Below are 57671 nucleotides of genomic sequence, written 5' to 3'. Positions count from 1 at the left end.
AAAATTCCCCGAAGCATAAATTGAATCTTTATGGAAGATCATTGTTTCAATAGAAGATGCAGGAAAGATTGGATTCCAAGTTAATAAAGTTTTTGTATCTAATTGAAAAGCAGCAGTTGATTGGCGTGTTGTGTTGACAATTGACGTGAATTGTCCATGAAGATAGAGTTTATTGTCTACGGCGAGCATTTGAGTCACTATATCATTTGGATTTGGATCCCAATCGGTTGGAGTACCTGTCGCTAAATCCAATTCTGCAAAATAATTTCTAGTCCTTGTATCAATGGCTCCGTACCCACCTCCCAAAAAGAGAACATTCTCTTTTAGTTTTAAAGCTACACCTTGGAATTCAAAATTTAAATTAAATAATCTAGGATCAAAAGAAGTTACTTCATCAGTTTCTATATTCAATTGGAAAAAATATTTTCTTTCTAAGTTTCTAACTGATTCAAAAAATCCAAATGCATAGAGTTTGTCATCTACGATAGATAATTTATAAACATTTGCATACACACCATCTAAATTATAATTGGAAGGTTGCAGATTTCCCGATAAATCTACTTTGAAAATTCCAAGTCTTGGTGTCGATATTTCTCCAGCTACGAACAATTGGTCTTTGTAAATTGCGAGGTCAAATACAGCATTTCCTGAAATTAACAAACTACTGAAAGAGGATGTAACTGTGTTGGTAGTTAAGTCTATTGCCGCGAGTTTTGATCGTGTTACAGTACCGGCATTAAGAGAAGAAAATACTCCGCCCACATATAATGTTCCATCTTTTAATAACAAAGTATTCACCGAACCGTTTGTATCTACGATCGGATAAAATGTGTTTCCGTTATCTTTATGAAGTTTACCTAAATTTCCTGCTCCATTTCCATTAACAGCCGTAAAACTTCCTCCTATATAAATATAAGTTCCGTCAGTAACAAGTGATTTTACATCAGTTCCAGAAACATTTGGTGCCCAGGAATCGATTACCCCAGTAGTTGCATTGATGGAAGCAATATGTTCTCTGTTTGTTGGAGATGGAAAGTTTGTAATCGGTCCATTTGAAGTTTGGAAATCACCCGAGAAGAAGATCCTTCCATCTAAATAAATTAAATCATAAAATATAGAACTCGAAGTATTTAGTCTGGCATCAAAACGTAAATCTAGTTGGCATTTTTGATTGATTTTTGCTATATTATTTCTTGGAATACCTTGTATGTGTGTGAATTTCCCAAGTATATAGAGGTTACCTTCTTGGTCTAAAACGGCATGGTTGATCGTTCCATAAGTGGAACCTACCTCATCAAAAACATCAAGTTGAGGGCAATACGTGGAAGCAATAGGGATACTGGAATCACTCCAGATAAAGGCACCACCACCAGTAGTTGCAGCAATTTGGTCAAAGAGACCACCAATATAAATTTTCCCTTTTGAGATAGTGGCTGTTACAACTTCTGCTGGGCTACCTGTAGTAAACACACCATAACTTACAAAATTTGGTTCATTCCTGTCGATATAAGGAACACAACTTGGAGAACGATCATTCGCTACATTTTTGATGAGTAAGAATGTTAAAAAAGATTTGGAACTAGGATCACATGCATTATTTAATTCAGAAACTTTACATCCAATGGCTAAACAAAAGATAACAAAGAAAAAAGTAAAACGAGAGTAAAAATGCATATAACCACAGGTTAGACACTATTCATTTTTCGCGAGTAAAATAAATAATAAGGTAGCTCTTACAATTTTAAATACTACAACTGATTAGAACTTATCCGAACTTCGAGACTTCAAGTTAAATTGTAATGAATTTTACTTAGCAATCAATTTGTATAGGATTAGATTATCGAAATGAAAATCAAATTCAATTTCCTAACGTATGTATTGTTTTAAAACTTTTACGTATCTAACACTACATGTGGTATATTGAGTGCTTGATAGGATGGCTTACAAAGTATTTTTATCTTGCGAGCCACAGTGACTTAACATTAAACTTAAAAGAATTTCTAAGCCACATTGAAACCTTTGTGAGTAAAAGGAATCTCACCTTTTATCTCAAGATGTATTTTACAATTTTTAGGATCGAGTTGAAATTGAGTCAAAAGAGGTAATCTTCTGATGAAACAAATCCAAACGGTCCTACGATTCTTTCCTTTCCTTTTTTTAACCTTATTTTTTTCACATTGCCATGTGAGTTCACATACTTACAAAAATTATACCATCATTTCCTCTAACCAACCATTTACACTTCCCATCAAACCAAAGACATATGTCGATTTCCAAACCATTAAGGCTGCTGATTGGGAAGTGCCACTTGCCGGTTTATTGGATTTAGAGGATCCAAAATCCAAACTTGCCAATCTAACAGACAAACTAGAACCAATTTCAATTTATTTTTATTTGGTCAAACACCCAAAATATGGAACCTTTATGATCGATTCTGGGATCGGGGAAAGTTTTACAAAAGGGAAAGACCAAGTTCCGGTCAATTCCATTGTTGCCTCTCAAATGAATTTTGATAAATTAAAGGTCTATGAAACAACAAAGAGTTATTTAGAAAAAAATAAAATCCAATTGAAGGGAATCTTTTTTACACACTTACACCTGGATCATGTTATGGGTGCCAGTGAGTTAGACCAAAACATTCCTTTTTATGTTGGTCCAGGTGAGATGGACCATTCACAATTCATCAATGTTATTGTACAAGGCTCTACCAATCGTTTGTTAGGAGAAAATCCAAATTTATTACAACTTGATTTTGGTGATGTGAATTCTGGTACTTTTGTTTTTGATTTTTTTGGAGACCAAAGTTTTTTTATCATCTCTGTTCCGGGTCATACAAGGGGAAGTTTAGCATTCTTTATCCCTTCCAAAGATGGTGGTCATTTGGTTTTAGGTGATACTTGCCATACTCGTTTTGGTTGGTTAGAAAATATAATCCCAGGAACATTTACAACAGATCCAAAGTTGAATCGTCTGAGTTTGGATACTTTAAAGGGCATTGCAACTTATCAAAAAACCAAATACATTTATCCAGGCCACCAAGAAAGAATCGTATCCAAAGAACAAAAATAAACGATTGATTCTTTTTGAAAATAATAAAGACTCTATGTTTCGATTGCCCGAGGTGATTCGATGAACCAAAAGAAATATCTATGTTTGTTAATTTGTCTTTCCTTTTCTTCACTATTAGCAGTTGACCAAGTGACTTGGAACCAAGCAGACCAATTTTTAAAAAAACAAGATTACCTTTCTGCATTCAAACTATCGGAAAAGATTGTCCAATCGGATCCAAAAGATAGTTTTGGTTGGTGGCTTCGATTGGCTTCTTCTTCTCAATTGGCGAGTAAAAAAGGCAAATGGCCAGACGAATGTATTAAGAGTGCAAACCAACATGTTTTACTCGTTCCTGAAGAAGAACCATCTACTTTGACAACTGCAATCTGGTGTCTCAATCATGATGAGCGTTATCCTGAAATGGTTTCCCTCATCCCGAAGGTCATTCCGAAAGCTAGGGAAAAAATTGGAGATGCCAATTATGGATTGTTGATAAATGTATTAACTATCGCCTATATGAAGTTAAATGAAAGGTTAAAGGCAAGGGAATTTTTATTTGAAGGTCTCTCCTCATTATCAGGAAAAGATGCTGCCATGAATACTGGTTATAATATCGGTGACCTGTTTATCGATTCTGAAATCACAATGGACGAAAGGGAAAAATGGCATGAACTATTTCAGAATAACCTGTTCAAAGATAAATTGTCCAATGCACTCATACCAGCAATCGCTTGGAATACTTCCTTACTCACTGATGAATATGTAAAAAAAGGGAAATACAATTACGCTTTTGATACCATATCAATGTTATACCCAGATATGGATGCCCAAGTAACCTCATATTGGAATTTTTTACGAGATCAACTTTTCATTAAATACAAGGCATTACAATTTCGAACAAAAAAATTGAAAGAAGAACCTCGTAGAAATTTAAAGATGATTTTTTTGGTAGTCCCTCGCACACGATTCAAAGATCCATTACCAAATCAATTGAGTTCCTATGGAAATATGGATACAGACTTGTCGGAAAAAGATTTATCTGATTTATTATTAAGTTTTATTTACTTTCGAGATTCATTCGAAGATGTATCGAAGGGAATCCATTGGGATTATGAAGTGATACGAACCAATTCAGAAATCACTTCCACAAATTTTCGAGATGAATCCTTTCGTTTTGTGATGCAACCTTCGATTGAATCCATCCAACCAGCCCTTTCAAAGGACATACTGGATCAAATCAAATCAAGTGATGGAGTGGTTGTTGTTTGGCCAGGTGTGAAACAACCTAATCGAGTACTCATTACGAATGGGGGAGGCACAGAATGGAACTATGGAACTGATACTGATCCAGAAGTGAGACTGACCATCCTTTCGGATTCCAATAAAAGTATCGCAAGTGGAAATCATGCCAACCATCCCATTTTCATTTACCATGAATTATTCCATGTTTTGGAATGGGCATACCACAAATCCAATTTCCCTAAAAAAGACCACCCTTACCAAAGGAGAAAAGAGTGGCCTCGGGATTACCAAGGAAATACAGAGTGGGATTTTTACTCAGAAACCTTTAACAAACGTATGATGACAGAAGACCAAATGGATCGATTGTTTTGGATAGGAAGAAAAGAAGGGTTTTACGGAATCAAAGTCAAAGAAGAAAAAAAATAATACAGTCGTTTCTAGTATTATTTGCCATTAAAATTGATTGAAATGTAAAGTTAGATGGTTCCATCTAACTTTGCTTCTTTTAGGATGGAATGGATTTGGTGATTCAATAAATTTTGCATTTCTGGATTTTCGAGGAAAAAGGGCCAGAGTGGTAAAAATATCCATCCATTATATATTTTGAATTTTGATTCCCTTCTATAATTATTAGCTTTTCCAGTTTCTTGATTACGAATGCTTACTTCTGTCGTGATCGTTTCATAAGTGATACTCGGTAAGATTCCAAATGATAGTCCCGTGATCCAAACACCAATGCCTTCTTCATGTTTTCTGGTTAGAAACACTAAAGCAAAAACTTCATCATCTTTATATCCAACTTTGACTGATTTGAAATAACCAGCTGTTTCAAATGCTTTTTGTAGTAGTTTTCCTTCATTGATGACAATTTTTGGATGGTCTATTGTAGATGGGTTGTAAATGGTAATGGATTTTTGGGATGGGTTTTGTTTTAAGGACAGGATGAATTTTGTGTCTACGTCTGATAAATTTTCAGCAAACGTCATGCAGTTGTTAATGGTTAATAAACAAAGTATGTAAAAATAGAATCTGACTCTAGAACGCATCGCCAAAGAATGTATTCTTCCCACCTAATGGCAAGTTATTTTTTCTTGACACCACTAATTTACAAAACATAGTATTCTACTATGGCATTTTACCGTATAACATCTGTCTTAATTCTATTTCTCGCGTATATATTGATTTCTGTAGGGTGTAAAGCGACAACAGAACGACTATTTGATCCGAGTGATTCAAAATCAGAGTCAAAAAACACTCTAATCGGTTTTTTATTATTAGATGAGACTGAGCGAAATGATCTTGCGATTGCAGTTAGTTATGTTAGCTTACAACCGTTATCAGGGGAAAATGTAAAGATAGACGAGATTGTAGAACTAAATCCATCTCTAGACATCTACAGAGGTTCTTATATCAAAACTTCTTTTCATTATTTTGAAGAAGAAAAAGAATCTTATATTTCATTTTCCAATCATCCTAAAAAATCAATTTTTAATCCAAACAAGTTAGATGGTGACAAAGAATATTTAATTAGGGAATTGAATTGGACTCGGGCTTGCGGAGATAAATGTAGAATCAATATGAGTTCAATGCTAAACCCTTTCAAAAGTGCCAATACATTGAAAATCAAAGGGAAACCAGGAGAGATTGTTTTTCTAGGAATTTTTACGATCAAAACAAATCAAATTTCTGGCACTTCGAGTTTTACCATTGAATTCAATCGAATCTCGGACAATTCGGAGTTCTACCAGAGACGGATTGATCCCGTTCAGGAAAAAATAATTTTTGATCCTCAGTTTGGCAAAAATCAAAAATCAGCAGAAATTCAGTTTTTGAGATCCATTTTGGAAATGCAAAAATCTGGGTTTTGGTATGAAAAGGCTAAAGAAAATTTAAAAATTCTGACAAGATAAGTTTGAAATCATTTTTTCCGAATACAATATGTCTAATTGAAACAGCTGTGTTTGGAGAAACTTCTTTGCCAACAATTCTCATATCCTTATCAATCGTCGTTTTATTTTCAATTTCATTTTTCCAATGTAAGGCGTTTGGAAAAGACCCAGAAGGTTCCCATAAGGAATTGATTCAAAAATCAACTCATTACGATCATTCACGCGAACAGTTCGTCAATCGACGGCCAGATGTACTGGAGAAAATGAGGGAAGGTCAAAACTTCTTTTCTCTTTTCGTTAAGTTTATGTTTGGTGGTGACAAATACCAGAAACCTTCCGTAAAATTACCTGAAGAAAAACCAAACTTTCAGGAATTTTTAAAACCTGACGAAAGTATCAAATTTATTTGGTTTGGGCATTCTACATTCCTTGTGAACATAGAAGGAACCATTTTACTTTTTGATCCAGTTTTTTCTGGGTCAGCAGCACCCTTTGCCATTATGGTCAAACGATTCCAGGATGCTGTTGTGAAATTAGAAGAATTACCAAAAATCGATTATATCATTATCTCGCATGACCATTACGATCATTTGGATATGGAAACGATCGATTTTTTTAAATCCAAAGAAACTCGTTTTCTAACTCCACTCGGTGTTACATCCCACTTAAAAGAATGGGGGATACCTGAAGATCGGTTCACAGAACTTGATTGGTGGGAAAAGTTTTCCATAGGAAAAATTCAAATCGTTTGTACACCTGCCCAACATTTTTCTGGTAGGAGAGGGATGAATGGAAACCAAACCCTTTGGTCTTCTTGGACAGTGATTGGTGAAAAAGAACGATTTTATTTTAGTGGGGATTCTGGTTACGATATCCACTTCAAACAAATCGGAGATACATACGGTCCCTTTGATTTGACCTTTATTGAAAATGGACAATACAATCCTATGTGGGAAGCGGTTCATGTTTTACCAGAACAAACTGCAAAAGCACATTTGGATTTAAAGGGAAAACGATTGGTGCCTGTCCATTGGGGAATGTTTAATTTATCCCTTCATAGTTGGTATGAACCTGCTGAAAACATTGAAAGAGAATCAAAAAAGTATAACATTGATTTGATGACTCCAAAATTTGGACAGTTGGTAAAACTAAAAGAACCAAATCTTTTGGAACGGTGGTGGAAAAAATACATAGAAACCGATTGAGTTTCTTTGTCCAACAATCCAAAGGAGAATTGGATTGTTGGTTTTTGTCTTCAACTAAGGGTAGTTAGTTGTAAATGAAACAGGAATCAATTTTTAATTTGTTTCAACATAGTGTTTGAAATTATTTAAGATTGATTGCCATCCATCTTTTTGCATTTCCACTGGATTTTCATTCTCTGCATCAAAAACAACAACCACTTCTGTATTGGGAGATTTTTCCAAAAATTGAACCTTCACCTTTCGTCCGTCAGGCATTGTGTATGACAATGATTGAAAATCTTTCACTTCATCGAAAATGGCTTCAAAATCGAATCCAAAACTTCCATCTTTTGCTTCCATCCTTGCAAAATACTTTCCTCCCGATACTAAATCCACTTTTGCAGCTGGACAATGCCAAGAGGGATCTGCAAAATTCCAAGATGTAATGTGAGATGCGTTTGTATAATATTCCCAAACTTTTTTTCGATCGGAAGTGATGGACGCGCTTATTGTAATTTCTGTAGGCATAAGAGAAAATGGATTCAGTTTGTAACACCTGAGTCAATGAAATTTTCCCATCTTTTTTGAGACCAGTCGATAGAAAGATTTACCCCATTTTGATACAAGGTGGTTCAACAAATGGGGAAAAAAATCGATAACAATCGTTATGCAAAAATTCTAATGATGATTTCATTGGTTTTCGTTTTACTTAATTGTTCCGACAATTCGAGTTCAAATTTTGCTAATTGGGTGGAAGGAATCCTTCTTGTGGTCAAAGTGCCACAAGTTGATACATCGAATGAATCAAATGAGCCAACATTAGAGAATGAATTTGAGATCCACTCCATCACACCAGACGTACTTTTGGAAAATACTAATTTTGTGATCACTGGAAAAAATCTTCTATCGTTATCTCCGAATGAATTGTGGGGAGAAGGTGGTGATAAGTATGTTTCCTTTACAAACACTTCTGATGATGAAATTCAGGCCCAAGTGAAAGTATGTCCCAATTCCATGATCGAAGTTCTAATTGTCAGTCCATCGAAAGGAAAAGAAAAACGACTTTTGCCATGTCTCGGATCGTTTCATTATTCGTTCCGTTCTTACTTTTTGGAAACCAACCAAGAGATCGAAAATTTTGAACCAAGGGCTTTGAATCCTTCCTTACAAGGGTTAGTGAATTTAGGTGAGATTGTGTTTGGAATTGAACCTAAGCTTCCGAGTGGAATTTCTTTCGATTCCAAAACAGGAATTGTAACGGGTGTCCCCACTAATTCTACCAATCAAATGTTTCAGTCATTTCAAGTGACAGCTTCTTTAAAAACGAATCCAGAACTCAAAATCCATTCTGAATTTAGACTCATTGTTCTAACCAATGAAGAAAAAAACAACAGAACCTGTCGTGAGATTTCTGCTACATCAACTTGTAATGGTCCATCACCTCATGTTTGTTCCAACAGTGGAAAATGTTTTATGAGTAAACTCGCGTGTATCTCAGACAGTGAATGTGGTCTTTAAAAAAAGGAAAACCTCTATTTACAAATCAAAACCAATCCGAAATGATGTGAAAGTCAGGTGGTCACCATTGAAATATTCACATCTATTTTTTGTTAGTTTTTTAACTCTTGTTTTCCCACTCCTTGCCATTGATGAAAGTAAAGAACCAAATGTTCAATATACACTCCAAATCAATGGAAAGGACTATGATCTCATAGCAGATGTTCCTAAAAAAGTAAATGGAAATTTCCAAAATTTAAATCTATTGCTGAAAGCAGGTAAATGGAAAGAGTTCTCCTATGGTGGAATTCAGTTTTCCTATTTAGCATCCTTTACTTGGGAAGCTGATATACAATCCGATAGTGATAAAAGTTGGGTTTTGTCTGGTAATGATTTCAAAATCATGTATTTTGTTTTATCCGAGGCGATCACAATCGAAGATTATACTAACGCATTTGCCGATCGTATGGGAAAAGAAAATACACAAATTTTTGATGTAGAAGATCGTTTTGGAAACCAAACTTACTCAGGAAAAAAATTATTTGTGAAAATATCTGGTGTGGACCTTGTATACGAAATTTATTTGATCCCTACTAGGGAGGGAACAAGGATTTTAACATTGCAGGATGCACCTGAAAGTACAGACAAATCGAGTCTGGAAAAAATCCAAATGATGGAACAAATTCGGAAACAGTTTACGATTCTCAAACAATAAAGGACCAACTTCGTATTTTTTTACCTATTCGTTTTGACAAGTAGGTAAAGTATGCGTAAGTTTTGTTTATTCCATTTCTGTTTATTTTTGTTTGTTTTCCAATGTTCCTCACAAGAAGACAAAGGACTCATTCCAGGAACCAAAATCACTGGTGATCCGCTCGGTGATGTTTTGGTATTTCTTGCATTATCCAATCCACCATGCCAATTTTTGACGAATGAAAATGCAGGAATAACATTCGTTTTACGAGAAGGGCAAACATCTATTTGCAGTGCACAACTTGTCAATGGTTCCCTTCAAGTAGAAAAATCGGGAAAATACCAAGTCCAATCATTTGCAGGTAAACAGACTTTATCTTCCTCCAGGTGTAATTCCCTTTCGTTTGATTTTCATGTCAAATTGAAGGAAGGTAACACAGAATTATTTTCTTCACAGAATCCCACTCCAAGTGAAATCAGTTTCGAAGTGGGAAAACAATACCAAATTTTGGCTTCTGGTCTTGTTGATCCTGATTTGTACCAGTGCCAAGGGCGACCCGTTTCCTCAGCGGTTACCGCTTACCGAATCCAATTCCAAAAACTTTAATTTCATTAGTTTTCCTCACTTCAAAATCCATAACCAAAAAAGAAAGTCGAAGGACTGATTTAGGTAGTATCCGCAAATGCGGATAACTACCATCGCTTTTCTTCCGTTAGGAGGTTATACTTTCCCTATGAGGTGGCTCTTTTTGATTCTCCTAAGTTTCCTTTCTTGTACCAGTTTTGACCGTATGGTTTTTTTAGGCATCGTTGATGATTCGGTAAGAGAAAAGAGAAACGACTACCTTCGCCGGCAAGTTGCCTTAGGTTACAATTCGGAATGTTTGGTCCTGCCAAGTGAATCGATTCCATTTTCTAGAATGGAACCTTGTCCTGTTGGGGATTTCAGAAGTGTTGATTATGATCGATTGATCAAAGTAGAAGGTCGCCTCCATGTCTGGTATGTTCCAAGTTATGTATTAGAAGGACATTCCAATTTAGAGTTTTACAAAGACGTCACACTTGGACGAGGTCCATTCCATAACCGGTCGTTAAAGGAAAATATCCTCCGACAATCTATGTCACAAAGTCAAAATCAAAATCGAAAGATACCTACCTTACAATATTCGAAATGAAAGGGGATTTGAACAAATGACTCAATATTGGATTCTATTTTTCACTTTTGCCTTTTGTATTGTTTGTTCGGGTCGGCAAACGAACCAAGAGTATACAACGTTGGATGAACCTGCTAACCCCATCAAAGTAAGTTCAGTAGGGTTTGCAAAAAGATATGGTTACAATTCCGAATGTTTGGTTTTGATGCAAGGGCCTGTGCCAAGCCGATTGGAACCATGTGTTGTAGGTGATATGCGGTCCGCATCCATGATGTATAAAGAAACGGAAGTGACCGTCACGGGTGAAACTGCACAATTTGAATGGCAAATGACAGGGATGGTGTATTCACCTTTTGTGAACGAAACCTACTACCAAAATGCAATTTTATACCGAGGATCCTTGTTTCGAAAATCAGACTTTCGAATTGAAATGCGATCTCCATATCCGACCATTGTTCCTTATTTGACAAAGCCTTCCTACCAATACCCAAGGCATGGGTATTACAGGTATGGCAGATAAGGATTTGCGATTGACGTTACCTAAACATCCATCCAAACTTCTATTAGGAGATAGGCCTCAACTCGTTCTATCATTTCACGAATGAAACATTTTTTCTTTATCCTTCTATGTCTTAGTTCACTTACCATTCCTCTGCTAGCAAAGGATTCAAAAACTCTTTCGATTGGATTTGGTTCTTGTTTACACCAAGAAAAAGAAAGCCCGATTCTAAAAACCATCCAATCAGAAAAATTGAACTACTTGATCATGTTAGGTGATAATATTTATTCAGACCAATTGTCTGCAAATGATAAAATTCCAGCTTATGAAAAACAATTCAATCGACCAGAATGGAAAGCCATTCAGAAAGACACCAAACTACTGTTTACTTGGGACGACCATGATTACGGAGTCAATGATAGTGGTGCAGAATATGGTGACAAAATAAATTCCAGAAATATATTTTTAAAATACGTTTTGCCAATGATGCCAAAACAAATCTCTCTTGGCACAGAAAATAACGAAGGGATCTTCTATTCGTATTGGATACCATTTCAGGGAAAAAAGATCCATATTGTCATTCCCGATACACGTTACTTTCGTTCTCCATTAGAGAAGAGTTTTTATTCTTTTTTGACTGGCAAAAGCCAATATCGTCCTTCTTCCGATACAACTCGAACCATTTTGGGACAAGAGCAGTGGGAATGGCTTACAAAAGAACTATCAAAACCTTCCGATTTACTCATTTTTGTATCCAGCATCCAAGTATTACCAACGGAACAACCATTTGAAAAATGGAATAATTTTCCACATGAACGAGAAAGGTTATTGTTAGCCTTACAAAATGCTAAGACAAAGGGATTGTTACTTGTATCAGGAGACAGGCATATTGCCGAAATCCATGAATACAAAATCCAAAATAAATCGTCTTTGATTGAGATTACATCCAGTTCACTCAATTTGCCTCTTCCATTTTTACCTTTAGAATATGATTCCGAATTGAAAATTGGGACTGCTTACAAAAATGAAAACTATGGAACCATTCAAATTTCTTTGAAAGATGGGATGTTACATTGGTCGACATCCATCAAGGATGTAAAAGGGAATTCTGTTTTAGAGATTCAATCTAATTTGCCAGCGGACCAGTTAGAAAAAAAATAGAGAATGGAGTCATCATTTTGAAACCCAAAGATAAGATTTTAGAAAGTTCATTTGCTTTGTTCCGAGAGAAAGGATTCCAGGCAACTGGGATCGCAGAAATTTTAGAAAAGGCCGGTGCGTATAAAAAAACTCTATATGATCATTTTCGATCCAAGGATGACATTGGTTTTGAATACCTAAACTATTTGTCCGAACAACAACGGGTTGTGATGTTAAAAGTATTAGGGAAAGCAAACGACCTTTCTGACTTCATTGATAAATGGGTAAATTTTATTGTTAGAAACCAGAGGAATACCTCTAGAAAAGATTGTCCGATAGCATTGTTTTCCGGTGAAATTTCCCACCTGAACCAATTTGACTCGTATCGGAATCGTGCCATACAACACGTGTTAGAAACTGTTGAAATTTGTATCCTAAAATTCGAACCAAGTTTACGCCTCGATCTTGTAAAATCCCTGAGTTATGAACTTTATATGAGTTATTTGGGTGGATTACGTTTGTATGCACTCACAAAAGATCGCAAGGTCATTGAAAGGATGAAATCACAAATGATCCATTCAGCACAAAGATTGATCAAAGTTTAAAATTTTATGACCAACTTCCGCTTGCACCACCACCACCTGACCTTCCTCCTCCGCCCGAGTAGGAGCTACCAGAGGAACGATAACTGGATCCTGATCCAGAACTTGAGCTAGAACCGGAACTTGTAAAAAAGTCTCGAGTGTGGGAACTGACTGTGGTTGACCAACCGAGTTTCCGAAAGATAAAACTGAAGATCGTGGTTAAAATGGCTGAAACCAACATTGAAAACATTACATATATGTTAGGTGAATCAGGTAAAAGATACATCTTCGTTCGAATGATGACACCGATCACATAAAAGAGTCCATAAAAGAAGATAATTCCCTCACCCGAAGCCAACCCAATCCATAGGAAAAAAAACATCAGCATAAAGAATAATTGAAACACAAAATGTGGTTCCTTTATGTTGATGTTTGTAATTGAGTTAGACGATGTCGATTGAGATGAATTTTCGTAATTAAAATCTTTTTGGTAACGAAGTGAATTGAGGTAAGTGTCAATTCCTTCCGCACTTCGAATGCAGATCCAATCAATGTCTGCAACTTTTAATTCAGATGTGATCGCATTTGTGATCGTTTGCTCCAGTTTTGAAGTTTCAATGAGGTAACTAGTGGATCCATTTGTTGACTCAACCATCGAGTTTTGATCGGTATAAACCAAGAATTTTTTTTGATTTAAGGAAAAGAGTAAGGTAATCCCAGGTGACTTTCCAAAAGCCAATTGGTGGTATTTTTTTCCTTCTTCCGTTAAATCACTTTTTGTATCTAAGAAAAGAATTTGAATTCCAATCTTGTATTCTGTTTCTAACTTTCGAATGGTTTCACCTGCCCTGTCATAAGAGAATCGTTCTAAGGAATCATAAGGATCGTATATACCTGTGCCTTTTTCGATTTCGATTTTGTTATTATGACGGATATGATCTAACATATCTAAATATGCGCGGTATGTATAATTTGTAAAATCTCCTGTTCGACTTTCCTGGTATCGATTACGGAAGATACTCCTGATTTTGTTTTGGCTGAGAGACCAGTAAAAATCTGGGCTTGTCACGATTGTGCCTTTGTACTCATTTTTAGGTGAAGTGACAAAAATCACTGAACTTACATTTTGCGAAGATTTCTGTTGTTGTAAGAGTAGGTGATTGGCTGCACCTTCTAAAGCAAATTGGGATTCTAATGGAAGCACACAGAATTTAAAATCAATCGATCGAATCGATTTTGTTTCCTTTATGAGGTATGGAATTGTATCGGAGTGTAATTCTGAATTGGTATCACTAAATGGTTTTGCGCAATTTTCATTCGTTAACTTCGGTGACTGAGTCCGGAGTTGTTCTAATATGGCAGTGACTCCAGAGATCATCGCCATAGAAGGATTTCCAGCTTTCATATTGGGGATGATGATTTCATCAATGATACGTTTTGCAATTAAATCAGTAAGGATTGATTCCAGTCCATAACCAACTTCAATCCTTACTTTCTTATCGTTTGGAGCAAGTAACAATAAAATTCCATTGTCTTTATCTTTTTGTCCGAGTTTCCATTGTTCAAAAACAGCAACTGCTTCTCTTTCAATCGTACTTTCTCTTAAACTTTCTGTAATATAAATCACAACTTGATTGGAAGTGATTTTTTCCTCTTCCAGTAAAATGGTTTCTAGTTTTGATTTGGTATCTATTGGCAAATATCCACTTGGATCAACAACAGGTCCTGTGAGTTCCGGATAGGAGCCAAAGGGCATTTTACATGAAAAAATACTAACTAACGTTATGGCAAAGAATAGTCTTTTCATACAATAAAACTTATTTTTCTTTTGGAATTTCTTGGATGAATAACCAGATGAATCCATCTTTTACTTTGCCAAGTCCCAAATATAACCAATAGAAAGGATATCCAATTGGTCCGGGTTGGTATTCTTTTTGAACAACTGGTTCCCATTTTTGCCTTACATGAACGGTAACAGTCGAGAGTTGGACTGCTTGGGATAAATACTTTAGTTTTCCTTCCCATCGTTCTATGGATTCAGATACTTTATTCAGTTCTGCTTCAACTTTTAAAGTTTCTTCCAAAGTTTTTGCAGTCTTTAAAATTTCTAATAACCGAGTCCGCATCTTCTGTGCATTTTCTAAACGTATCTCTGTATCCAAATAATCTTCTGTAACATCTTTGGCAGAAACATCTTCAGAATAATTATGTGATTCCTTTTTTAAACTGCTGAGAAAGTTTTTTAGATTTTCCTGCGGGATTTTTAACTGGATGGTTCCTTGGGAACTGTATTGGAGTGCATATCCTCCAAACGATTCTGCCAATTTGATGATTTCTAATACTTTTGGTTCAATTTCCTTTGATTGTAAATTCACAACAACAGTATAGATCATCATCCTTTTTTGGGATTTGTTTTCTTGTGGTTTGCCTTCAGGTTTTGGAGAGGAAGAAACACCTGGTGAAGCTTTGGATTCCTCGTATTCATCTCCCGTACTCCGCGAGGCATATTCTCGTTCGCTGCGACTCGCACTAGAACATTGGATGTGTAAGAGAAGTAAGGTGAGAAGGAAGGAAGAATATAAAATTGAAATCGAGTTTGGTTTCATGGTTTGGTTGGATACTGAATCTAATCGATCCAGAATCCAACTTCAAACCTTTTTTAAACGCCGATTTGTGATTCTAAAAAGCGACCATACCCTCGTTCTTTTCCTAGTCCTGCGACGGGTTTGCCACCATCCACTGCCAGTTTTCCATTGATGAATACTTTTTTGATGGTTTCATCATTACGACGAACCCATCGTTTAAAATCCTCCATAAACGGCATCGGAGCTTCGACGTCTTTCGCTAAAGAGTCGTCCAATTTGTTTGGATCAATGAGGACGAGGTCAGCACGTTTTCCTTCTTTGATATAACCTGCATCAATTCCAAACCAATCACCAATTTCACCAGTAAGTCTGTGAACAGCTCTTTCTATACTCATAAATGGTTTGTTTTCCAATTCAGCATCTCTAACTAGTTTTAACATACGAAGAGGAAAGTTATAATGTGCCATTCCCCGAAGGTGAGCACCAGCATCTGAAAATCCGATGAGAATATCTGGATAGGAAACTATTTTTTGGAGTGGTTCCTTTCTATGGTTAGCCATTACGGTATACCACCTAACTTTGTTTCCATGCTCAGCCACTAAATCCAAAAATGCGGTTACGGAATGGACACCTCTTTCTTTCGCTACATCATCGATTGATTTACCAATGAGTGATTTGTCTGGTGCATCAACAATTTTTGTTTCTCGAAAGTTTCTATGAAACACTCGAGGTAAAAACCAATTTGTCCATTGTCTTTTAAACCAAGATCGATAGTTTGGATCCTTCATTAATGTTTTTCGTTCCAATTCATCTTCAATGTGGTTTGCTTTTGCACCAGCAGCAAACTCTTCAAACACAACCACATCCATCCCATCGGCATACAGATCAAATGGTTCAGGGAGAGCTTGGAATCGAAAGTCAGATCGGAAAAGTTTATTTGTAATCCTTCCAATCACACCTAATAATTTATACAAACCTGGATCAAATTTTACATCCATTAGAGAGATGATGGTTGTTTTTAATGGTTTTCTAAAAATACCGAATGCCTCTTTTAAAAACATCAAAACGTTGATTTTAGTGGAAACGTTTGGAACACCTTGGAAAATTTTTCCTCGTTTCCTAAGAGTTTTGTTTAAAAACTCATACTCACTCCAGTTGGCAAACGTTGAAGGTAGTGGTCGTGAACGAAACCGGGAACCATCCATTTTATCCCAAACAAGTGTATTAATCGATAAACCCATAAAACCAGCATCCAATGCTTCTTCTAGGTGTTGGTTCATTTTATCTAACTCTTGTTTGGTTGGTTTTTCTCCTTTTGTTAATGATCTCTCCAATCCCATGACATGAGCACGGATTGCTGAGTGACCTGCAAAGGAAGTTACATTGGGACCTAATGGAAGATCGTTTAAATGTTTTTTGTATTCAATGGCAGAGTTCCAATTTTTTTTACTCTCTAATATCGATAATACATTTTTTCTAGGGATTGCTTCGACACGGCTAAACATATCAGCAAGGTCTGTTGGATCTCCCACTGCCAAACTCAAAGAACAACTTCCAAGAGAAATTGTTGTAATTCCATGTCTTACTGATTCAGAAAGATCTGGAGCCATTTCAATTTCAGCATCATAATGAGTATGAAAATCGATAAAACCTGGAGTGAGCCATTGGCCTTTTGCATCAATGACTGTCTCTCCTGGTTTTGCACTCAATTCAGTTTTAGAAATCGTCTCCACAATTCCGTCTTTGATCCGCACATCTCCAATAAACGATGGGTTTGTGCTTCCATCAAAAATACGTGCTTGTTTGATAAGAGTTTCTGCCATGATACCTCCAGAAAAACCATTCGAAATTATGGCAGATTGACAAAGATTTGTCAACGATTCCTGATGATTTGCCTCAAGTTTCTCTGGACAAAACCCTTCACTGTTCACTGATAGGTGAGAATCGATCTGCTAAGTTCCACTAACTCTGTTTCGGTGATCTCTCGATTGTTCTCTTTGGAAGAAATTGATTTTGCTACTGAAAACAAACGGTGAATCTCTTCTTTTGAAACTTCGATCCCTTTTTGGCGTAACAAAAATTCAATGGCTTTGTGGCCAGATTGGTTAGTGAACGAGATCGTTTCTTTGTCAAATCTACCCACAAATTCTGGTGAAAAGGTTCGATAAGCACCTTTGGATTGGTTAAGTGTTTTGGTGACACCATCTTGATGGATACCTGATCTATGTGAGAAGATGTCTTCACCGATGATAGGAGTTTTTTCTCCAATCGGAATTCCCGTTAATTCTGAAATTCGTTTTGCAGTTGGATAAATCCTATCAAAATGAATGTTCAAAGATTCACCATTTTGGTGTAAAGCAATTACGGTTTCATACAAATTAGTGTTACCCGCTCTTTCACCAAGTCCATTCAAAGCCACCTCTATTTGTTCTGCACCAACATACACAGACTCTACCGATGTAGCTGTTGCCATACCCAAATCGTTATGTGTATGAATGGAAATCATTGCTTTGTCTCCAATGGATTCCTTAATATCCTTTACCATATTCACAAAAACCATTGGGCGATAACGTTCCACTGTATTTGGCAAGTTGATGATATTGGCACCTGCTTCGATGGCAGTCATAAATGCAAGTTTTGTGAATTCGAAGTTTTGGATGGCATCACCAAAATGTTCGCCTGAAAATTGGATTTGGTGGTTGGGTCCAACAATCGAACGTGCAAAAGAAACAGAAGATTTAATTTTTTGAAGCACTTCTTTTTCTGAAATCTTTAACACATGTTTAATGGAAAAGTCACTAACAGGATACACAATATGCATACGAGGTGAGTCTGCATGTTGGATGGCTTCCCATGTAACAGCGATTTCTTTTTCATTGGCTCTCGACAAGGCAGCAATTGGTTTGCCCTTTGGTGCTCGTTTGGACAAAACTTGGCAGGTATAAAATTCGGATTCATTGGAAGAAGGAAATCCCACTTCAATGCCATCTACGTTTAAACTTACTAGTAAGTCGAAAACTTCGATTTTTTCGTTAAGTGTCCAAGGTCTTTTTAAAGCTTGGTTTCCGTCCCTTAAGGTAACGTCTTGGATGTGAATGGTTTTTGGTTTCATGGTTCCTCCGTATTTCGCGATCTCACTACCGACCGGGGGAACAAATAAAAAAGCCCACTTCCCGGTTGGGAGTGGGCTTTGTCACATAGCACTCTCTCCCTCGAATTATAAGATTTCGAGGAGGAGGAGAAGCTGAATGTGTGCGAAAAATTTCATTGTTAACTTTTAGACGAACAAATCATGGATTATCTGTCAACTTTTTTTAGCATTTTTCCTATTGAAACAAAACTAAGTAAAGAGCCAAATCCGATCGGGACAAGAAGGGTAAAGGAAAGTTTCCAAACCAAACCAACACCTACTGTAGTGAGGATACTGCAGAGAAACAATAGAGAAAATAGAAAACCTGTGATGGGAAGTTCCTTTTTCCCTTTGGCTAAAAAGAATACAGCGATGGATGGGCCAAGTGTGTAAGAGAAGATGGTGAGTCCCATTTCCAAAATTCCTTTCTCCCAAGTGTCGACGAGTGTATAAGGAATGAGGCTTGCAAAAAAGAGAAGAACCCCAAAGAACAAAGACAAAATTCTTGGACTAAACCACTTGTCCATTTCCCAGTCCCGTGCCCAAGTGAGGGATAAAGAATTGATCGTGGAACTGAGAGTGGACATCGCACTGGCAAGGATGGCAGCAACAAGGATCCCAAGGAATGGAGATGGAACTTCCGTGATGATAAAATGACTAAATACTTTATCTGGCGGAATGGATTTTCCATTATAAAAAACAAACAAAAGTGATCCAATACACAAAAAGAGTAAAAATTGAAAGAAAACAACGATACCACTTCCAATCAAAATCTTTTGACCAGAGAGTAAATTTTTTGTCGCAATCACTCTTTGGACTAACATCAAATCAGTTCCATGAGAGCCAATCGAGATAAAAGCTCCTCCGATGATGGCAAACAGAATGAAATAACTATTATCTCCTGTTTGGTTATAGTCGAAAACAAACACTTTCCATTTTCCTAGAGATTGTAAATGTTGGATTGCGTTTGAAAACTCGATACTTCCAAAATGCGAAAAAATCAATACAAGTGCAAATATCCCACCAAGAATATAAATGATCCATTGTAAGACATCTGTAAAAACAATGGCTCTAAATCCACCAAACACAGAGTAAATGATGGTGACTATACTCAGAATTGTGAGAGCTAAAATTCCAAGTATCTCTGGTGATACAGAAAATCCCATTCGTTCCAAAAGAAATGCAATCGGTAAGGAACTTACATACAAACGGATTCCATCACCGAGTAATCGTGAAATCGTAAAAACAAAAGAGATCGTTTTTTGAGGGGATTTTCCGAATCGAATCCCTACATATTCATAAACTGAGATGGTATTGCCTGAAAAATAAGAAGGCAAAAGATACAAGGCCACAATAGTCCTTCCAAAAATATACCCAATTGAAATCTCTAAAAAACGAAAATCTGTTTTGTAAGATAAGGAAGGAATACTTAAAAATGTTAAACTAGAAGTTTCAGTTGCCACTAGCGATAACATCAAAAACACCCAATGGATTTCTTTTTTCGCTAAATAAAAGTCATCTTCTTTCTGAGTGTTCTTTGCAAAGTGAAAACCAAAATAGAACACGATGATAAAATAAATCAGTATGACAAAAATGTCCCAAATCATAATTTTCCTTTTACAATGATTAAACCGTTAAACTCAAATTGGGATATTTCAAAAGAAGTCGAAGTAAATCTGATCTTGTGATGATTCCAATAGGTAAATTATCGTCATTTACGATCGGCAAACAACCAATTCTTTCTTCAAGTAAAACCTTTGTCACCTGCCTGATTTCTGCACCTGCAGTTCCAACTAATACTCGTTTGATCATAGCATCTGAAACAGGCATTCCCTTTTCATAGGATTTCATTTTGTCTAACAAATCCCTGTCAGAAACAAATCCCACTAGTTTTCCCGACTCGTTGGTAACAGGAAGGTGTCGGATTCCTTTCTCCATCATAAAGTCGAGGCAAGTTTCGATGGTTTCGTCTTGGGTTTTGGTCCAAACGGGATTTGTCATGATCTCGTGGAGGAAAAAAACAGGTTTTTCTGTCGGAAGGGAGGATTCTTTGTAAACATCCCCTGGAGTTCGGTGGAGAAAAGAGCCAGTGGGAGTTGTTCCTGGTTCTCCTTCCCCAATGGCTGGTGCTGAAGGTTTGCCGGATGGGTGGACCATTGGGACACGATTGGGTTGGATTTGCGGGGGATTGGGGGAAATTCGGCCGTCATGGATCCAAAAGAACATAATTATGCCCTACCTTTCTGAAAAGTTTGTCAAAAATAAGAAAAAACTTGCAAAAAACGAACAGTGATTTTTTATCCATCCTACATTTCCTGTAAAAAGAACGAACTGAAAAAGGCAAAACCTATGAACCAAAACTACCAAATCCTTTACCAAGCATTGGAATCCGTCGCAAATACCTTCCCAACGAAAATTTCGTTCCGGAAACGGAAGTCGACCACTGAGTTTCCTGGGATCAGTTTTGGAGAATTGAAAGAGTTTGTCGACCACTTGACTTCGGGATTCATCGATCTTGGTGTTGAGGTAGGAGACCGAATCGGATTTTTTTGTGATGCATCCGTTAATTGGCTTCGGACCGATCTTTCGATTTTAACGGCTGGTGCGGTGGTAGTCCCAAGAGGGACAGATATCGTTCGTGAAGAAATTTTATACATCTTAAACCATTCTGAAGCAAAGTTTTTGGTGGTTCAAAAACCAAAAGACAAAAAGAGAATCGATGACTTGTTAGGTGAACTTCCTCATTTGAAACAAATTTTTGTTTTGGAAAATGAACAAGGTGAACTTATTTCTGGACCTAATTCTATTTTGTCTTTGGTGGAAAAGGGAAAAGAAATTTGGAAAACAAATGGAAAACAAAACTTAGAAAATCGAATCAAACAAATTGATCCAGATGCTTTGGCGACTTTAATTTATACTTCAGGGACTACAGGAAATCCTAAAGGTGTGATGTTGTCTCAAAAAGGATGGATCACAGCCATTCAAAATACGATTGCACGTTTGGATATGAATTCAAATGACAATGCTGTTAGTTTATTGCCACCTTGGCATGCCTTTGAAAGAGCAATTGAATATGCAGGTATATTCCTTGGTTTAGATTTTTTGGTTTCCAATATGACAAGCCTAAAGGATGACCTTCGTGATTTTCGACCTACGATTTTTCCATCCGTTCCAAGGATATGGGAATCTGTTTATAATGGGATTATGGCAAAAGTTGCTAAAGAAGGTGGATTCAAAGAAAAGTTATTCCATTTCTTTTTAAGCGTCGGTGCTACATGGGCACGTTTCTATGCGATGTTTATGGGATTTGAGTTTGAAATCAAAAAACCTAACATAATCTTTTCGTTATGCAAACGTAGTTATGCATTATTGATTTTAATTTTTCTCTCTCCTTTTAAGTTACTCAGTATAAAAATTTTTTTGACCATACACAAAGCATTGGGTGGAAGGATACGAATTTGTATTTCTGCTGGATCTGCTTTACCAAGTGTTGTGGATGGGTTTTTATCCGCCATTGGATTAAAAGTTTTAGAAGGTTATGGAATGACAGAAACTTCTGCTGTTGTTTCCATTCGATCCAATACAAAACCAACCAAAGGAACTGTTGGAATACCAATTGATGGTTATTCTATTCGTTTAAAAGATGAAACAGGTAAAATCCTAACAAAAACAGGAGATAAAGGGACTCTTTGGATTAAATCCAAACAGATATTAAAGGGTTATTATAAAAGACCTGAACTCAATCAGGTTGTTTTTGATTCAGATGGTTTTTTTGACACTGGTGATTTGATGATGATTTCACATCGAAACGAACTTGTGTTTGCTGGTAGATCGAAAGATACCATTGCTCTCATAGGTGGTGAAAACGTTGAGCCAATCCCAATTGAAGACAAACTGTTAACATCGTCTTATATTGATCAAGTAATGGTAGTTGGTCATGATAAAAAAACATTGGCTGCGCTGATTGTCCCGAATTTTGAGGCGGTTGAAGCAAAAATTCCGGGTTTATCAAAAGACAAAGCTGTTGAATGGAACTCGAATCCGAAAGTTCGTGAACTATTTCGATCGGAGATTTCTAAAATTATATCTAAGGATAATGGATTTAAGTCTTTTGAAATGATTCCAGCTAACAATTTCTATGTGGTGCCAAGGCCATTTGATCCAGATGTGGAAATGACAAGAACTCTTAAAATGAAGCGAAATATAATTTCGGAAGTATTTACAAAACAAATCGAAGGAATTTACCAATGATTAATCCCAAACTAAATCCTTATCTGGGTGATGAGGAAAGAAGTTTTTACAACACAGTCTTTCAATTTTCAGAAGACAAGGTATACCCATCATCTGAAGAAAGGGACGAAAAAGAAATTTGGTCTGACGAACTCTGGAAAGAGTTTTCGAAAGCAGGTTTAACTGGTCTAACAATACCAGCAGAATACGGTGGTGAAGGTGCAAGTTGTTTGCTTTGTTCAATCGCAACTGATGCATTTGCTTCTGGTTCATTAGATGGAGGTATTGGTTTATCATGGGTTGCCCATTTGGTTATTGGTACGATGCCAATTGTATTCCAAGGAACTGAAGCCCAAAAAGCCAAATACCTCACTAAATTAGCAACTGGTGAATGGATGGCAGGATTTGCTCTCACAGAACCAGCGTCAGGTTCCGATGCAGCTTCCCTTCTAACAAAAGCAGAAGAAGTGGAAGGTGGATGGAAATTAAATGGATCAAAAACATTTATCACAAATGGTCCTGTCGGACAGGTGTTTATTGTCATGGCAAGAACTTCCGAAAAAGGAAGAGGACCCATGGGAATCTCTGCGTTTATCGTGGAAAGCAACACACCAGGATTTAAGGTGAGTAAGGTTTTAAAAAAATTAGGCCATCATACTTCTATGACTGCTGAACTGGTTTTCGAAGATATGATCATTCCAAAAGAAAACCTTCTTGGACCATTAAACACTGGTTTTATGAGGATAGGAAAGGAAACTTTGGAATGGGAAAGAACTGTTTTTGTTGCTGGATTAAGTGGAGCAATGGAGTTCTGTTTCCGCAAAGGAATGCGATATGCCAATGAAAGAGTCCAATTTGGGAAATCGATATCCAGTTTTTATGGAATGCGAGATATTCTTGTAAGAAACTGGGTTTATATCCAAGCAGCCAGAAGATTGATTTATTGGGTAGCAGAGAGAAAAGATAGGGGAATTCCTTCACCACTTGAAAGTAGTTTAGGTAAATTAATTTCATCTGAACTCGCTGAAGACGTAGCAAAAGACACTGTACAATTGTTTGGTGGATATGGTTACATGAAAGAGTATGCTGTTGAAAGATTTTACCGTGATGTCAAATTGGGAACGATTGGTGGTGGAACAAGTGAGATCCAAAGATCAATCATTTCTTCGTTATATCCTGGTAAGGAAAAATTCCAAAAAGAATTTAGTGCCATTGGAAATCCACAGAGTGTAACTGATTCCATTCAAAATTTACTTTTTGATATCATTCTAATAATGGATGGGGAACCAAACCGTAAAAAACAACAATCCATTGAATTTGCTTTTGCAGATGTGTTATCGGTTTTTGTGATCCTATGTTTATCTGAAATTGACACTCATAAAACGATAGATTCTTATCCAAAAGAAGAAAAAATGATAGATCGGAAGTTACTTTCGTATTATCTTGTGGGTAAGTATTTAATGTCCATGAGCCGACTCAATCAATTCGTAACAAAAGAACTAAATGAAATTTGGAATCTCTATAGAGAGTTAGCAAATTCAATTGAGGAAACAGTTCATACAAGGTTTTCTTCTCTTCAGGAGTTAGCTTAAATTGTGAAAGCAGCTGCCCGGATTGCAATTTTTTATTTGTTCTTCGGGTATCTGTGGATTTATTACTCTGATTATGCAATTTCCTTATTTTCGCTTTCAGCAGAAGATATTAGGGAAATTCAAAGCTTAAAAGGGTGGGGATTTGTTACAATCTCAGCCTTTATCATCTATTTTCTGTTAGTTCGGGAATTAAAATACCAAAAAAAAGTATTGTCCGAGAAGTTTGAATCGGATCAATTATTCCAAGTTATATTGGAACGAATTGAAGATGCAGTGATCGTCTTCAATTTGGATACTTGGAAAATTGATTTTTTAAGTGAACAAGTCTGCCGGTTATTTGATGCCAAAACTGGCGATATTTTATCGAATCCGCAAATATTGATAGATCGTGTTTATGAGGCTGACCGTGCGCGTATGACTCAAATATGGATGAATCAATTAAGGGAAAATCATACGGGTTTATTGTATCGGATTCAGATGAAAGATGGAAAAATCAAATGGGCATTGGAACACCGATTGTTCATTCCATCAATAGATGGAAGTCCAAACAAAGCAGTAGCAGTTATCTCGGATATGACCAGTTATATGGAGAATCAGACCAAACTGGAGCAATCTTTAAAAGAAAATGAAACTTTGCTAACGGAAGTCCACCATCGTGTTAAAAATAACCTCGCTGTTATCATTTCCTTTTTGCAATTACAAGTATATTCCTCTCCACCTGAAACCGCAGATATTTTAGAACAAAGTATTGTTAGAATTAAAGCTATTGCACTTGTGCATGAAAAATTATACAGCGGTAAAAACTTATCAGGTTTGAGTTCTGTCGATTATATCACAAGTCTTGTTGAAAATATAAAACTCATGTATATGCGTACAGATATTCTCATCGAACTAGATATTCAAAAAATGGAGTTTAATATCATAGATGCAATTCCAATGGGACTTATGATAACAGAGATGTTAACTAATAGTTTTAGACACGCATTTAAAATTCCAAAAGAAGATGCACAAATCAAAATTGAATTTATTGTAAATGAAAATGGTCAATTCGAATTAAAATATCGTGATAATGGAAGTGGATTTCCAATTGGTTTTGATTATCGAAAAGCAGAAACCATTGGATTGTCAGTTATTTTTTCATTGAGTAGTCAACTAAATGGGCGAGAGATTGAATGTTCCTCAAGCCCTGGCCAAGGTGTCTTTTATCATTTTTCATTTTCGCCTAAAAGAATAAATTCAAAATAATATACATAGTTGTAGGTTTTATGTACAATCAAGGAAAACGTTTTTCAGAAATCCAAATTGGAGAAAAAGCATCGTTTACAAAAACAATTTCGGAAACAGATGTTTATCTTTTTGCTGGGATTAGTGGAGATTTTAATCCTTTACATGTGGACGAGGAATATGCCAAAACAACTAGTTTTGGAACAAGAATCGCACATGGGGGCCTTGCTGCTTCCTTACTAGCTCCTGTATTGGGAATGAAGTTGCCTGGCCTGGGAACTGTTGCTTTAGAAACAACAACTAAGTTTCGAAAACCAGTTTATTTTGGAGATACAATCACCTGTTTGGTGGAAGTGGTTGAAAAAGTAGAAAGGATAAAAGCCGTTAAAATGAAAATTGTTTGGTCTAATCAGAAAGGAGAAGTGGTTAGTAAAGGTGAGACCTTGGTCATTCCTCCTGGTTGAGGAATTGGCCAACTAAACCAATTTCATCTTCTACGAATTCACGAACTTCTTCTAGTTCATCTTCATCCAAAATTTCTTCTAAAATTTCTTCCCCAGCCTCGTCTTGCCCAAGTCGCATGACTATGTATCCTGGCACTTCCGAATCTGGATCATCCATTTCTACATTCACAAATTGGTATTCTTGCTCTGTTGTGGGTATAAAAACGAGATAATCATTTCCGAGTAAAGAAAATGAATAAAAAACTTCCCATTGGTAACTATTTCCTTTTTCATCCACCAAATCAATTTCTTCGGAAGTTCGGTTGGGTAAAAAATCATCTGCTTGGAATCCAAATTCCTTATTTTCCATTAGTTAAAGAATTCCTTCTCAAAGGGTAGACTATGTTTTTTTTTGAAATTACATTCTTTACATGCAGGAACTAAATTAGCTTTGACTGACTTCCCACCTCGTATAAGTGGAATTAGATGGTCCATTGTTAGGTCTTCAACTTTGAATTTTTTACCACAATAATGGCAAATTCCAGAGGCACGTTTGTTTTTCCACCAAGCTGTATTTTTTAAGTCTTTGGCTTTTTTCCTTTCCCTTCGGATTTCTTCATCGCTGACATCAGAGAAAAATGGTTCTAGCGGAGGATCGGTCATACCTTAAAAAAATCTGTTATTTTCCCTTCGTCAAGAAAAAGATGGAGGAATGGGACGACTCATATACCTAGATAATTTACGTTCTTTTGCCTTATTACTTGGGATTGTTTTCCATTCTGCGATTGTTTACGCTTCAGATATCAAATATGCCATCCAAACAGAAGAACGAAGTGAAATTTTATCCTACTTTTGTTATTGGATCCATAGTTTTCGAATGCCAATGTTTTATATGATTTCTGGTTTTTTTTCAGCAATGGTCATTGAAAAAAAAGGAACTTCATTTTATTTAGATGGGAGATTAAAAAGAGTATTGATACCAACAATTTTTGGATTGTTGTTTCTAGCTCCGATTCAATATTTTTTGATGGAAAAACTGAATGCACCTAATGTAAGTTTAGTGGATTTTTTGAGTTCGTTTTTTACAAAAGATAAGTTTCAACATTCTCATATTTGGTTTTTAGTTGATTTATTTTTGTTTAGTATGATTTATGTTCTGGTACAAAAACCTTTGAATCGATTTGCTAAGTGGAAACCATTTAGAAATTTATACGGAAAAGTATTTTATCTACTTTGTTTTTCTTTTATTCTAGTTCTCTTGGCCCATACACAATTTGGAAAAGGGGAATCTATTTACGGTATTTTTAAATTAACCTTTGTTTACCAGTTTGCTTTTTTTATTGTGGGTGTGTTTTGTTTTTTTTGGAAGGAGATACTTTTTGAAGTTTCCATGCCAAAATTAAAACCTTACGCGATTTTGGTTTGGGCTATCTTAGTTTCTCTTTTACTCATGGAGTTAGAAATTTCCGATCCTTTATGGATTTATTTTTCCTATGCAAATCCAATGTATCGTATTTTCCATATTTTTTTATGGGTTCTTTCGCCATTTTTATGGACTGTATTCTTTGTATTTGCCTTTGTTCAATTCGGAAATGATGAAGGTAAAATGGGAACATATATCATCGAAGCAAGTTTACCAATTTACTTATTGCACCATCCAATTTCACTAACGTATGCTTATATGATGAAAGAAAGTCCTTACCCGATTTGGGGTAAGTTTCTCTTTCATAATCTTTTTGTTTTGGTGTTTAGTTTTCTACTCTATGAGATTTTAATCAAAAGATCGCGATCGTTACGTTTTATCTTTGGATTAAAAATAAATTAAGTTTTACTAATGGCTTGGATGGCAGAGGCAACTGCACTATCCATACTTCCCGTGTGTAAGGCAAGATGTTCTCCTGCAAAAAATACTCTTTCAAACGGTTCGTTCCAAACATCTTTGATTCCATAACTACCTGGTGGGAATAGGGATACAAACCCTGACCTACCGGTTGTTTTTTGAAAACTATGGAAATGGAAAGGGTTTTCTTGTAATAACTCAAAATTGCCCAATTCTTCCAGAGCAGACAACATCAGGTTTTTTTTCTGACGATCACTTCCTTTTTCAAATAAGGAAGCTTTATCCCCAGTTGATATAGACGTAACGGCCGTTATATTTTGGCCAATCGCTTGGTCAGAAACATATAAAGTTTCAGCGGCCGTATTCGTGGACTGGAAAAAATTAGAATAAGTACTATTACTTTTTACAAAACAGATGTTCTTTGAAATTTTACCTGTTTGCATGCGCAGAGCAGAATAGATTAGATCCTTCGGTAAAGTTGGTGTCCACTTGATGTCTAACACAGCTGCAGAAGGCAATGTACAAACAATCAAATTTCCTTTGATGATACGTCCAGAGGATAACTCAACAGACACTTGGTTTTTCTGTTGGGAAACTTTTGTTGCTGATTCCCCAAGTAATAATTCTTGTCCCTTTAATTGTGATACAAGTGCTTGGATGATTTGTTCTGCTCCGCTACTAACCAAATACTTCGGTTTGAGTGCAGATTGCAGTGCTGAGAGGTCATCTAATACCGATTCACTGGAGATTTGGTTTAAGTCAGCACCCAAAATGATACGATAAAGATCATTCATTGACCTTATTTCTTCTTCTGTTAATCCTTGGTACCTTGCATAAGATGAAAAATTGATTTTATCCAATCCTTGTTTTTGGCCTGTGCCTAAAGATTTGTGTAAATCAATGACTTTATCTAATGTATCGATGGATGAACTAGAAATTTTATGTAGGTCGGAATTGTTTTTAGATAATGAAAATCGTTCTGTGACATTTGCATTCACTAACTCAAGCCCTAGTTGTTTGACAAGACTCTTAATGTCTGTTTGGTTCTCGCTAATCCATTCGCCACCTAAGTCTTGTACAATTCCCAAACTAGGATTGGAATAAGTGGCAATCCTACCACCAAACTGGTCTCCTCTTTCGACGACTGTTACATCATAACCTGTTTGTTTTAATAAGTAGGCAGAATAAAGTCCCGACAAACCCCCACCGAGTACGATGGCTTTTTTTGCACCTGAGGTTCTTGTTTTTGTTTCTGCGTTTACCACACCTGTGGATTGTCCGTAGAATTTTTTAGGGGAGAGGAGGCTTAAGCCCGCTGCTGTGGCAGTCAAATTTTTAAGGAATGTTTTTCGATTCATAGAACTTTCCCCTATTTTACCACTGAAAACAAAAAAGGCTAGAAAAATTACAAAAATAGATTCTATTGACCTTGGCTTTTTTATGCGAAATACAAAGACAATTTTTAATATTCCAATCCTCTCCTTCCTTCTTGCGTTTCTACTATTCCTTCCTGCCAATTTCTTAAGTGCGGCACCTAAAATTGATTTGGCTACCGAAATGAGTGGAGTGGCAATCTGGAACCAAGTTTTGGTTTTGGAGGACCCTACCCAATCGATTCCAGAATCAACGATTGTTTCGGGTGAAAAAGATGGAGAATTCAAACAACTCTCCTCACCTAATTTAGGTTTTTCTCAGTCTGTGTTTTGGGTCAAATTAGATGTTACCAATCCAAGTTCACAAATAGTGCGCTGGAATTTGTTATTTGATTTTCCTCTGATAGACGAAATCCAAATTTTAGGTGACCCAGTTCCCAAAAATTCGTTACGAAAACTTGGTGACACTTCACCTTTTTCCGAACGAAATGTGGAGTACAGAAATCCTGTTTTTCCCTTCGAAACACTTCCTAAAACAAACTCTGTCTATTATCTCAAAATTAAATCCGAATCAACTATCCCATTGGCATTGGAACTTTGGACGGAACGAGAATTTAATGAAAAGATAAACAAGGAACAGATAATCTTCGGGATCTTTTACGGAATATTGTTTGTGATGATTGCTTACAATTTTTTCATTTATATTTTTACGTATGAAAAAAGTTATCTACTGTATCTTTTTTTCATCAGTTCTATATTTTTCTTTCACCTAGTGAACAATGGATTTGCTTTTCAGTACATTTGGCCCAATTGGGTCTTTTGGGCAAATTATTCTTTGCCATTTTTTATCTGTTTGTCCTGCATCACGGGAATCATTTTTACTCATAATTATTTAAGTTTGAAAAAACACCTCCCAAAAGTTTCCAAATTGATGTGGGTTTGGGTAGGTATCCTTGTTTTGTTTTCTTTCATTACGTTTTTTTTACACTACCGAGTTGCGATGGTCACCTCTATATTGTTAACAGTTCCCACTGCACTTTTACTAGTGTATAGTGGAACATATACATTTTTGGCAAATGTTCGAACTGCGCGGTATTATCTAATCTCTTGGTTGTTTTTTTTGTTAGGTGTTTTGTTATATTCTTTAAAAAGTTTAGGATTTTTATCAGACAATCATATCACAAGATGGACCATTCAAATTGGAACAGCCTTACAAACAATTTTATTATCATTAGGTTTGGCAGACAGAATCAATTTTTTAACCAGAAGTTTGAGGGAAAATCTGAGGGATCTGTCTCATGCTAAGATAAAAATTGAAGAATCTGAAAAACGTTTTAGAGAAATTTTCCAAGGATCTGATGAAGTGATTTTAATGATGAACGAAGATTTTGAAATCATCAATGCGAATCGATCATTATCAAAACACCTTGGTTATCGATTAGATGATTTGAGAAACAAAAAAATTACAGAAATCCTTTATACAGGAAGAGACCAAAAATCAGATTATAACGTGATGTATGTAAATGACAAACTCACAGACTTAAAGATGACTGGATCTGCAATCAACTTTCGAACTGAGTTGTCACAAAAGTATGTAAAAGAACCAAAAGAAATGGTATGTCGTATCCAATACATTGATTTTGAAGAAACAAGAGAAGTGTTAATGACCTTATCTCCCGAATATGAAGATACCATTATCCAACTCATTGATTCTGAAAAAATTGAACTTTCTATGAATAATTATCTACGAAATGCAGAACTTGTTTCCCAAAAAATAACTTCGCAATTAGCAAAATATCTAACAAACATTGAACAAACGGAAGTTCGCTCTTCTGTTCGAGAGATCATCATCAATGCTGTTGAACATGGAAATTTGAATATCAGTTTTGATGAAAAATCAAAAGCACTGATGGAAGGAAATTACTTAGAGTTTTTGCAAAAACGACAAGAAGATCCAAGGTATCGTCACAAAAAAGTAAAAATAGAATATTCCTTTAGCAATGAATATGTAGCTTATCGAATCACCGATGAAGGCAGAGGATTTGATCATAAAAAACATATGGAAAAATCGTTAGATGCAATGAACGAGGCACATGTCCAACACGGAAGAGGGATCCTCATGACAAAATCGGTATTTGACCGAATTGAATACAACGACAAAGGGAATCAGGTCAGTTTGATCAAATTTCTCAATCGTGATTAATTTTTTTGCCAGTCTAGAACCCACCATTCATTCCATTCCTTGGAATAAAGGAGTTTTCCTGGCAAATGACTTTGTAATAAACTTAAAAATTCATCTTTTTTCTCGGTGATGATTCCTGAAAAAATAATTCTAGGTGCATTGATTTTTGCCAAATGACGGATGTTTTGTGATAGAACTGCAAACGTTATATTGGCAATTGCCAAATCATATCTTTCATTAGAAAGTTTAGGATTGTCGATCCCTGATTCTTCTACACTAAATTGAAATCCTTTTGGGTATTCGTTTTCAGTCCAGTTAGACCAAGCTGCTTTCACAGCATTTGGATCTATGTCCAAAGCAAAAATTTTACTCACTCCAAACTTAGCAAGACCAATCGATAAAATTCCAGAACCTGTCCCTACATCACATGCTGATTGGAATAAAAACTTACCTTCTGCAAATAATGAATCCAAATGTTCTAAAATGAGTTTGGTCGTTTCATGGTGACCTGTTCCGAATGCCACACCAGGGTTAATGAAAAGAGGAATGCCTCCCGTAGGTTTCCATAATGCTATTGTATTCGGTTCATTTTTTTCCCAAGTAGGGATCACCCAAATTTTATTTCCAATAGGGAAGGGTTTGTAATATTCTTTGTATGCTTCTTCGTAATCCCTGGTTTCAATGATACGGGATTCCGAATTAGAATTGTTAGGTGCATGAAGTTTTAGAAAGATTAGAATTTTTAATTCCTTTTCTACTTCATCAGTTTGTAAATAAATACGAATATTTGTATTGTCTCGGATGAGGCCCTGGTCTTTTTCTTTTGGTGCTTCACCGTCAAAAAGAATTTCATAATAACCAGCACATTGCAAAGAATCTAGAAGTTCATAAAATGGATCTGATAATTCTTTTGGTAAATTGACTTTTAATTCTCGGTATTCCAAACTTAACCTATTTCATCCGTGTAATCCATCACCAAGTACATAAGAGTTTCTTGGTCTGTAGGATTGGAATATTCATGAGAGACATCTGCCTTAAAAAACACTGAGTCTTTTGGCTCAAGTTCCACTACCTTTTCCCCTACACGCAATCGAAGTTTCCCAGAGACAACAACGAGGTTTTCTGTGGTCCCTGTTTTGTGTGGTTCAGCAACTTCATGTCCACCCGGCTTTAATATGAGTTCATAAAATTCTGTTTTGCGGTTTCCTAGGAATGGAAACAGGGCACGGCTTGCAAACACCTTTGAATTGGAATATAAAACCTTGGAGTTTTCTGCTTTTAAGATATGGATTCCGTCTTGGTTTTTTTCTTTCAGGAGTTCGGAAAAAGGAACATTGAGCCCGTTTGCAATTTTCCATAAAACAGAGATGGTCGGCACAGATTTCCCTTGTTCAATTTGAGACAACATCGCTCGGCTGACACCACATCGGTTTGCGAGTTTGTCCAAAGAAAATCCTTTGGTATGACGGATGAGTTTCAGGTTTTCTTTGACAACATCTGTTATATAGTCGCCCGATTCTGAAATTAAAGGATCTAATCCGTCACTTGTTTGTTCTACTTTACTGACCATAGTCCAAGCGTCCAATATAACAGAGGTACTGTCAAGAAACTATCGTTTGTGTCTTTCTTTTTTCTCTTCGATGACAAACACAGGTGGGAGTTTCATCCCTTGTGGGAATTTTTTTTGGACTTCCTTTGCTGTCCCGCGGAAAGAAGTTTCGTGTGCGAATGAAATTCCCAGTGCCAAAAAGAGCATTCGATCATTCGGAAGGATTTTGGCGAGAGTTTCCAGGCAATGTTTGGCACGGTATGGGGTTTCGTAAAAGGCGAGTGTGATCCCTAGTCCTAAGTATTGTTTTAAAGTCTTTTCCCTTTCTTTTTCCTCTCTCGGTAAAAATCCAAGGAATAAAAAAGGTGAGGTCGCAAAACCAGAACTGGTGAGAGCTGAAACAAGTGCAGTGGGACCTGGTGCCGATCTCACTTCCACTCCCATCTCCCAAGCGAGTGGGACAAGCCACTTACCTGGGTCTTCGAGACCTGGACTACCAGAATCAGAGATGAGACAAGTGCGTTTTGTCATGGCAAGTTTCATTCCAATTTCATCCATCTCAGTTCTCGAAGTATGTTCATTGAGAAGGTCAAACGGTTTTGAGATCCCTAGTTTTTTCAGTAGGGTAGAAGTGGTCCTTTGTTCTTCCCCTAAGATCCAATCTGCTTCCTCTAGCAATTGTTTTGTGCGTGGTGGAAGGTCTAAGTCGTTTCCAATGGAATTGGATACTAAATACAATCGATTCATTTGATTACAGTTTGGTAGGTAAAATATGGTTGGATGAGGATTCCTTTTGCACTGCAGGCCTTAACAAATTCAGGATCACCTTTATCAATGGCGACTCCGAATTCTTTGGCTTTGGTTAACATGGGATAGTCATTAAACGAATCACCAAAAACCAAATCAGGATACTGGCCAATTCTTTCTTCGATTGCTTTGACTTTCCCTTCGCCATATGTATATGGTTCAATGAGTTCGTGAGTATACCTTTCATTTCCATCTAAGGTTTGTCTCATACCAATGACGTTACTTTCTAACACAGGAAAGTGGTGAGCGATGGCAGCAATGCCTGGTTCAGGAGAAGCTGTTACAATGTAGACTTGCCATTTATGGTGGTGTAAGTATTGGATTAAATCTTTCATTTCCACTTGAGGAAAAACTCCAGACTCATCTTCAGGTAAGTTTACTCGTTTCCAAGCACGTCTTGCAATTTCGTAATAATCTTCTTTTGATAGACCTTGGAATAAAAAACAAGTCCAACGATACCCTCTTTCAACTCCAAATTCTTTTAATTGGAATGAATACTCTTCCCATATCAAATGTTCTTTTTCAGCTAAACTGAGTTTGGTGTGGTCTTTCCAAAGTTTTTTATCACGGAAAAAAGGGGAGAGATCAGTCGGTAAAAATGTAAGATTTTCCCTGATGATTTGGTCCATGATTTTTTCGCCAAAATCATTACGGATCAGTGTATTATCAAAATCAAAACAGACAATGCCTGTTTTATTAGGGATCAGTGTTGTCAGACGGTTATAAATTTCATCTGTCCAACTATGCTTTGTAAGGTTTGTCACAAATACTTAGTCTGCAAATCCGACAAGGTTTGTGGCAACACCTTCTTCAAATGGAGTGAGAAAGTTTTCAGGATTCAAATACACATTATGAAATCGAACTTCGAAATGGACATGAGGTCCTGTTGACTTTCCCGTGTTACCAGAAAAAGCGATGATTTGTCCTTTTTTCACAATGTCACCAGGTTTTACGAGTAACTCTTGGTTATGCCCATACACTGTATGGAAATGGTTCATGTCATGGTGGTAAATTTTAACAGCCAGTCCATAGTCACCACCTCTCCCCGCTTCTTCTACCACTCCATCTGCTGCCGCAAGTACGATCGAGTTTTTCGGAATGGCGATGTCAAGGCCTGTATGCCAAGTGTTCCAACGCCTTCCAATCCGAGAAGAAATTCGAGATTTGTTATTGGGTAACACTGGCCAAATGAATTGGTCGATCGGAGAATCGATGGTTTCGCGAAAGAGTTCTTTTTCTTGGAGGTTCCGCATGTATTCAGCGGAATAAGGGAAAAATACGGAGCGTTTCAAACGTTTGAGTTCGGTTTCCGTGAGGTGGTTGATTTCCATTACCTCTTGGGCAAGCACACCGAATTCAGATGCCTTTTCCAATACGGATTTTTTCTCTGCAATGAGATCCACCCAAAGGCCCCATTGGTCGTTATACCGTTGGAAGACATGGTTGTCCAAAAAAACAGGACCATTTTTTTGCTTTTGGTATGCCGCATAGGCCGAGTAGGTCACGACAAAGAGGATTAGGACCAGTATGATATAGTAACTGCGGTTTCGCTTCATCTCATTTCGCCTCAAAAACTATGGTGCAATGCCAAATTCTCACGGCCACCCACCTGGTCAAGGCGAAGAGGTCGGAAACTTGCGTCAATCATGGCTTTTATGTGACATAAGAAAGTGGGTCCAGTCTCTGTCATTTCCTTTTCTCGGAAGGAAATGAAAAATTAACGTTGTTAATTAGATTGGAATGGTTTTAGAAACAGGGGATAAGGGAAGGGAAAGGACCGATTGGGTTTCGATCCTTCCTTTCGGTTCCGATTAGGAGGCGGCTTGTGTTTTCTGTTGGCCAGTGCGGTAGAGATAAATACCGGCAATCACCAAACAAACAATGCCAATGGCATAATATGCCCAATTGACATCAAAGTATCCAAGCACTAAAAATCCAAAGAGGAGTCTTGTAATCTCCAAGGCCCCCGCCCAAGATTTGTTTTCAATCAGTGCATTGATGGAAACGAGGGAAAGTGTCACCCAAATGGTAACAAGGACTTGAGAGACAAAACTGAATTTTGGAACAAAGAGTAAAAACGCAAACGAGAGGAGTAAGACCAAAACAAACCAAGTGGTTGTATAGGTTTTTACTTCAGTAGCAGGTTTAGGGTCATACTTTTGGAATGAATTTGGGCTTACTTCTGGAATGGGTAAAAATCCTGCTGGTTGGTTTCCCTGTCTTGGGTACCAACCTGGTGGTTTCAAAAAGACGCGGATTTTATCCATAAAGTATTCGGCGGCAAAGGCTTGTTTTAGAAGTTCCCAGTAGTAGTGGAAGTTTGCATACACTGGGTTAAAACTGCGAAGTGGTTTTACAGTTCCATACACACAAGGTTCTGTTTCTTCTTGGAAAGTCCCGAACATACGATCAAAGAGGATAAAAATCCCACCATGGTTTTTGTCGATGTAGATTGGGTTAATCGCGTGGTGAACTCGGTGGTGAGAAGGTGTCGAAAGGATGTACTCACCAATCTTTCCAATTTTACCAACTGCTTTTGTGTGTACCCAAAATTGGTAGATAAGATTGATTTGTCCGCTGGCAAGATACATCCATGGGTGAAACCCAATGAGAGCGAGTGGCACATAAAATACCCAAGTCACAAGGCCGCCAAGACCAGTTTGTCTGAGGGCAACCACAAGGTTGTATTCTTCACTGTGGTGGTGGATGACGTGTCCAGCCCAAAGGAAATTCACTTCATGTGCTAAGCGGTGTGACCAATAATAACAGAAATCTTGACCGACAATACAAAGCACCCATGCCCAAGGGTTTGTCATGGCAAATTCAAAAAATCGAAAGTGTTCATAGATATAAAAATAGGCATATAAACCCACACCTTTTTGGAAAAGGCCCCAAATTTGGGAGATGATTCCCGTACTCAAATCGGCAATCGAATCATTCAACCGGTACAGGTCTTTGTTCCTGCGGTAACCGATGTACACTTCAATGCCAATCAAAAGGAAAAAAACGGGGATGGCATACGTTACAATGGGAGGGGGTGTGAAATTCTCAAACATAGCGGACTATATTTGACATCATTTTGACAAAATGTCAAGTAAATGTTGACCAAGATTCAGAAATTGTTCACGGTTCAATTCTTCAGGTCGTTTGGTAGGAGGGATTTCTGAACGAACCAATGCTTCACCCAGAGCCTCACGGAAATTGGGATCATCTGAAAAGGGAGATTCCCGTAAACTCACTTGGATTTGTTTTCGTTTCCCCCAAAACACAGTTCGTAACATCCGAGACCAAATTTCCACTTCCACTTCTGATTGAGGAGACCAGTGCTGTTTGCCCTTTTCTTTTTTGGGAGAGAGTAAAATGAGAGCGGAATGGATTTTGGGAATGGGAAAAAAACAATTTTTATGGACTGTCTTTAGGTATTTCACTTCGCAGAAGGCAGATAAAAATACGGAGAGAGAAGAGGTTTCTTTCACAAGCCGTTCTGCAAACTCCTTTTGTACCATAAAAATTCCACCTTGGAAGTTTCGGCAATGGATGATCAGTGTGTTGATGATTTCTGTTGTGAGGTGGTAAGGTAAGTTTCCAAATACAAAAACTTTTTTAGGAAAAATATGGTGTAAATTTTCTAAGGCATCACCTGCAAATAAATTTGCTTTGGGAAATTTAGGTAAAATATCTTCTTTTGCCAATTGGATGTAAGCAAAATCAATTTCAAATAAATCAGTATGTTTTCCTAAACTCAAAATTGGATAAGTTAAAGTTCCAAGTCCAATTCCAATTTCTGCCAAAGATACATCATCTTCAGTAAACAATGGTTTTGCGGTATTGACGATATATTCCACAATGTTTTGATCGATTAGGAAATTTTGACCAAATTTTTTTTGGGCTCTGATTCCTTTTTGTTCAAAGAAGGTTTGGATTTGTGAGATAGTGGAATAAGGAGATTTCAAATTGATCCTCAACGATGATGATTTTCCATGCGTTAGAAATCCCAAGTAGTTTTTGGTAGGTGATCCATTCTTTTGCTTCCTTTTTTTTCCAAGGAGGGAAATCGAGAACCAAGATTCCCTTCCATTTTTGTAAGGAATTGAATGTTTCCGATTCTTTTAAGGCACGTAATAAGGAGTTCACTTCCTTCGGATTGCCATCAAATCGAAATAATGTTACATTCTTTGTGAGATCGTTTCCCATTCGGAGTGAAGATTGGATTTTGATACCTTGTTTTTTATATTGCCGAACGAAAGGGGAAGCCTGTGTTTCGAAAAAAATCACATCTTTAATTTTCTCTTTTTTTTGCAGTCTTAAAGCTGTTTGCAAACAAGATTCTGATTCAAATAATATTTGTTTGATTGGATGGATTGTATTTGGGAGGCCGATCCGTTTATGAGGCGAACAAATTCCATAAAGATACATTTTGTTTTCGAGAGTGATTGTAAAATACCCTTTTCCCGATTGGGTGAGAATCGGTAGAGGCTTAACCTCTTCGTGCCAAAAACTAAATGGAAAAAAAAGAAACAATACACTAAGGATCAATCGATTGGTGATTCTGTTTTGGTTTAGGTTGTAACGATGTAGTCCCCAAAGGATCAAAATAAGAAGGAGTGATAACATGAATAGAAGGGAAGATTCCGCTTTCCATTCCTTGTAAGCTCTTTCGAAATTTGATAAACATTGGAAGAGTTTTAGAAAAAAGGAAAGTAAGTAACTTGCCGGTATCCAAATCCAATGGGATAAAAGAAGTGAGAGTGAACCTGGTAAAAAACTTTGGAGGAGGAGTGTCATATACAAACTAGGAAGTAAGATTCCAGCAAGTGGAACCAAACAATAATTGATCCAAATCCCTCCAAATGAATAAGAGCGAAAATAATACAAAAGAACCGGGAACGAACATAAGGAACAAACGATTGTGAGTGTAAAATTTTCCTTTAAGAAGGATTTACTACCTTTATAAAATATTTGGTCCAGACTGGGTTTGAGATAAAAGATTCCAAAAACAGCACTAAAGGAGAGTAAAAATCCAATGCTTAAAAAGTCTGAGAAACAAAACAATGCAATGGTCGCAGAAGATATGATCAGTAAATCACTAACGGCAATTTTGCGGTAAAATAAAGATGAGACTAATGTCAAAAATGCAAAGAGGTAAGCTCTTACAAATGAGACAGGAAAGTTTAAAACATATAAGTACAAAAATCCAAATCCAAGTGAGAATAGGATGGATAACCAACGGTGTTTGGAAAAAATTAAGTTTCCTAAAAATTGAATGGATCCAATAAAAATTCCTAAATGAAGTCCTGAAGCAGCAAATAGGTGTAAGATGCCAGATTCCTTTGCTAGTTCTTTGAAGTCTTTTGGAATTTCTTTTGTGGAACCAGTCACAAGGCCCATTACAATTCGTGATTCAAATGGAGAAAGTGGTGCTATGCTCAGTTCTTGTTTTAAAAAGTCTCGGAAAAAACGTTTTGGTAACCTTTGAGACAATGATTGGTTGGTATCGGCAAAGAGTAAAAATAGAAACGATGCAACAATCACCCACGGGATACGACGATTGTAATGTTTTGTTAGCCTTGGAGGAAGGATTACGAATAGGCAAAAGAAAAGCAGTTGGAACAAAAAGAGAAATGCATAAATCCCAGGGATTTTGTTTCCGATTTTGATTGTTGTGGCTGTAACACAAATTCCTAAACAAAACCATCCAAAGTTAGAATTAGGAAGTAGTTTTGTGTTTACTCTCACACAAGGAGAGGTTCAAAAATGAAATACTTGGTCTCCTTTAAATTTAGAAAGGATAAATGCCGAGTGTGTTTCTCACTTCACTTAATTTTTGTTCCGCAACTTCTTGTGCTTTTTGTTTTCCAGTTTTTAATACAGAATGAACATAATCTAAGTTTTGTGAGAGTTCCTCTCGTTTGGATCGGAAAGGTGTAAAATGATTCAGTATGGATTCTAAGAGGTCTTTTTTTAAATCCCCATATCCAAATCCACCTTGTCTGTATTTTTGTTTTTGTACTTCTTTTTCGGAATTCGTTAAGAATAAAGAATGAATTTGGAAAATGATAGACTGGTCTGGATCTTTTGGTTCTTCGATGGCTTTTGAATCACTGACAATCGACATCACTTTCTTTTTGATCTCTTTTTCGCTACCAAAAAAATCAATCGTATTGTTATACGATTTAGACATCTTTGCACCATCTACACCAGGAACCGTTGCCGTGTTTTCATCAATGTCTGGTTCTGGGAGTGTCAAAACAGATCCAAATTGAGAGTTGAATTTTTCTGCAATGTCCCGAGCAAATTCCAAATGTTGTTTTTGGTCTTTTCCGACGGGAACTTTTTCTGCTGAAAACAGTAAGATGTCACTTGCCATAAGGATCGGATAGGTAAAAAGACCTGCCCCTGGAACAAATCCTTTGGCAACTTTGTCTTTAAAAGAATGGGCAAGTTGTAATTGCGAAACAGTAATCGATTGTGATAAATACCAAGTGAGTTCTGTGACTTGGGGGACATCACTTTGTACCCAAAAAACTGTTTTGTTTGGATCAACACCTAGTGCCAGTAAGTCGATTGCACAACCCAAGGTGTAGTCTTTCAGTTCTTCTTTGGAACGAAAGGTAGTTAAGGCATGAAGGTTCGCGATGAATAAAAATAATTCTTCCTTTGATTGGTAATCTAAGATTTTTTTGATCGCTGAGAAGTAGTTTCCTAAATGTAATTTTCCTGACGGTTGTAATCCTGTGAGAACTCTCAAGTATCTTCCTCTTCCCCTGTTGTTTCGCTTGTCTCATTCGATTCCGAACTATTTGCCTCTCCTGAAGTTGGTTCTGGATTCCCACTAGCTTTGTGAAAAGTAGAGTAGGTAAGTCGTTCGTATTCTTTGTTGAGTTTGATCAGTTCTTGTTCGATTTTTCTGTGAGCTGTTAGTTTGGATGTAGTTGTTGGGTCTTTAAAGATAACAGCATAATTGTATAAATACTTTGTAAATTGAATGAAAACATCTTCCACTTTCATTCCATTGATTCTTTCTTTTGCAACAACTGCTTTGTCGTAGTGAGGTATAAACCTTTGGGCAATTTTTACTTCTTCGATGACTTTGTCTTTGGTGGAAATGATTTTGTCGTTTGTTTTTCCCTTTGATTCTGTCACCTTTGCCATCAAGTGGTTTTCCACGATGATATTGAGTTTTCCAGCAAAACTTCCAAAAAATTCAGATGCATCTTGGAGTGCTTGGACAATGGTTCCCGCAATTTGATCACTTGCTGCATTCCCTGTGCTATAATCCATACCATACTGTTGGAAACTATATTGGAAACTTGGAAATTTTTTATTAAAATTATCAATGGTTCGAACAAGTGTATTCAGTTGGTCAATTTCGTTTCTAAAAAGACCTGGTTGGATGATGAGAAGTTCTTGATTTTGGTTTTTATCACCTAACCGAACATAACCTTCGATGAGATTGATGTAAACTGTTTGTAGGTCACGTAGTAATAAATAAACAAGTCGGTGTGGTTGTGATTTGTAACTATTTTTGACAGTTTGGCTTTTTGCCGACTCAGGCATATGATGAGCCATAAAATCATCTACAACTTGGTTCAAAAAATCAAAACTGATTTTTCCTTTGTCATCGATGGAAAAATACCTGGATCTAAGATTTTGTAATTCTTCCTTTTTGAAGGTTCTTGTGTTGATATCGTCAGAAATTTTGGCTACAGTAATCTCCACTTCTTTTTGGATTTCACGTGCTGCTTGGAATTTATGTTCTTGGATAGGTGGAACTCGTAAGTCGGTGACAATTTCCGGCCAAGTGAACATTTTTTTCTTTGCTACGATATAAAAAGCAGTGATCGCATCAGATAACTTTGGTTTGTTGTTTTCTAAATTGATCGCATAGTTCACACCTTCCATGATTTTGTTAAGTTTGGGTGTGAGTTTTTCATCCATCTTCACGATGTCTGGTAGGTTGGACAATATGATATCTTTTGCATCATCTCTTTGCAAAAAACGTACATAAAACATCTGCATTTTGAGAGAACGTTCCAAAAAAATATCAGCAGATATTTTATCTAAGATGAGTGCATCAAGTGATGCAAAGGCATTAAAAAACTTATTAAAATTATTGATGATATTATAAACGAGTGGAGTCCAAATCCTCCAACCTTGTTGTTCTGAAACACGTAGGGCTTGGATGGTTGGGATGAGGACATCTTCTTTGAGTCCACGAAAAATTCGTTCCACATTATTTGAGATCGCGGGATTTCTGCCGAATAAACCAATGTCGATGGTTCCCGTTTCTTTGGCAAATTTACCTATGGAATTGTTTGTATTGTTCCCACCACCAAAAAGTCCTGCAAGTAGACCTCCACCTTGTTTCTGTTCGGCGGCCTTTTTCTTTGTTGGATTTTGTTTTTGTTTGGCACTGTCTATCGTAACTAAATCACTTGATCGTTTTGGTTTTGGATCGGGAGTAGAGGTGCGAGAAATCACTTCTCTTTTTGGTTGATCTCTCTCTGGTAATCCTCGGTCACGACTGTCTTCTTTTTTGGGTTTGTTTTTATTTTCGTAGTCTTCGTCCACTTTTCGGATGAGGTCAATCCGTATGAAGACATCATTCGATTTTAAAATCGCTTCATCAATGAGTTGTTGGTGTTCAGGTGTCCTTGTTTTGCGGTACAAATCCGCAAAAACACGATGCGCTTCGGTACGAGATACTGGTGTCACAATTACTCCTTTTGGTTGAGAGGGTTCTCAACAATCTGTGAGCTTGTGGGAGGTTGGAAGTTAAAGAGTCCTGTTCCGAGACCAATATTGGTAGCAATGCCAGAAAAAGCAATTTCTGTGATTTCTTCGTCGGAACGTTTCATTTTGAGAACACGGGGAAGGTCATTCTCAGAGACGACTAAAATGATTTCATTATAACGTTTGGTTGTAGATGTAAGGCGAAATGTTCTGCCACTAACAGTCACATTTTCATATCCAGATAATAATCCTCCAAGACCACCTGAAACACCTTTTAGGTCTTGTTTCCCTGCAATTGAGGAATCAGGATTGTAGAACCATAATATTCTACCATTGGAAGAGATGATCCTACCATCACTGAACCTAACATGGAGTTGGTTTGGGCTTTTGTAAGACACAACGCCAGTGAGGCCACCATTTAGAGTGACAGAGGCGCGAAAACTTTCAAGGGAGTTCATTTTGCCGATGACGGCATTGAGACGATCTCGTCCATCCTCTGCCCAAAGGGAACCCCATTGGACAGAGAAAAAGAGAACGATCTGGATTTTGAGAAGGAAATTTCTCAAAGTTAGATGGTTCGTATTGGGAATTAACCCAATACTTTTTTGAATTCAGAAGTAAGTGCAGGCACTACTTCAAACAAATCAGCGACAACACCATACGTTGCAACTTTGAAGATCGGAGCATCTCCGTCTTTGTTGATTGCAACGATGTATTTAGAAGAACCCATACCCGCTAAGTGTTGGATGGCTCCGGAAATTCCGCAAGCGATGTAACAGTTAGGGGAGACAGTTTTTCCTGTTTGTCCTACTTGGTGTGAGTGAGAAATCCATCCCGCATCCACAGTGGCACGAGAAGCACCAAGTGCTGCACCGAGTGTGTCTGCTAAGTCTTGGATGATAGGCCAGTTTTCTGGACCTTTGATTCCGCGTCCGCCAGATACGATGATAGAAGCATCAGCTAACTGCACTTTGTTTCCACCAGAAAGGTCTTTGGAAAGTGACTTTGTTCTCACTTCACCAGCAGAAGCGCCAGATTTTTCAACCGCACCTGCTCCTTCTTTTGGAGTTACTTCTTGTGAGTTGGCACGCACAGTGAACATTTGGATGTCAGAAGACACTTTGAAGTTCGCATACGCTTTACCAGAGTAAATTGGTTTTTTTGCTACCACTTTACCACCGTCAACAGAAAGACCCACTGCATCTGCTACGATTCCAGCATTTGCTTTGATCGCAACTCTTGCAGAGTATTCTTTTCCTTGAGCAGAGTGTGGCATAAGAACCACTGCTGGTTTTTTCTCTTGGATCACGGCAAAAATACCGTTTGCATAACCTTCTGGTGAAAATTCACCAAGGTTTGCACCGATCACAGCATCAGCACCAACTGCTTTCAAATCACCTGCAAACGCGTCAACGTTGTCAGTGATGATAAGAGTGTGAACTTTACCACCAATTGCATCCGCAATTTTGCGAGCTGCAGAGGTAAGTTCTTTTGAGATTTTTTTAAGTTCGCCGTTTTTTAATTCACCAACTACTAAAACATCAGCCATGTTCGTCTCCTTAGATGACCTTCGCTTCTTCGCGAAGAGCTTTTACAAGTTGAGATGCAAAACCTTGTGCATCTGCTGCTTCCAGTTTTCGACCAGCGATACGTGGAGGAGGTGGTTCAAGAGAAACAACTTCGAGTTTGGAACCAGTAGCACCGAGTTCTTCTGGTTTTTTCACATCGACTGGTTTTTTCTTAGCAGACATGATTCCTTTTAAACTTGGGTATCTTGGTTCGTTCAAACCTTTTTGCGCAGTCACGGCAAGAGGAGCAGAAGTTTCAACCACTTCAGTTCCACCTTCGATTTCGCGAGTTGCTGTTACTTTTTTGCCATCAAACTCGAGTTTGAGAGCCATTGCTACGTGAGGAACATTCAATCTCTCTGCAATTTGTACGACAACTTGTGAGCTGTCAGTATCGATGGATTGACGACCACCAATCACTACATCTGCATTTTCTGCTTTGATGAAATTGGCAAGAAGTTCGGAAGTGTATGTAGAGTCAAAAGTTACATAGTCATCCACTTTTACATGAACGGCTCTGTCCACACCCATAGCGTAGGCAGTGCGAAGTGCTTCTACGACACGGTCCGGGCCGAGGGACACTGCGATGACTTCTCCACCGCTTTTTTCTCGAATTCTGATTCCCTCTTCGATTGCAAATTCATCATAAGGAGAGATGATCCATTTTACGCCAGCTTCGTTGATCGATTTGTCACCGACCTTGATATTGGTTTCCGTATCCGGAACCTGCTTTACTAGAACAACAATTTTCATTCCTTAACCCCGTTTTCGTGGATTACCTTAGACCAGAAAACGAGAGGGAAGTCATAAGGGAAGTAATTTATTCTCGGAAGAAGCTGTATTTGCTCCAATTATAAGCCCAAATGATCCAAACAATGACAACGAGGACATTCGCATCGGACCTGAGGTAAAATTGAAAACCAATGACCAAGGGAAGGAGGAGGAAAAGGATAAAAGCGAGTACGAGTACTAGGTGGGGAGTCTCTTTCCAGTGTTTACCAGCGTTTTGGATTTCAATGAGAAGGTTTCCCTTGGGGCTCTCCACCTGGGAGCGAAAGCGGAACCAGTAGAGTGAGCTAAGGAGTAAAAAGAGGAAAATATGCAAAAAGAGAAATAACATAAACCCAACCTTATTTTTTAGCGGAGTCCAGAGAAGAAAAAAATGATCGAAGGCAAAAACATCGGCAAGTAGGAAAGTTCGGAAAACAACTTTTGCAAGGATGGTTTTGGGAAGAAATACCAAGTAACCCCGAGCCATAGGTAGGAAAGCCCCATCCCCAAGAAAAAAACAAATGGAATCGTTTGGGAACCAAAACCAAAACAAAGGAAGCTAAACCCCGAGAGGAAAACCAATATTGTTAACCCTTTTGCCAAGTGTGGAGAAAGCCAAAGGTTCAGTGTGTTCGTATTTTGGATTTTGTCCCTTTCTCTGTCAATTTGGTAGGTCTGTAAGACATTGGCGAGTACATGGAGGAAAAAACTGACAGCGATCAAAGGGAATCCTTTCGCATTTGAGAACGGAAGGAGGATCCCCCATGTATAAAAAACAGACACCAAAATTTCCTTGGGAACGGGAGAGAGTTGTTTTACAACAAGGACAAGGACAATCAGAAAACAGAAGAGATAGGTTTGGTTCTGGCTTAGAAATTCCCATTCCCAAACTAAACCAAATACGAGAGCCGATAAACATAAAATCCCGATAGCCCATTGGATTCTGGATTGGTTCTGCAAATAAAATTGGGAACGAAGTGAGAGTGGGGCAATTTCTTTTTTGGCATCCCATAGGTGGTCTGACAAATACAAGACCCAAACAGAAGTCAGATAAAACAAAACTAAGCTCAGGTGAAGTTTGGTTTGGAAGTAATGTTTGAAAAAAATTAGATTCGCAAAAACGGAAAACACGATATCAAAAGACAGATAAGAAAAAGTGAATAAACCTTTAGATGCCCGATTTATCTTTTTGTTTCGGAACATAGTTCATCTATTCCAAGACGGAATCCAAAAGCAAAAAGAAAATTCCCTTGCCACAAAAACTTTTACAGTCTGAAATGTATGCCAATGTTCAGGTCCATTCGAAACGCCATTTATTCTGTATACTGTATCCGTGACCAATTTCCCAAGTATATGTCGGAACTACTCTTAGAAGAAGAAGAAATGGGAGCTTTGTTTGCAGTTCGATTTCGGTATGTCATTGGATTTGCCCTCATTGCTAGTGCTTTTGCCAACCTTAGTAATATAGATACCATATGGGGTTATTTGGTCAACTTCATTGCAATCAGTATCTATTTTATGAATACATTTGTACATTTGCATATTCTGAAAAAAAAAGATAGTAAGTGGAAAACTAAATATGACTACATTAGTTTGCTTGTAGACAATGTTTTGATTACAATGACCATCCTAAACTGGTATTGGATCAAAGGAGATGGAAATCCAAATTATTTGGTGAAAACTCCCCTTGTCATATTTTATTTGTTACCATTATCTTTGTGTTTGTTCCAATATCGATTTTCTTTGGTTGTGTTTTCCTTTGTTTGTTTTCTCATTAGTTATTATTCCTTTATCACTGCGGCTTTGTTAGATCCTGATGCACAAATTAGTTTGGATTGGACAAGTTATGTGTTAGGTGATGATATTATCCTTCTGGATGCGCTTGTTTCCAAACCTGTGATTTTTTTGATTTTGGTATTTGCCATATCATATGGAATTTTTCGTAGTCTCAGGATGTTGTTGAAGTTTGCTGCATCCGAAACTCAAAAAACAACTCTATCAAGATACTTTTCTCCTGATTTGGTATCCGAGATCGTTTCCGACCCTGAGGTCATTGGCAAAGGAAAACGCCAAAAGGTGACTGTTCTATTTAGTGACATTCGAGGGTTTACTCAGTTTTCCGAACTTTTGGATCCTGAAGAATTATCTGTATTTCTTACCGAATTTCGTCGGCGAATGGTTCGTGTCATTTTTCAAAACAAAGGTAGTTTGGATAAATTCATTGGAGATGCTGTCATGGTTACCTTTGGAACCCCACTCCCTTCCGATATCCCAGGCGAAGATGTTAAAAATGCTGTAAATGCCGCATATGCAATGTTAAATGAGTTAAAACTTTGGAATGAAGAAAGAAAATCCCAAGGCCAAGTCGAGATAAAAATCGGGATCGGAATTCATTCTGGAGAAGTGTTTTGTGGGAGCATTGGGTCAGAAGAAAGAATGGAATACACAGTCATTGGTGATACTGTCAATACAGCATCAAGGATCGAGTCGGCGTGTAAAGAAATAGGTTCTCCACTTCTCATTTCTGAAGTAGTATGGGAAGAAATAGGAAAACCATCTGCATGGCATAAAAATGAAGGTGTTTTACTCCCTGGTAGGGAACAAAAAATCAATCTGTATGCTTACCAAAATGTGTGAGTTAAGTATTTAAATTTAATTTATAAACTGCTTCGTGTAAGGCGGGATTTAATTCTGGATCAATGATATAAATCACACGTGTGGTTCCAGCCTGTAGTGCTAAATCCATAATTGCTTTTCTACGATCAATTTTTATGCTCTTTAAATCAAAGTCTGCAATTTTAAATTTAATCCCTTTTTGGAAAACAGGATTTATGCTACAAATCCTTTGGAGTTTGGGTCTTGTTTGGTATCTGCCTACATCCAAAACAAGGCAGATATCAAAGTGAGCACGTTTTTCTGAATCCACAGAAGCTGTGATCACAAAGTCACCAAAGTTAATGATATTTTCGTTATTGGTGAGAGAACTTCCTACATAATCAAGGAGGTGGCGAATGTTTTTGTTGCTATAGGAAAAAAACGAATCGTTTAGAATCATCTTGAGTGCAGTAGAAGATTTAAAAGCAGGTCTCCAAGGTTGGTTAGAAGTTAGGGATGCATATTCGCTTGCGAGTGACAAAATCGCAATGTCTTCTTCAAAACTGGAAGTTGTGACATTGTTTTCTTGCAAGTGCAATTGTAATTCGATATCTTGAGTGATCCTTTCTTTTCCCACTTCTCTGTTGTATTTATCTCGAACTGACATGAGTTTGGTGAAAAGTGATCTTGGGTCCGGGAAGTTATTGTTCACTCCATTACCCCTGTAAGGTCTGTGATGGTTTAAAATCAGAGTTCTTACATGGGATTCAACTTCTGGGGCAGGCAGGGTCATTAAATAACTAATGATGGGGTGCTGTTGGACAACCGCATACTCTTCTTTTGTGAGTTTTGGAGTTTGTTTAACTTCAAGCCTTGAATACCCGACATCCATTAAATAACTTGCCATCATAAGGCTTAAGTGGTCTTTTTTATTTGATTCTTCTTTCCCTTCGTTAACAATTTTTCGTGTACGAACTTTCATTCCCATGGCAACAACTGTACGTTTGGTCATAAGCTCTGACTCAACGGAAACACCTGCTACACTCAAGATCTCTAAGATATTAAAAATTCCCAATTCAAAATCGGGATTACTAGTAAAATCGGTGAGAAGTTCATTTACAGAGTTTTGTACAAACACTGCTTGGTCAGAGGAAAAGGATGTTTTGCGTAAATCTTCAATTAACGCCTGCGATTGTTTGGCGAAGCGAGCGGTTTTTTCGATATCGAATAGTTTTGTAGTTCGGCCTGGTTCTAAGAAAGGTTTATCGGCACCATTAGGTTTTGATTTTTTTAATTCGGAAATTAAGAAGTAAACTCCTTGCATTTCAAACTTTAAAAGTTTACCAAAGTCTGCTTCTGTTGGGTTTCTTTTTTTATGAATTAAAATTTGTCCATCTTTATTGTATAAGTCAAGTGGGATGTTTTGGTTTTTCCGAAAACTATTTAAAGATTCTTCGGTTAACTCAAATTTTGCGAGCTTTTCTCTGGGTACTATATTTGTATCATTTGTGCTCATAGGAAACCACACACATTCGACTAAAGAATCTTTATGAATGTTAAGGCGATGATGTATCTTCTTCCATAAATTGTAAATTCATTCCTTTGTTTTTATAATCATTTTTATTTTTAGGGAATTTCCGTAAGTAGTAATCCTAATCTGTAGTAGTGGATGTTCACTTTCTCGTAACAATTGTAGCCAATCAAAAAAAGATGTGTCAGGAAAGAAACATCTGTTAATATATGTTAGGTGATTTACGAACATTGTCGTTTTGATTTGTCAAATTTCAAAAATTCGATGTTCGTTTTTGGAATAAAATGCTGCAAATGACGACAATTGGCTCTGATTTTTTCGTTTACAGTTTTAGGAAAAGTACGGAAAAATCTTCTCTATGAGCATTCTTACGACCAAAAAATCTTCTTATGATTTATTCAATCCAACAGAAGACCATTTAGCCCTACGACAATCCGTTGCATCTTTTGCAGAACGGGAACTAGACGAACAAGCGAAAGAGAATGATGAAACGGAATCGTTTAATGAGATGTTATTCAAACGACTTGGTTCCGAACTTGGAATTTTTGGAATCACTGTGCCAGAAGAAGACGGTGGGCATGGACTAGATCCACTTGCTTCTGTCATCATCCACGAAGAGATGAGTCGTTTTGATCCAGGATTTACTCTTTCTTATTTAGCTCATGAAGTTCTATTTGTGAACAATTTCTTTTATAGTTCCAATGCCTCACAACGTAGCCGTTACCTCAGTAAAGTCATCACTGGAGAATGGATCGGTGGAATGGGTATGACAGAACCAGGTGCTGGAACTGATGTCCTCGGAATGGCAACCCATGCTGTCAAAAAGGGTGATCGTTACGTCATCAACGGTGTAAAACAATACATCACAAATGGTTCCGTTGGCCAAGTTTTTGTTCTGTACACAAAGTTAGATAAAAATGCAAAAAAAATGACTTCATTTGTGATTGAATCGTCTTACAAAGGTTTTTCGGTCGGTAAAAAAGAAGAAAAAATGGGAATGCGTTCTTCTCCTACAACTCAACTTGTTTTTGAAGATATGGAAGTACCAGAAGAAAATCTCCTTGGAGATGAGAATGGTGCCATCACACATATGATGCGTAATTTGGAAATCGAAAGGGTGACTCTCGCGGCACAATCGCTAGGGATTGCTCGTCGTTGTGTGGACATCATGTGTGATTATACAGTTCGACATCGAGAAGCTTTTGGAAAAAAACTCATGGAGTTTGGACAAATCCAAAGGTTAGTAGCAGAGTCTTATGCAGATTACCAAGCAGCGAGAGCTCTTGTTTACCAAGTGGCAAGTGAGCTTGGACCAGATGTTCGTAATTCTCTTGGTGCCGCGTCTGCAAAACTCGTTGCAACTCAAATGGCAGAACGAGTTTCAAGAAACGCCATACAAGTACTAGGTGGATATGGTTATTGCCGAGAATACCCAGTAGAAAGACTCCACAGGGATGCAATCCTTCTTAGCATTGGTGGTGGTACGAATGAAGCCATGCAAAAGAACATAGCAAGTGATCTCAAAAAACTTTGGTCGGAGTGATAAGACAAATCATCTAAACTAAAACTTTTTCCCCATTCGTTTTTTTATGCCAGTCTACTAGTAACATGGAAAATGAATGGGATGTGATTGTCCTTGGCTCTGGACTTGGTGGGCTCACTGCTGCCTTATCGTTTGCAAATAAAGGCAAACGAGTTCTCGTGCTCGAGAAGAGTATCTCTCCTGGAGGTTCTGCCTCTAGTTTTTGGAAAAATGGATATTTGTTCGAATCTGGAGCTACAACCCTTGTTGGTTTTGAACCAGGACTTCCCATGGACCGACTCACAAAAGAATTTGGAATCCAATTCCCAATCCAACCCATAGAAAGGTCAATGGTAGTTCACCTTGGTGGAAAAACCATTGAAAGATATAAAGATAGAACTCTATGGATAAATGAAGCCAAGCGTGTGTTTGGTGGTGGATTTCGTATGGTTTTGTTTTGGAAGCTGTGTTTTTTTCTTTCGGATCAACTTTGGAGTTTGTCGGCAAGATATAAATGGTTTCCGTTTCAAAACCTTCGCGAGGTTTTTGTCAGTTTAAAAAACTTTCGACCTTATGATGTGATTGTTTTTCTGTTTTCGCTTGTTTCAGTAAGTTTTGTACAAAAGTTATTTTGGTTACACAAAAATGAGGAGTGGAAACAGTTTTTGGATGAACAACTTCTTATCACAAATCAATCCGTTTCAAACAAAGCACCTTTTGCCATGGCAGCAGCTGGACTCACGTATCCGAACTTACAAAATTATATAGTGACTGGTGGCATGTTGGAACTTTCCCAAACTGTCATCAAACGAATACGTGCATTAGGCGGAGAGTTTCTTCCAAAGCAGGAAGTGATTCATTTAACCAAAAAGGTTTATGAAAACCCTTCAGATTATTCCAATAAAGAAACGTTAGGTGAATCTCCCTCCTTTCCATCGAATCCTAACACGATTTGGGAAGTGAAAACAAAAAATAGAGAAAATTCTATTTTTTCTGCACCTATCCTTGTATCAAACCTTCCGATATGGAACTTAGTCACAATCACTGAAAGTCTACCAAAATTAAAAACGAAGGCCAAACAAATGGAAAATGGGATATGGGGAGCCTTTACCATGGGAATTGCCATCCAAGTAGGTTCTCAGGAACATTCTCATCAAGAGGAATGCCTCCACCACCAAATTCATTTGGAAGTCTCACTTCCCCACGGAGGAGGGCGATCAGTATTCGTATCCATTTCACACCCAGAAGACAAACTCCGATCCAAAGAAGGAATCCGGATCTTATCGGTTTCAACTCATCTAGAATATCCTGAGAATTGGAAACGCGACAAAGACTACCAGATTCGGAAAAAAGAAATCGAATCCATGATTCTATCTGCTTTGGAAAAAAACTTTGATTGGTTCAAACTTCCGAATATCTTGTTTTACCATTCTGCAACACCTGTTACTTGGCAAACTTGGACGGGACGCAAATGGGGACGTGTCGGAGGAATCCCTTCCTTTTATTTTTTTAATCCGTTTCGAATGGTATCCAATCGTTCAGAAGATCCAACACTTTTACTGACAGGTGACACAGTGTATCCAGGTCAGGGGATTCCAGCAGTTGTACTTGGTGGGCTCAATGCCGTGGAACAATTTGAATCCCGAAAGTTCGGTTGATTTCCGAACCGAATCCTAGAGCCTGGGCGAAACGATGGTTCGCCTTCCTAAGATACAGATCAAAGTGCCAGGGACTTCTGCCAATTTAGGTCCTGGGTTTGACCTCATGGGCCTTGCCCTTGACATCCATAATGAATTTGAATTCCAATTTTCAAAAGAAATTACAGAAACCAAAACAGAATTAAAAAATGGAAAAACCTTACCTTTCTCCAAAAAAGAAGATTTGGTTTTGTCTTCCTATTTGTCATATTTTTCGAAATTTGCAAAGGATCTCACACCTCCACCTTATCATTGTAAAATGACATTGGCTTTGCCTTTAAAAGGTGGGCTTGGGTCTAGTGCATCTGCGATTGTTGCTGGACTCTGTTTAGCAAAAGAAGTCCACAAAAGGTTAAGTCCCGAATCTTTGCCAACAGAACAAGAGTTCACTCAATACTTAGCAGAATTTGAAGGTCATCCTGATAATACACTCCCTGCCTACCTTGGTGGATTTGTTTTCGCTTACTCTACATTTGGTGAGACATTAAGGTACTTTCGAAAAAAGTTTCCATCATCTGTTTCCATTTTTGTCCTTACCCCAGAGTATTCTGTTTCTACAGAAGAATCGAGAAAAACTCTGCCAAAGTCCTATGTGACTTCAGATGTGATATTTAACCTTTCGCGAATTGGGGCATGGATGCATTTCCTAGATAAACGTAAGTTTGGTGATCTGCTAGTTGGTTTGGAAGACAAAATGCACACTCCCTACCGAATTCCAAACTCATCTCCACTTTTTCCTTTAGCAGATACTTTAAAACAAGAAGGGATCGGGTATTGTCTCTCTGGATCTGGTCCAAGTTTACTGATCTTTTTAGAACGAAAGGCCTTAAAATCAAAATTAAACGAATTGGAATCAAAAGTTTCAAAGATCATGAAAGATTCTGGAATCACGTATCAATTTCGGAAGGTAAAACCTGATGGAGTAGGCGTACGAATCAAAATGAAATGAGTTCACTCTCTAACCATTGATAAGTTAGGTGAACTTTGATTCGAAGTTTATTCTTCTTCGGCTCCTTCTTCTTTTCCGAATCCATAAACATCTCCTCGAAATCTAACTTTTCTGTTGATCCCAGGTTGGATTTTACCAACTTCAAATGTAAACTTCATCCTTTCTTTTCCTGATCGATTGAAATAAAAAGAAGATGTAAGTGAAATTTCGATAAAATTTACCATTCTGTCTTTTGTAATTTTATCGGAGATTCTAAATTCAGCGGGGTGACCAATGATCTCATAAGAATCAAAAGTTTCTTTTGATTCCATTTTTCCATAATGTTCCATTCTTGGAGGTTTATAAAAACTGGGTCCATTTTTTAGAACGGTAATCGTATAATCTTCGCTATCTCTACTTTTTTTGAATTGGAAAATCAAATGATCTTCTGTGATGGCATTACAACGTGTTGCCAATTGGCCTGTTTTACAACCAACATGGAAACTTGCAAATCGGGAAAGTTCATCCACGACTAAATCATATTTATCACCTGTTTGGACAGGGATAAATCGATCTGATTCTTTTCTCATAAAAATAGGATGGATGAATTGGTTGTACACAACAAACCCCAGTCCTAATATGGAGATTGTTAGCACACCACTGAGGACTAGGACAAAACTATCTAAAATGGCAATGCTTAAAAACAAAATTACCTTTTTGTATCAACCTTATGGCTTTTTGTTTCCGGGAGTGGAGTCCTTGTGACAAGGGAAAGAAGGTCCTTCACTTCTTCCGGAGAAATGATTTGGTTTAATTTTTCTTCCAGAGAAGCTGGTGTTGGTTTTAAAACCAGATCTTCCGGTTTTACTTTCGGTTCCGATTTTGTTTTGGCTTCTGTTACGGCCACTTCGTTGTTTGATTTTTTAGGGAAAGATTCCTTTCCTTCCTCCGACTGTTTTCCCGTTTGAGTGGGAAGGGTGGGGGGAATGGATAGGCCGGGATTCCCTTGGATATTGATTGTATTCATAGTTCCCAAACCTCCGTGTTCAGGATCGAAAATTGAAGAAAAAACTTTCCTTTTCCCTCCCTCAGATTTTCGGTCAAATTGAGGTTCGCTTTAGCGAAAATCGAAACATTTTTTAGGATTTTTCCGTTTGATTGCCCGCTTTATGGCCGGGAAGCTGGCAGAGATGGAAAATAATTTTAAATCGTGGATGGCTTCGCCCATCTCTAAAATCTTCATAGGGACCAATTTTGTCTTTGCCGTGCTTTTTTTAGTCAGTGTTCCTTCTTTTGTGAAAGAATACATCACCCAGGATGCAGTGAGCATCGGTGGAAAAAAATACGACCTGAGTGACGTGAAAGACTCTTCACCGATTGCTTATTCCAAATTCCAATCTGAATACAAGGCACTTCTCAAAAATACCTTTGGTGAATTTGCTCAGGACAAATTATTCGAATTAGTTGCAAAAGATAAAAACATCAAACCTTCTGAAGTTTTAAATGAAGGTCTGGTTTTGAGAGAACCTTCGGAAGAAGAAATCTTAAACGTTTATATGTCTAACAAAGCACAGTTAGGTGGAAAATCTCTCGCTGAAACAAAAGAGAAAATTGTTGGATTTTTAAAAAGCCAACAAGAACAAGAACATAGCAGAAACAAATACCGTGAGATCATCACAAAATACCCAGTTGATTTTTTGATCAAAGAACCGGAAGCAATCCGAGTGACTGTGGATGAAAAAAACAATCCAAGTATGGGACCAAAAGATGCAAAGATTACAGTTATTGAATTTTCTGACTTTGAATGCCCATTCTGTAAACGAAGCCAAGATGTAAACCGCCAACTCCGAGAAAAATATAAGGGGCAAATCCGTTGGGTATTCCGCGATTTCCCTCTCCCATTCCACCAAGACGCAATGTATGCGCATATGGCAGCAAACTGTTCCATCGATGAAGGTAAGTATTGGGATGTTTTTAATGTCTTATTTGATAACAGTGGTAATTTGAGTAAGTCAAATGTAGATTCATTGGTATTAAAAACAGGTTTGTCTAAAGACAAATACCAAGCTTGTATGAAAGACCAATCAAAGTTAAAAACTGAAATCGATGCTGATATCCAAGACGGACAAAAAGTAGGAGTCAGTGGAACACCTGCATTTTTTATCAATGGGATCTTTGTCTCGGGTGCCTTACCTTTTGAAAACTTCGATGAGATCATCCAAAAAGAACTGAAACAATAAAGGGTTATAAACCAAAAAGGAAAAATTATATGAGCAAAAAAGTAAAAGTTGCTGTAACAGGTGCTGCCGGACAAATCGGATACGCACTCTTATTTCGTATCGCTTCAGGACAAATGTTTGGACCTGACACAGCTGTCGAACTCCAGTTATTAGAATTGGAACAAGCGCTCCCTGCAGCGAAAGGTGTCATCATGGAATTGGATGACTGTGCGTTCCCATTACTCGAAAAAGTATCAGTGACTTCTAACTTAGATGAAGCATTCCGTGATATCAATTGGGCACTTCTTGTAGGATCAGTTCCAAGAAAAGCTGGAATGGAACGTGGTGACCTTCTCAAAATCAATGGCGGTATTTTTACAACTCAAGGGAAAGCGATCGAAAAAAATGCAGCAAGTGATGTAAGAGTTCTTGTTGTAGGTAACCCTTGTAACACAAACGCACTCATTGCAATGAATAATGCAAAAGGTGTTCCGTCTGACAGATGGTTTGCGATGACAGGTCTTGATGAAAACCGTGCAAAAACTCAATTGGCACAAAAAGCAGGAGTTCTTGTAAAAGATGTTAGCAATGTTGCGATTTGGGGTAACCACTCTGCGACCCAATACCCAGACTTTTATAATGCAAAAATCAAAGGAAAACCAGCAACAGATCTGATCAGCGACGAAGCTTGGTTAAAGGGTGATTTTATCTCTACTGTGCAAAAACGTGGAGCTGCGATCATTGCTGCAAGAGGAGCTTCTTCCGCTGCTTCTGCTGCCAATGCAGTTGTCGACACTGTGCATAACATTGTGACTCCAACTAAACCTGGAGATTGGTTCAGTGCCGCTTGCCATTCCAATGGTGAGTATGGTGTAGACAAAGGTCTTATCTTTGGATACCCACTCAAATCTGATGGAAAAAAAGTAGAGATCGTAACAGGTCTTGAGATCAATGCTTTCGGTAAGGAAAAATTTGATATCACTCACAATGAATTAAAAGAAGAAAGAAACGAAGTAAAAGATATGTTAGGTTAATACCAAAAACAGATTTTTCCCTACAGAGTTGTTTTGTAGGGATTCTTTCTGACTTGGAAGCCCACTTGGTGAAATATTGCCAGTGGGCTTTTTTTATGATTGTTTGGTGTAAGAGTTTTGGTATACCCAAAAAACAGATTACCGTAGTTCCAATCCCTTCATTCCGAATCCATAACTTTCATAAATTGATTTGGGTCTTCGAAAAATGGCAAATGGCCGCAATGGTCGAGAACGGATCGTTTCACATCTGGAAATCTTTCGATGATTGTATCCCATGTATAATAAGGAGCCACTTGGAAATCATACTTTCCTAATATGAGTTTGGTTGGATGTTTTAAATTTGGTAAAATGGTTTCGACATTGATCTCTACAAAAACTTTTCCAAACAAATAATCAAACGCTAGTTTGTTGGTTTTGATCCCTTCCCATAGATGAGTGGAATCCATTTTTAAATCATAAAATCCTAATGCATCCTGGCTCACACAATACAAATTGAAAAAGTTTGGAAGGCCTTCAGGGTGAGACTCAATTTGGTTTTGGAAATTGGTTTGGAGTTGTCTGTGTTTTTCTTTTCTTTCTTCACTTGCGAAAGTTGCAAAGTAAGTTTCCCGTTCCGAGAGCGGAGCTCCATGGTTAGGGCCCGTTGCTACCATGACGAGTTTAGAAACACAGTCTGGGTATTTTTTTGCATAAGTCAGCGCCATGTAACCATGGCCTGAGTGGCCAAGAATCGTACAGGCTGGGATTTGGAGATGGTTTTGGAAAAAGTAAAAATCGTCCAACACGACATCCAAATTATACATGGATTCATTTTCGGGAGTCACTCCAATTCGCTTCGCAAATCCTCTTTGGTCCACGACAGTGATGTGATATTTGGATGCCATCTCCTCTGGGATCACCCTTGGGTAGTACAAAGCACTCCCGAGCCAATAAAGGTTTGGTCCTTTTGTACTGTTTTGTGCGATTAAAAAATCAAATCCATCTTTTTGGATTGTCTGATAGATCCATTCCATAACATTCCCTCCCACCAAATGTAGTGAGTATTCATTTTTTATATAGTTGCAATATACAACCATATAGTTGCTGTATGCAACTAAAAAACTTGTCAAAAACGATAATTAATTTAAATTAGGGGAATGAATGAAATTTTTTCCTATTTAGGCATTCACTTAAGTGAAACTTTAC

General features: G+C 37.5%; 55 protein-coding genes (2 of these 55 only partly in view). 24 read left to right on the top strand and 31 right to left on the bottom strand.

Annotated elements, in window-relative coordinates:
- Positions 1 to 1674: the 5' portion of a Kelch repeat-containing protein gene (locus ND855_RS11175; protein ID WP_265358407.1), read on the bottom strand. 669 nt of this gene lie to the left of the window's left edge; 1674 of the gene's 2343 nt are visible here — the first part of the coding sequence; the start codon lies at positions 1672 to 1674; its stop codon lies off the left edge, out of view.
- 438 nt (positions 1675 to 2112) lie between these two features.
- On the opposite strand from ND855_RS11175, the gene ND855_RS11170 reads away from it, so the two are divergent.
- Both ND855_RS11170 and ND855_RS11165 read left to right on the top strand, forming a co-directional pair.
- The gene (locus ND855_RS11170; protein WP_265358406.1) at positions 2113 to 3069 is read left to right on the top strand and encodes an MBL fold metallo-hydrolase; all 957 of its coding nucleotides are present in this window, start codon (positions 2113 to 2115) and stop codon (positions 3067 to 3069) included.
- Positions 3070 to 3129: 60 nt separating this feature from the next.
- Entirely contained in the window at positions 3130 to 4719 is a 1590-nt protein-coding gene (locus ND855_RS11165; protein WP_265358405.1) for a hypothetical protein, read from the top strand.
- Between the two features lie 50 nt (positions 4720 to 4769).
- Here ND855_RS11165 and ND855_RS11160 read toward each other — a convergent pair whose 3' ends face one another.
- Positions 4770 to 5279, bottom strand: a complete 510-nt coding sequence (locus tag ND855_RS11160) for a hypothetical protein (RefSeq protein WP_265358404.1) — start codon at positions 5277 to 5279, stop codon at positions 4770 to 4772.
- Positions 5280 to 5420: 141 nt separating this feature from the next.
- On the opposite strand from ND855_RS11160, the gene ND855_RS11155 reads away from it, so the two are divergent.
- Both ND855_RS11155 and ND855_RS11150 read left to right on the top strand, forming a co-directional pair.
- Positions 5421 to 6203: a hypothetical protein gene (locus ND855_RS11155; RefSeq protein WP_265358403.1), complete on the top strand. Its 783-nt coding sequence runs from the start codon at positions 5421 to 5423 to the stop codon at positions 6201 to 6203.
- Positions 6204 to 6277: 74 nt separating this feature from the next.
- Positions 6278 to 7387, top strand: coding sequence for an MBL fold metallo-hydrolase (locus tag ND855_RS11150; protein ID WP_407658749.1), 1110 nt, complete (start codon positions 6278 to 6280; stop codon positions 7385 to 7387).
- Positions 7388 to 7480: 93 nt separating this feature from the next.
- Here ND855_RS11150 and ND855_RS11145 read toward each other — a convergent pair whose 3' ends face one another.
- Entirely contained in the window at positions 7481 to 7894 is a 414-nt protein-coding gene (locus ND855_RS11145; protein WP_265358401.1) for an SRPBCC family protein, read from the bottom strand.
- A 111-nt stretch (positions 7895 to 8005) separates the two neighbouring features.
- Here ND855_RS11145 and ND855_RS11140 point away from each other — a divergent pair, with 111 nt between their 5' ends.
- From ND855_RS11140 to ND855_RS11110, 7 genes are all read left to right on the top strand, one after another.
- A complete protein-coding gene (locus ND855_RS11140; RefSeq protein ID WP_265358400.1) occupies positions 8006 to 8884 on the top strand; it encodes an Ig domain-containing protein in 879 nt (292 codons plus the stop codon).
- A gap of 67 nt (positions 8885 to 8951) precedes the next feature.
- Positions 8952 to 9578 carry a hypothetical protein gene (locus ND855_RS11135; protein ID WP_265358399.1) on the top strand — a complete coding sequence of 209 codons (627 nt, stop codon included), beginning with the start codon at positions 8952 to 8954 and terminating at the stop codon, positions 9576 to 9578.
- A gap of 51 nt (positions 9579 to 9629) precedes the next feature.
- On the top strand, positions 9630 to 10163 hold the full coding sequence (locus ND855_RS11130; RefSeq protein ID WP_265358398.1) for a hypothetical protein: 534 nt from the start codon (positions 9630 to 9632) through the stop codon (positions 10161 to 10163).
- Positions 10164 to 10290: 127 nt separating this feature from the next.
- On the top strand, positions 10291 to 10731 hold the full coding sequence (locus tag ND855_RS11125) for a hypothetical protein (RefSeq protein WP_265358397.1): 441 nt from the start codon (positions 10291 to 10293) through the stop codon (positions 10729 to 10731).
- A gap of 16 nt (positions 10732 to 10747) precedes the next feature.
- Entirely contained in the window at positions 10748 to 11230 is a 483-nt protein-coding gene (locus ND855_RS11120; RefSeq protein ID WP_265358396.1) for a hypothetical protein, read from the top strand.
- 81 nt (positions 11231 to 11311) lie between these two features.
- Positions 11312 to 12370, top strand: a complete 1059-nt coding sequence (locus ND855_RS11115; RefSeq protein WP_265358395.1) for an alkaline phosphatase D family protein — start codon at positions 11312 to 11314, stop codon at positions 12368 to 12370.
- Between the two features lie 17 nt (positions 12371 to 12387).
- Complete coding sequence (locus ND855_RS11110; protein WP_265358394.1) at positions 12388 to 12954, top strand: TetR/AcrR family transcriptional regulator; 567 nt, start codon at positions 12388 to 12390, stop codon at positions 12952 to 12954.
- Between the two features lie 4 nt (positions 12955 to 12958).
- Here the strand turns inward: ND855_RS11110 and ND855_RS11105 are convergent, their stop codons facing one another.
- The 6 genes from ND855_RS11105 to ND855_RS11080 all read right to left on the bottom strand — a co-directional run bounded on the left by ND855_RS11105 (position 12959) and on the right by ND855_RS11080 (position 20874).
- Positions 12959 to 14740, bottom strand: a complete 1782-nt coding sequence (locus tag ND855_RS11105) for a TPM domain-containing protein (RefSeq protein ID WP_265358393.1) — start codon at positions 14738 to 14740, stop codon at positions 12959 to 12961.
- Positions 14741 to 14750: 10 nt separating this feature from the next.
- Complete coding sequence (locus ND855_RS11100; RefSeq protein ID WP_265358392.1) at positions 14751 to 15539, bottom strand: DUF4349 domain-containing protein; 789 nt, start codon at positions 15537 to 15539, stop codon at positions 14751 to 14753.
- Between the two features lie 53 nt (positions 15540 to 15592).
- Complete coding sequence (locus ND855_RS11095; protein WP_265358391.1) at positions 15593 to 17341, bottom strand: N-acyl-D-amino-acid deacylase family protein; 1749 nt, start codon at positions 17339 to 17341, stop codon at positions 15593 to 15595.
- A gap of 104 nt (positions 17342 to 17445) precedes the next feature.
- On the bottom strand, positions 17446 to 18630 hold the full coding sequence (leuA2, locus tag ND855_RS11090) for a 2-isopropylmalate synthase LeuA2 (RefSeq protein WP_265358390.1): 1185 nt from the start codon (positions 18628 to 18630) through the stop codon (positions 17446 to 17448).
- Positions 18631 to 18815: 185 nt separating this feature from the next.
- Positions 18816 to 20255, bottom strand: coding sequence for a sodium:solute symporter (locus ND855_RS11085; protein ID WP_265358389.1), 1440 nt, complete (start codon positions 20253 to 20255; stop codon positions 18816 to 18818).
- Between the two features lie 19 nt (positions 20256 to 20274).
- Positions 20275 to 20874, bottom strand: coding sequence for a CBS domain-containing protein (locus ND855_RS11080; protein WP_265358388.1), 600 nt, complete (start codon positions 20872 to 20874; stop codon positions 20275 to 20277).
- Between the two features lie 123 nt (positions 20875 to 20997).
- Between ND855_RS11080 and ND855_RS11075 the strand changes: the two genes are divergently transcribed.
- Genes ND855_RS11075 through ND855_RS11060 form a run of 4 tightly spaced genes read left to right on the top strand, consistent with a single transcriptional unit; the run spans position 20998 to position 26158 of the window.
- Positions 20998 to 22899 carry an AMP-dependent synthetase/ligase gene (locus ND855_RS11075; protein ID WP_265358387.1) on the top strand — a complete coding sequence of 634 codons (1902 nt, stop codon included), beginning with the start codon at positions 20998 to 21000 and terminating at the stop codon, positions 22897 to 22899.
- Positions 22896 to 24470: an acyl-CoA dehydrogenase family protein gene (locus ND855_RS11070; RefSeq protein WP_265358386.1), complete on the top strand. Its 1575-nt coding sequence runs from the start codon at positions 22896 to 22898 to the stop codon at positions 24468 to 24470. Before ND855_RS11075 ends, ND855_RS11070 begins: the two co-directional genes overlap by 4 nt.
- Before the next feature lie 3 nt (positions 24471 to 24473).
- Positions 24474 to 25715 carry a sensor histidine kinase gene (locus ND855_RS11065; RefSeq protein ID WP_265358385.1) on the top strand — a complete coding sequence of 414 codons (1242 nt, stop codon included), beginning with the start codon at positions 24474 to 24476 and terminating at the stop codon, positions 25713 to 25715.
- Between the two features lie 20 nt (positions 25716 to 25735).
- Entirely contained in the window at positions 25736 to 26158 is a 423-nt protein-coding gene (locus ND855_RS11060) for a MaoC family dehydratase (RefSeq protein WP_100727638.1), read from the top strand.
- On the opposite strand, the gene ND855_RS11055 is transcribed toward ND855_RS11060, so the two are convergent.
- Both ND855_RS11055 and ND855_RS11050 read right to left on the bottom strand, forming a co-directional pair.
- On the bottom strand, positions 26142 to 26507 hold the full coding sequence (locus ND855_RS11055) for a DUF1292 domain-containing protein (protein WP_265358384.1): 366 nt from the start codon (positions 26505 to 26507) through the stop codon (positions 26142 to 26144). The two genes, ND855_RS11060 and ND855_RS11055, sit on opposite strands and share 17 nt — an antisense overlap.
- Positions 26507 to 26800, bottom strand: coding sequence for an HNH endonuclease (locus tag ND855_RS11050; RefSeq protein ID WP_265358383.1), 294 nt, complete (start codon positions 26798 to 26800; stop codon positions 26507 to 26509). The genes ND855_RS11055 and ND855_RS11050 overlap by 1 nt, the downstream gene beginning before the upstream one ends.
- A gap of 49 nt (positions 26801 to 26849) precedes the next feature.
- Here ND855_RS11050 and ND855_RS11045 point away from each other — a divergent pair, with 49 nt between their 5' ends.
- Positions 26850 to 27962, top strand: coding sequence for an acyltransferase family protein (locus tag ND855_RS11045; RefSeq protein ID WP_265358382.1), 1113 nt, complete (start codon positions 26850 to 26852; stop codon positions 27960 to 27962).
- On the opposite strand, the gene ND855_RS11040 is transcribed toward ND855_RS11045, so the two are convergent.
- Positions 27959 to 29335: a flavin monoamine oxidase family protein gene (locus ND855_RS11040; protein WP_265358381.1), complete on the bottom strand. Its 1377-nt coding sequence runs from the start codon at positions 29333 to 29335 to the stop codon at positions 27959 to 27961. The genes ND855_RS11045 and ND855_RS11040 overlap by 4 nt on opposite strands.
- Before the next feature lie 82 nt (positions 29336 to 29417).
- On the opposite strand from ND855_RS11040, the gene ND855_RS11035 reads away from it, so the two are divergent.
- Complete coding sequence (locus ND855_RS11035; RefSeq protein ID WP_265358380.1) at positions 29418 to 31553, top strand: 7TM diverse intracellular signaling domain-containing protein; 2136 nt, start codon at positions 29418 to 29420, stop codon at positions 31551 to 31553.
- Here the strand turns inward: ND855_RS11035 and ND855_RS11030 are convergent.
- The 15 genes from ND855_RS11030 to ND855_RS10960 all read right to left on the bottom strand — a co-directional run bounded on the left by ND855_RS11030 (position 31550) and on the right by ND855_RS10960 (position 46163).
- The gene (locus tag ND855_RS11030; RefSeq protein WP_265358379.1) at positions 31550 to 32476 is read right to left on the bottom strand and encodes a 50S ribosomal protein L11 methyltransferase; all 927 of its coding nucleotides are present in this window, start codon (positions 32474 to 32476) and stop codon (positions 31550 to 31552) included. The two genes, ND855_RS11035 and ND855_RS11030, sit on opposite strands and share 4 nt — an antisense overlap.
- 2 nt (positions 32477 to 32478) lie before the next feature.
- Positions 32479 to 33102 (bottom strand): helix-turn-helix domain-containing protein, encoded by a 624-nt coding sequence (locus tag ND855_RS11025; RefSeq protein ID WP_100727632.1) that lies wholly within the window; start codon positions 33100 to 33102, stop codon positions 32479 to 32481.
- A 39-nt stretch (positions 33103 to 33141) separates the two neighbouring features.
- Positions 33142 to 33828: a 16S rRNA (cytidine(1402)-2'-O)-methyltransferase gene (gene rsmI, locus ND855_RS11020; RefSeq protein WP_265358378.1), complete on the bottom strand. Its 687-nt coding sequence runs from the start codon at positions 33826 to 33828 to the stop codon at positions 33142 to 33144.
- Positions 33825 to 34652 carry an HAD family hydrolase gene (locus tag ND855_RS11015; protein WP_265358377.1) on the bottom strand — a complete coding sequence of 276 codons (828 nt, stop codon included), beginning with the start codon at positions 34650 to 34652 and terminating at the stop codon, positions 33825 to 33827. Before ND855_RS11015 ends, rsmI begins: the two co-directional genes overlap by 4 nt.
- 6 nt (positions 34653 to 34658) lie before the next feature.
- A complete protein-coding gene (locus tag ND855_RS11010) occupies positions 34659 to 35444 on the bottom strand; it encodes a M23 family metallopeptidase (RefSeq protein WP_265358376.1) in 786 nt (261 codons plus the stop codon).
- Positions 35445 to 35699: 255 nt separating this feature from the next.
- Entirely contained in the window at positions 35700 to 36944 is a 1245-nt protein-coding gene (locus tag ND855_RS11005) for a sterol desaturase family protein (protein WP_135639133.1), read from the bottom strand.
- Positions 36945 to 36962: 18 nt separating this feature from the next.
- Positions 36963 to 37841: a 16S rRNA (adenine(1518)-N(6)/adenine(1519)-N(6))-dimethyltransferase RsmA gene (gene rsmA / locus ND855_RS11000; RefSeq protein ID WP_265358375.1), complete on the bottom strand. Its 879-nt coding sequence runs from the start codon at positions 37839 to 37841 to the stop codon at positions 36963 to 36965.
- On the bottom strand, positions 37795 to 39624 hold the full coding sequence (locus ND855_RS10995; RefSeq protein WP_265358374.1) for a ComEC/Rec2 family competence protein: 1830 nt from the start codon (positions 39622 to 39624) through the stop codon (positions 37795 to 37797). The genes rsmA and ND855_RS10995 overlap by 47 nt, the downstream gene beginning before the upstream one ends.
- A gap of 43 nt (positions 39625 to 39667) precedes the next feature.
- The gene (gene trpS, locus ND855_RS10990; RefSeq protein ID WP_265358373.1) at positions 39668 to 40636 is read right to left on the bottom strand and encodes a tryptophan--tRNA ligase; all 969 of its coding nucleotides are present in this window, start codon (positions 40634 to 40636) and stop codon (positions 39668 to 39670) included.
- Complete coding sequence (locus tag ND855_RS10985; RefSeq protein WP_265358372.1) at positions 40633 to 42603, bottom strand: hypothetical protein; 1971 nt, start codon at positions 42601 to 42603, stop codon at positions 40633 to 40635. The genes trpS and ND855_RS10985 overlap by 4 nt, the downstream gene beginning before the upstream one ends.
- Positions 42604 to 42605: 2 nt before the next feature.
- A complete protein-coding gene (locus ND855_RS10980) occupies positions 42606 to 43187 on the bottom strand; it encodes a LolA family protein (RefSeq protein WP_265358371.1) in 582 nt (193 codons plus the stop codon).
- Positions 43188 to 43210: 23 nt separating this feature from the next.
- Positions 43211 to 44170: an electron transfer flavoprotein subunit alpha/FixB family protein gene (locus ND855_RS10975; protein WP_100727622.1), complete on the bottom strand. Its 960-nt coding sequence runs from the start codon at positions 44168 to 44170 to the stop codon at positions 43211 to 43213.
- 10 nt (positions 44171 to 44180) lie between these two features.
- Positions 44181 to 44942 carry an electron transfer flavoprotein subunit beta/FixA family protein gene (locus tag ND855_RS10970; RefSeq protein WP_100727621.1) on the bottom strand — a complete coding sequence of 254 codons (762 nt, stop codon included), beginning with the start codon at positions 44940 to 44942 and terminating at the stop codon, positions 44181 to 44183.
- A 67-nt stretch (positions 44943 to 45009) separates the two neighbouring features.
- The gene (locus tag ND855_RS10965) at positions 45010 to 45309 is read right to left on the bottom strand and encodes an LIC10362 family protein (RefSeq protein ID WP_265358370.1); all 300 of its coding nucleotides are present in this window, start codon (positions 45307 to 45309) and stop codon (positions 45010 to 45012) included.
- Between the two features lie 17 nt (positions 45310 to 45326).
- Positions 45327 to 46163, bottom strand: a complete 837-nt coding sequence (locus ND855_RS10960; protein ID WP_265358369.1) for a prenyltransferase — start codon at positions 46161 to 46163, stop codon at positions 45327 to 45329.
- Positions 46164 to 46247: 84 nt separating this feature from the next.
- Here ND855_RS10960 and ND855_RS10955 point away from each other — a divergent pair, with 84 nt between their 5' ends.
- Entirely contained in the window at positions 46248 to 47597 is a 1350-nt protein-coding gene (locus tag ND855_RS10955; RefSeq protein WP_265359387.1) for an adenylate/guanylate cyclase domain-containing protein, read from the top strand.
- 1 nt (position 47598) lies between these two features.
- On the opposite strand, the gene ND855_RS10950 is transcribed toward ND855_RS10955, so the two are convergent.
- Positions 47599 to 49071: an HD-GYP domain-containing protein gene (locus tag ND855_RS10950; protein WP_265358368.1), complete on the bottom strand. Its 1473-nt coding sequence runs from the start codon at positions 49069 to 49071 to the stop codon at positions 47599 to 47601.
- A 373-nt stretch (positions 49072 to 49444) separates the two neighbouring features.
- Here ND855_RS10950 and ND855_RS10945 point away from each other — a divergent pair, with 373 nt between their 5' ends.
- From ND855_RS10945 to thrB, 3 genes are all read left to right on the top strand, one after another.
- Positions 49445 to 50629, top strand: a complete 1185-nt coding sequence (locus ND855_RS10945) for an acyl-CoA dehydrogenase family protein (protein WP_265358367.1) — start codon at positions 49445 to 49447, stop codon at positions 50627 to 50629.
- 65 nt (positions 50630 to 50694) lie between these two features.
- Complete coding sequence (locus tag ND855_RS10940; RefSeq protein ID WP_265358366.1) at positions 50695 to 52266, top strand: phytoene desaturase family protein; 1572 nt, start codon at positions 50695 to 50697, stop codon at positions 52264 to 52266.
- A gap of 34 nt (positions 52267 to 52300) precedes the next feature.
- Positions 52301 to 53254: a homoserine kinase gene (thrB, locus tag ND855_RS10935; protein ID WP_265358365.1), complete on the top strand. Its 954-nt coding sequence runs from the start codon at positions 52301 to 52303 to the stop codon at positions 53252 to 53254.
- A gap of 47 nt (positions 53255 to 53301) precedes the next feature.
- Here the strand turns inward: thrB and ND855_RS10930 are convergent, their stop codons facing one another.
- Positions 53302 to 53940: a hypothetical protein gene (locus ND855_RS10930; RefSeq protein ID WP_265358364.1), complete on the bottom strand. Its 639-nt coding sequence runs from the start codon at positions 53938 to 53940 to the stop codon at positions 53302 to 53304.
- 2 nt (positions 53941 to 53942) lie between these two features.
- Positions 53943 to 54260: a hypothetical protein gene (locus ND855_RS10925; protein ID WP_265358363.1), complete on the bottom strand. Its 318-nt coding sequence runs from the start codon at positions 54258 to 54260 to the stop codon at positions 53943 to 53945.
- 163 nt (positions 54261 to 54423) lie between these two features.
- On the opposite strand from ND855_RS10925, the gene ND855_RS10920 reads away from it, so the two are divergent.
- Positions 54424 to 55473, top strand: coding sequence for a DsbA family protein (locus tag ND855_RS10920; RefSeq protein WP_265358362.1), 1050 nt, complete (start codon positions 54424 to 54426; stop codon positions 55471 to 55473).
- Positions 55474 to 55502: 29 nt separating this feature from the next.
- On the top strand, positions 55503 to 56486 hold the full coding sequence (locus ND855_RS10915) for a malate dehydrogenase (protein WP_100727610.1): 984 nt from the start codon (positions 55503 to 55505) through the stop codon (positions 56484 to 56486).
- Between the two features lie 158 nt (positions 56487 to 56644).
- On the opposite strand, the gene ND855_RS10910 is transcribed toward ND855_RS10915, so the two are convergent.
- Positions 56645 to 57499 (bottom strand): alpha/beta fold hydrolase, encoded by an 855-nt coding sequence (locus ND855_RS10910; protein ID WP_265358361.1) that lies wholly within the window; start codon positions 57497 to 57499, stop codon positions 56645 to 56647.
- Positions 57500 to 57622: 123 nt separating this feature from the next.
- Between ND855_RS10910 and ND855_RS10905 the strand changes: the two genes are divergently transcribed.
- A protein-coding gene (locus ND855_RS10905; RefSeq protein ID WP_265358360.1) for a MarR family winged helix-turn-helix transcriptional regulator crosses the window boundary here: on the top strand, positions 57623 to 57671 show its start. The gene runs 428 nt beyond the window's last position; only the first 49 of its 477 coding nucleotides appear in the window; the start codon lies at positions 57623 to 57625; its stop codon lies beyond the right edge, outside the window.

Origin of the sequence: Leptospira paudalimensis (assembly GCF_026151345.1) — a bacterium.
Classification (GTDB): Bacteria; Spirochaetota; Leptospiria; order Leptospirales; family Leptospiraceae; genus Leptospira_A; species Leptospira_A paudalimensis.
Note: the sequence above shows the minus strand (reverse complement) of the source record. Positions and strands in the feature narration are given on the sequence as shown.

Bases quoted from the DNA above. Each gene is read 5' to 3' on its own strand.
- ND855_RS11155 (WP_265358403.1), top strand. From the start codon at position 5,421: ATGGCATTTTACCGTATAACATCTGTCTTAATTCTATTTCTCGCGTAT.
- ND855_RS11045 (WP_265358382.1), top strand. From the start codon at position 26,850: ATGGGACGACTCATATACCTAGATAATTTACGTTCTTTTGCCTTATTA.
- ND855_RS11070 (WP_265358386.1), top strand. From the start codon at position 22,896: ATGATTAATCCCAAACTAAATCCTTATCTGGGTGATGAGGAAAGAAGT.
- ND855_RS11115 (WP_265358395.1), top strand. From the start codon at position 11,312: ATGAAACATTTTTTCTTTATCCTTCTATGTCTTAGTTCACTTACCATT.
- ND855_RS11160 (WP_265358404.1), bottom strand. From the start codon at position 5,279: ATGACGTTTGCTGAAAATTTATCAGACGTAGACACAAAATTCATCCTG.
- ND855_RS11140 (WP_265358400.1), top strand. From the start codon at position 8,006: ATGGGGAAAAAAATCGATAACAATCGTTATGCAAAAATTCTAATGATG.
- ND855_RS11035 (WP_265358380.1), top strand. From the start codon at position 29,418: ATGCGAAATACAAAGACAATTTTTAATATTCCAATCCTCTCCTTCCTT.
- ND855_RS11005 (WP_135639133.1), bottom strand. From the start codon at position 36,944: ATGTTTGAGAATTTCACACCCCCTCCCATTGTAACGTATGCCATCCCC.
- rsmI (WP_265358378.1), bottom strand. From the start codon at position 33,828: ATGAATCGATTGTATTTAGTATCCAATTCCATTGGAAACGACTTAGAC.
- ND855_RS11145 (WP_265358401.1), bottom strand. From the start codon at position 7,894: ATGCCTACAGAAATTACAATAAGCGCGTCCATCACTTCCGATCGAAAA.
- ND855_RS10920 (WP_265358362.1), top strand. From the start codon at position 54,424: ATGGAAAATAATTTTAAATCGTGGATGGCTTCGCCCATCTCTAAAATC.
- ND855_RS10950 (WP_265358368.1), bottom strand. From the start codon at position 49,071: ATGAGCACAAATGATACAAATATAGTACCCAGAGAAAAGCTCGCAAAA.
- ND855_RS10960 (WP_265358369.1), bottom strand. From the start codon at position 46,163: ATGTTCCGAAACAAAAAGATAAATCGGGCATCTAAAGGTTTATTCACT.
- ND855_RS11130 (WP_265358398.1), top strand. From the start codon at position 9,630: ATGCGTAAGTTTTGTTTATTCCATTTCTGTTTATTTTTGTTTGTTTTC.
- ND855_RS11085 (WP_265358389.1), bottom strand. From the start codon at position 20,255: ATGATTTGGGACATTTTTGTCATACTGATTTATTTTATCATCGTGTTC.
- ND855_RS11050 (WP_265358383.1), bottom strand. From the start codon at position 26,800: ATGACCGATCCTCCGCTAGAACCATTTTTCTCTGATGTCAGCGATGAA.
- ND855_RS11165 (WP_265358405.1), top strand. From the start codon at position 3,130: ATGAACCAAAAGAAATATCTATGTTTGTTAATTTGTCTTTCCTTTTCT.
- ND855_RS11075 (WP_265358387.1), top strand. From the start codon at position 20,998: ATGAACCAAAACTACCAAATCCTTTACCAAGCATTGGAATCCGTCGCA.
- ND855_RS10945 (WP_265358367.1), top strand. From the start codon at position 49,445: ATGAGCATTCTTACGACCAAAAAATCTTCTTATGATTTATTCAATCCA.
- ND855_RS10970 (WP_100727621.1), bottom strand. From the start codon at position 44,942: ATGAAAATTGTTGTTCTAGTAAAGCAGGTTCCGGATACGGAAACCAAT.
- ND855_RS11125 (WP_265358397.1), top strand. From the start codon at position 10,291: ATGAGGTGGCTCTTTTTGATTCTCCTAAGTTTCCTTTCTTGTACCAGT.
- ND855_RS10915 (WP_100727610.1), top strand. From the start codon at position 55,503: ATGAGCAAAAAAGTAAAAGTTGCTGTAACAGGTGCTGCCGGACAAATC.
- ND855_RS11080 (WP_265358388.1), bottom strand. From the start codon at position 20,874: ATGTTCTTTTGGATCCATGACGGCCGAATTTCCCCCAATCCCCCGCAA.
- ND855_RS11170 (WP_265358406.1), top strand. From the start codon at position 2,113: ATGAAACAAATCCAAACGGTCCTACGATTCTTTCCTTTCCTTTTTTTA.
- ND855_RS10965 (WP_265358370.1), bottom strand. From the start codon at position 45,309: ATGTTATTTCTCTTTTTGCATATTTTCCTCTTTTTACTCCTTAGCTCA.
- ND855_RS10940 (WP_265358366.1), top strand. From the start codon at position 50,695: ATGGAAAATGAATGGGATGTGATTGTCCTTGGCTCTGGACTTGGTGGG.
- leuA2 (WP_265358390.1), bottom strand. From the start codon at position 18,630: ATGAAACCAAAAACCATTCACATCCAAGACGTTACCTTAAGGGACGGA.
- ND855_RS11095 (WP_265358391.1), bottom strand. From the start codon at position 17,341: ATGGCAGAAACTCTTATCAAACAAGCACGTATTTTTGATGGAAGCACA.
- thrB (WP_265358365.1), top strand. From the start codon at position 52,301: ATGGTTCGCCTTCCTAAGATACAGATCAAAGTGCCAGGGACTTCTGCC.
- ND855_RS11040 (WP_265358381.1), bottom strand. From the start codon at position 29,335: ATGAATCGAAAAACATTCCTTAAAAATTTGACTGCCACAGCAGCGGGC.
- ND855_RS11120 (WP_265358396.1), top strand. From the start codon at position 10,748: ATGACTCAATATTGGATTCTATTTTTCACTTTTGCCTTTTGTATTGTT.
- ND855_RS10925 (WP_265358363.1), bottom strand. From the start codon at position 54,260: ATGAATACAATCAATATCCAAGGGAATCCCGGCCTATCCATTCCCCCC.
- ND855_RS11025 (WP_100727632.1), bottom strand. From the start codon at position 33,102: ATGGTCAGTAAAGTAGAACAAACAAGTGACGGATTAGATCCTTTAATT.
- ND855_RS11060 (WP_100727638.1), top strand. From the start codon at position 25,736: ATGTACAATCAAGGAAAACGTTTTTCAGAAATCCAAATTGGAGAAAAA.
- ND855_RS10975 (WP_100727622.1), bottom strand. From the start codon at position 44,170: ATGGCTGATGTTTTAGTAGTTGGTGAATTAAAAAACGGCGAACTTAAA.
- ND855_RS10910 (WP_265358361.1), bottom strand. From the start codon at position 57,499: ATGGAATGGATCTATCAGACAATCCAAAAAGATGGATTTGATTTTTTA.
- ND855_RS11105 (WP_265358393.1), bottom strand. From the start codon at position 14,740: ATGAAAAGACTATTCTTTGCCATAACGTTAGTTAGTATTTTTTCATGT.
- ND855_RS11010 (WP_265358376.1), bottom strand. From the start codon at position 35,444: ATGAAGCGAAACCGCAGTTACTATATCATACTGGTCCTAATCCTCTTT.
- ND855_RS10955 (WP_265359387.1), top strand. From the start codon at position 46,248: ATGTTCAGGTCCATTCGAAACGCCATTTATTCTGTATACTGTATCCGT.
- ND855_RS11055 (WP_265358384.1), bottom strand. From the start codon at position 26,507: ATGGAAAATAAGGAATTTGGATTCCAAGCAGATGATTTTTTACCCAAC.
- ND855_RS11100 (WP_265358392.1), bottom strand. From the start codon at position 15,539: ATGAAACCAAACTCGATTTCAATTTTATATTCTTCCTTCCTTCTCACC.